The sequence below is a fragment of the Serratia sp. Ae19-1 genome (genome assembly GCF_059801225.1).
On sequence record NZ_JBCHWD010000005.1, the window covers coordinates 56,138 to 113,808 of the forward strand.

Consider the following 57,671-nt stretch of genomic DNA (forward strand, 5'->3'; position numbering starts at 1 on the left):
ATGCCGCCCTGCTGCGGCACCACCGTCAGCCATGCCCCCAGCTGCCGTTCCAGCGCCTGCGTCAACCACTCGCGCCGCTGGCGGTACACCGGCCGCATGCGTTTCAGGTGGCGGTAGAAATGACCTTGGCGGATGAAATCCGCCACGCCGGCCTGCAGCAGCGGCGGGCAGCCGCAGCCGCGCAGCCGGCTGCTGCGCGCGAATACCTCCGTCAGATCGGCGGGCACCACCAGATAAGCCATGCGCAGCGCCGGGAACAACGTTTTGCTGAAAGTGCCGGCGTACAGCACCCGTCCCTGAACATCGAGACTTTTCAGCGGCGGCAGCGGCCGCCCGTGATAGCGAAATTCGCTGTCGTAGTCATCCTCGAGGATCCAGGCCGCACGCTGCTGCGCCCAGTCGAGCAGCGCCATGCGCCGCGCCAGGCTGAGCGAGACGCCAAGCGGGCTTTGATGAGTCGGCGTCACCACCGCCAGCCGCGCCTCGGGCTCAGTCAGGATACCGGCGGCGACGTCCATGCCCTGTTCATCCACCGGCACGGCGACCGGCCTCACGCCGGCGGCCCGCAGCAGCGGGCGCGTGACCGGATAACCGGGATCTTCAATCCATACCGCGTCACCGGCGTGCAACAGCGTCTCCACCACCCAGTCCAACAGCGCCGGGTAGCCGGCGCAGAGGAAAATCTGTTCCGGCCGGCAGCTGATGCCGCGCGACAAATGCAGATAATGGGCGATCGCCTCACGCAGTTCAGGCAGGCCGCCGGCCGGCGGCAGTGCCAGGGAAGCCACCGTAGAACCGCGCAGCTGGCGGGCGACAATGCGCTGCCACAGCGCCCGAGGAAACGCATCCAGCGCCGGCACGCCCAGTTGGAAAGGCTGCAGCATGCCCTGCGGCTGCAGCGGATCGGGCACCACCGCCGGCAGCGACGGTGCAGCGGACGCCGCCCCCTGCATGGGTGGCAACTGCGGCGAGACATAGGTGCCCGCCTGCCCCCGGCTCAGCAAGAAACCTTCGGCGATCAGTTGAGCATAGGCGCTTTCCACCGTGGCACGCGCCACGCCAAGATCGCTCGCCAACCCGCGCACCGAAGGCAGCCGGCTGCCCGCCGCCAGGTTGCCCTGGGCGATGGCGTCTTTGATTCGCAGATAAATCTGCCGGTACAGCGGTTCGGCGAGCCGGCTGTCCAAACGCAGCGAGGTCAGGAAAGTTGGCATCATGGCCCGGTTAAATAATCATTTTATGGCCCTATAGCATAGACCATAAGGCCGCTAAAGTAGCGTCATGATTTCGTTACTCCCCATTGAGGTTGACCATGATTAAGCAACGTTTGAACTACGCCGAGCTGGCGCCCGCCCCATACAAAAATATGGTGAGCGCGCTGATGGCGCTGGAGAAAGGCGCTCTGGACAAAGCGACCATCGAGTTGATGTTTATGCGCGTTTCGCAGATCAACGGCTGCGCCTACTGCCTGGACATGCACGGTAAAGCGCTACGCGAAAGCGGCTTCAGCCACGCCAAACTCGATACGCTGGCGGGCTGGCGCGTCAGCCATGAATTCAGCGCACGTGAGCGCGCGGCTCTGGAATGGGCCGAGTCGGTGACGCTGATCGCCGCCACCGGCGCGCCGGACAGCGCTTTTGAGGCGCTGAAAGCACACTTCAGCGACGCCGAGATCGCCGATCTGACCTTTGCCATCAGCATCATGAACGCCTTCAACCGACTGGCCGTCAGCATGCGTCAATAATGCGTTCGCCTCCCCTTCTTCTCTGAGAGGGGGAATTTCCCACCCGCAAAAAAATTTTCCCCTCGCCTTCCCAGCCCCGACGCGGCCTGCGTATCACCCCACACAAAACACCATATATAGAGTGGTTGATAAAACAAATATCAACATATAGTATTTTATAGGTCAGCCGCAGGGAATGTCGTTCGGTTGATAACGCCGTCAGAAACGCCAGGAACGATGCTCCGTTATCTGACTTATCCGCCTTTCCTTCAGCCTAAAGGTAAATGCGAATCATGAGCATTATTATTTACAGCAAGCCGGACTGTGTCCAGTGCAACGCCACCTATCGCGCATTTGATAAGCAGGGGATTGATTATCAGGTGATCGATCTCACTCAGGATCAGCAGGCGCTGAACCACGTTAAATCATTAGGTTATCAGCAGGTTCCGGTGATTATCGCCGGTGACGATCACTGGTCCGGTTTCCGTCCGGACAAAATCGGCGCGCTGGCGCTCACCTGCTGAGGCCCGCCGATGAATCCGCTGGTCTATTTCTCCAGCAGCTCGGAGAACACCCATCGATTCGTTGAGAAACTGGGCCTGCCGGCGATCCGCATTCCGATCGCCGGCGCCCGCAGAAAATTGCTGATGGAACAACCCTATATCTTGATCGTACCCAGCTATGGCGGCGGCAGCGCCGTCGGCGCGGTGCCGATCCAGGTGATCCGCTTTCTCAACGTTCCGCAAAACCGTTCCTACCTGCGCGGCGTCATCGCCGCCGGGAACACTAACTTCGGCGCGGCATACGGCATCGCCGGCGACATCATCGCCAAAAAATGCCAGGTGCCTTTTTTGTACCGCTTCGAGCTGCTCGGCACCTCGCAAGACGTTGAAAACGTTCGACAGGGAGTAACCGCATTTTGGCAACGACAGAACTGACCAGGCCCGAGACGGGCGCGCTGGATTACCATTCGCTCAACGCGATGCTCAATCTTTACGATGCGGAAGGCCGGATCCAGTTCGACAAGGATCGGCTGGCGGCGCGGCAATACTTCCTGCAGCACGTCAACCAAAACACCGTGTTCTTCCATAACCTGGAGGAAAAGCTGCGCTATCTGGTGGAAGAAGGCTACTACGAGCCGCAGGTGCTGGCGCAGTACGAGTTCCCGTTTATCAAGCAGCTGTTCCAGCAGGCCTACGCCAAAAAATTCCGCTTCGAGACCTTCCTCGGCGCCTTCAAGTACTACACCAGCTATACGCTCAAAACCTTCGACGGCAAGCGCTATCTGGAACGCTACGAAGATCGGGTGTGCATGGTGGCGATGACGCTGGCGGCGGGCGATACCGCCCTGGCGCAGGATCTGGTGGAGGAGATGATTTCCGGCCGTTTCCAGCCGGCCACGCCGACCTTCCTCAACTGCGGCAAACGCCAGCGCGGCGAACTGGTCTCCTGCTTCCTGCTGCGCATCGAAGACAATATGGAATCGATCGGTCGGGCGGTGAACTCCGCGCTGCAGCTATCGAAACGCGGCGGTGGCGTGGCCTTCCTGCTGAGCAATATTCGCGAAGTGGGCGCGCCGATCAAGCGCATCGAAAACCAGTCTTCCGGCGTCATTCCGATCATGAAAATGCTCGAAGACGCCTTCTCCTACGCCAACCAGCTCGGCGCGCGCCAGGGAGCCGGCGCGGTGTATCTCAACGCCCACCACCCGGACATTCTGCGTTTTCTCGACACCAAGCGGGAAAACGCCGACGAGAAGATCCGCATCAAGACGCTGTCGCTGGGGGTGGTGATCCCGGATATCACCTTCGAACTGGCGAAGAACAACGAAGAGATGTACCTGTTTTCGCCCTACGACGTCGAGCGGGTGTATGGAATGCCGCTGTCTGAAATCAGCGTCAGTGAAAAATACCGCGAGATGGTGGACGACAAGCGCATCCGCAAGTCGCGCATCAACGCGCGCGAGTTCTTCCAGGTGCTGGCGGAGATCCAGTTCGAATCCGGCTACCCGTATGTCATGTTCGAGGACACGGTCAACCGGGAGAACCCGATCGCCGGTCGCATCAACATGAGCAACCTGTGTTCGGAGATCCTGCAGGTCAACCGCGCCAGCACGTATCATGAGGATCTGAGCTACGATCGCATCGGCAAGGACATCTCCTGCAACCTCGGCTCGCTGAACATCGCCAAAACCATGGACGCGCCGGACTTCGGCAAGGCGATCGAGACCGCGATCCGCGCGCTGACCGCGGTGGCCGACATGAGCGACATCCGCTCGGTGCCCTCGATCGCCGAAGGCAACCGCAGCGCCCGCGCCATCGGTCTGGGCCAGATGAACCTGCACGGTTACCTGGCGCGCGAGCGCATCTTCTACGGCTCGGAAGAAGGCATCGACTTCACCAATCTCTATTTCTATACCGTGGCCTATCACGCCATCCGCGCCTCGAATCGGCTGGCGATCGAACGCGGCGGCACGTTCGACGGCTTTGAGCACTCTCGCTATGCCAGCGGCGAGTACTTCGACAAGTACACCGAACGCGACTGGCTGCCGCAGACCGAGCGGGTGCGCGAGCTGTTCGCCGCCGCCGGCATCGCCATTCCGGGCCGCGACGAGTGGCGCGCGCTGCGCCAGTCGGTGATGATGCACGGGCTGTACAACCAGAACCTGCAGGCGGTGCCGCCGACCGGTTCCATCTCGTACATCAACAACGCCACCTCCAGCATCCATCCGATCGTTTCGCGCATCGAGATCCGCAAGGAGGGCAAGATCGGCCGCGTTTACTATCCCGCGCCTTACATGACCAACGACAACCTGGCGTATTACCAGGATGCCTACGAGATTGGCCCGGAGAAAATCATCGATACCTATGCCGCCGCCACGCAACACGTCGATCAGGGGCTGTCGCTGACGTTGTTCTTCCGCGATACCGCCACCACCCGCGACATCAACCGCGCGCAGATCTACGCCTGGCGCAAAGGCATCAAGACCATTTACTACATCCGCCTGCGCCAGATGGCGCTGGAAGGCACCGAGGTGCAGGGCTGCGTGTCCTGCTCGCTGTGAGGCAACTTATGACGACCGTAACATCGGCGCCGCTGGTGCGCGCCATCAACTGGAACATCATCGAAGACGACAAGGATCTGGAGGTGTGGAACCGCCTGACCTCCAACTTCTGGCTGCCGGAGAAAGTGCCGCTGTCCAACGATATCCCCTCCTGGGCCACGCTGACACCGAAGGAGCAGCAGCTGACCATTCGGGTGTTTACCGGGCTGACGCTGCTGGACACCATCCAGAACACCGTCGGCGCGCCGGCCCTGATCGCCGATGCGCTGACGCCGCACGAAGAGGCGGTGTACTCCAACATCAGCTTTATGGAAGCGGTGCACGCCCGCTCTTACAGCTCAATCTTCTCCACCCTGTGCCAAACGCCGGACGTGGATGACGCCTATCGCTGGAGCGAGGAAAATCGCGCTCTGCAGAAGAAAGCCGGCATCATTCTGGCGCACTACCGCAGCGACGATCCGCTGCTGAAAAAAGTCGCCAGCGTCTTCCTCGAGTCGTTCCTGTTCTATTCGGGCTTTTATCTGCCGATGTACTGGTCCAGCCGCGCCAAGCTGACCAACACCGCCGATCTGATCCGCCTGATCATTCGCGACGAGGCGGTGCATGGCTACTATATCGGCTATAAGTTCCAGAAAGGGTTGGAGAAGGTGGACGCTGCGCGGCGCCAACAGGTGAAAAACTTCGCCTTCGATCTGCTGCAGGATCTGTACGACAACGAGGTGCGCTACACCGAGGAGCTGTACGACGGCGTCGGCTGGACGGAAGACGTGAAGACCTTCCTGCACTACAACGCCAACAAGGCGCTGATGAACCTCGGGTATGAAGCGCTGTTCCCACCGGCGATGGCGGAGGTCAACCCGGCGATCCTGTCGGCGCTGTCACCGAACGCCGACGAAAACCACGACTTCTTCTCCGGTTCAGGTTCGTCCTACGTTATCGGCAAAGCGGTCAACACCGAGGATGAGGACTGGGATTTCTAAGGCTGGCTGACTCTATCAGGAAACGCCGCTAGCGGGGGTGCGGTGTGTTATCCCCGCTCAACTATTTGTTTTTATTTAAATCATCACGCAGCTCAAGCCGCCGCCAGATGGCGCGCTTCTCCGCGTCGCTGGCGGTCGGCCAGGCGGCGATCTCCGCCCGCGTGCGCCGGCATCCCCGGCACTGCTGCGTCTCATCATCAAGCCGACACAGGCTGATGCAGGGCGACCTGACGCCGAGATGAGAGTGCTGATTGTTGCCCGCCATAAACCGCCCTTGATGTGATGTGTGCCGCCACAGGATACCCGATCCGGCGGCGGCGCGCCGTCAATCAGATGATGCCGCCGTTGGCGCGCAGGGTTTGGCCATTGATCCAGCCGCCGTCGGCCCCCGCGAGAAAGGCCACCGCCGCCGCGATGTCTTCCGGCGAGCCCAGGCGTTCCAGCGGCGCCATCTTCGCCAGCCGCTCGATAAGCTCCGGGGTTTTGCCGTCGAGGAACAAGCCGGTGGCGGTCGGCCCCGGCGCGACGGCGTTCACCGTGATATTGCGGCCGCGCAGCTCTTTCGCCAGCACGCTGGTCAACGCCTCGATTGCCGCCTTACTGGCGGCATACATGCCGTAACCCGGCTGCAGCAACCCCACCACGCTGGAGGAAAAGTTGATGATGCGACCGTTGTCGCGCAGGCGCTTCGCCGCCTCGCGCATCGTGTTGAAACTGCCTTTCAGGTTGATGTCGAGCAGGCGATTCACCTCTTCATCCCCCATGTCCGCTATCGGCGCCAGCGCGATCACCCCGGCGTTATTGACCAGGACATCGACGCCGCCAAACGCCTGTTCGGCGCTGTCGAACAGCCGGGCGACCGCAGCCGCATCGCTGACGTCGGCCTTGACGCTCAAGGCGCGGCCGCCGCGCTGTTCTATCTTGCGCGCCAGCTCGTCGGCCGGTGCCGGGTTGCCCGAATAGTTGATGACGACGGTAAAGCCGTCGGCGGCCAAGCGCTCGGCGATAGCGGCGCCGATGCCGCGCGATGCGCCGGTAACGATGGCGACAGGAGGCGTTTTCTGGTTCATCGGGAGATCCTTAAAGAAAGCAACGGGCAGAGCGTTCATCATGCACTGTTTATCACGGCGAATCAGCCCTGATTCTCTGGCATCATAATCCCAAATTATCGAACAATGCCGCTGGGCTCTGTTCGATGGCCGCCCGTTGGGCGGCCATGTCCATTACAGCGCGCCGTAGTTCAGCGGCACCCAGGTATAGCCTTCACCCTGGCGGTTCAGGTAACCCAATCCCGGGAACGACAGGTGTGCGCCACCGACCAGCTCGCTCTGCCGTGCACTGTCGCTGAACACCCGCAGCCGCTGGGCGACCGCCGCCTTGGCGTCGCTATCAAAGCCGATCGCCACCTTCGGATGCGGCATCTGCACCGCCGCTACGTGGATCAGATCCCCCAACAGCAGCAGCTTTTTACCCTGACTCGTCACCTGATAGACGCTGTGGCCCGGCGTATGGCCATGGGCGGCAAAGGCGGCAATGCCCGGCGAAAGTTCACCGTCGCCGTTGAACGGCTTAAAATGGCCGGCCGTCTGGTAAGGTTTGATCGCCGCCTGGGCTCTTTCGAAGTTGCTTTTGCTCTCCGCATTAGCCTGTTTCAGCCGCTCGGCGCTTAGCCAGAAGTCCGCATCCTGGCTGGCGGCGCGCACCACCGCATTGGGGAATACCGCCTTGCCATCGCGCGTCAGACCGCCAAGATGGTCCGGGTGCATATGGGTCAGGTAGATCTCATCCACCTGTTCCGGCTGGTAGCCCGCCGCGCGCAGGTTATCCACCAGCTTGCCCAGCCCACCGCCCAGCAGTTGGCCGGCACCGCTGTCGATCATCACCAGCTTGTCACCGGTATTGATCAGATAGGCATTGACCGAGGTGACCACCGGCAGGCTTTGATGCTGCTCGGCTAACCCGGCGGCGATCTGCTGCGGCGTGCTGTTCAGCAACAGTTTGTCCGCCGGCAGGCGAATGATGCCGTCAGACAATGCGGTCACTTCAAAACCGCCCAACATGATGCGGTAGAATCCCGGCGTCGGGGTTTTGGCCTGCGGCGCGGCGGCCCCGGCCTGTAATGACATAACGGCCAGCGCCGCCCCCAGCAGACAACGTTTCCAGAACATGATGACTCCTTGCGAGAATTGAACAGCGCTAAGTATTGACGCAAAAAGCCCGATGCGCCTGTTTAATAAATGCCTTTGATAAATATATAAATAATATATTTACTGTGAATAATTTTGTTTGTTAATTCACACAACCCCAATCAATATTTTCTCGCTCGCCACTTGGTTATTTTCCTTACTCCCTAAACCACGAGTAAGGAAATAACATGAGCTATCAATTCGAAAACCTGGTCTTTGAAGGCGGCGGCGTAAAAGGCATCGCCTATGGCGGCGCGCTGGAGCTGCTGGAAGCCAAAGGCATCATGCCGCAGATCAAGCAAACCTCCGGTGCCTCGGCGGGCGCCATCGCCGCACTGCTGGTCGGCCTGGGCTGCAGCTCGGCAGACGTAACCAAAATTCTGTCGGCGATGGATTTTAAAAAATTCCTCGATTATAACGGCGGCTTTTTCGGCACGATCCAGGACGCCTATCGCCTGTTCAATCAATACGGCATCGCACCCGGCGATTATTTCTATCAATGGTCGCGCGATATTATCAAGCAATATACCGGCAACCCGGATATTACTTTCGAACAGTTCGAAGCGATGAAGGCGGCGAAAGGGTTCAAGTCGATTTACTTTATCGGCGCCAACCTCAACAGCGGTCAGCGCGAGGTCTATTCTCACCGCACCACGCCGCGTATGAAAGTGGCGGACGGCCTGCGCATTTCGATGTCGTTCCCGTTCGCCTTCGTGGCGAAGAACAATACCCTGGGCGATCTGTGCATGGACGGCGGCATGATCGACAACTATCCGGTGCGGCTCTTCGATTATGACTTCTCCGCCACGCCGCCTTACATCGACAGCTCCAGCCAGCGCATCAACACCCGCACGCTGGGCCTTCGCCTGGATTCCGCCAGCGAAATTGCCCAGGCCGCCGGCCAGGCAGGCCCGCGCACGCCGGTCAACAACCTGTTTGATTTCACCCTGGCGGTGGCCAACGTGATGCTGGACATCCAAACCAAGGTGCATCTGGACAGCGATGACTGGAAACGCACCGTGTATGTCGACACGCTCGACGTCGGCACGCTGGAGTTCGGCATCAGCGAGGAGAAGAAACGCGCGCTGATCGAATCCGGCCGTCGCGGCGTAGAGCGCTACTTCGCCTGGTATGACGCCGCCATGAAGCAAGCGGCCTAACCGGTGTTTTCCCGCCTGCGCGGCCGGCCGGCGCGCGGGCAAAAAAATCCCCGCGGGGGCGGGGAAAGGCAAAGTAACGCTAAGGATTTATAGGAGTTATACGAAGAACTTGGCCAACACCAGCAGCGACAGTGAGACGTTGATAGCGCCGCCGATACGGGTTGCGATCTGGGCGAACGGCATCAGCGACATGCGGTTGCCGGCGGTGAGGATCGCGACGTCGCCGGTGCCGCCCTGCCCACTCTGGCAGCAGGAGACGATCGCCACGTCGATAGGGTGCATACCGATTTTCTTGCCGACGAAGAAACCGGTCGCCACCAGCGCGCTGACGGTCGTGACGATCACGATCAGGTTCTGTACGGTAAACGCGTCCACCAGCTCTTGCCATGGCGTGATGGCCACCCCGACGGCGAACAGGATCGGATAAGTCACGGCGGTGCGGAAGAATTTGTACACCACCTGCGAACCTTCCTGAATGCGCGGCGATACCCCGTGCGCCAGTTTCACCGCCACGGCGGCGAACAGCATGCCCACCGGCGCCGGCAGGCCGATCAGACGGTGCAGCAGCATGCCCACCATATACAGCAGAATGGCCAGCAGCGCGCCGCAGGCGATAGTGCTGACATCAACCTTGCCGCTGATTTTTTCCACCGCGTTCATGTCGCCGTCGCCCTGCTTGCTCGGCATCAGGCTGCCTTCGCCGGTCAGATGCGGATAACGCTTGCCCAGTTGATTGAGCAGGCCGGCGATGACGATGGCGGTCAGGCTGCCGAGCATCACGATCGGCAGGATGCGCCCCAACGCCACGCCTTGCTCCATGTGCAGGATCGCCGCGTAGCCCATCGACAACGGAATCGCCCCTTCACCCACGCCGCCGGCCATGATCGGCAGGATCAGGAAGAAGAAGATCTGGAACGGCTCCAGGCCCAGCGCCATGCCGACGCCCATCCCCACCAGCATGCCGACGATCTCGCCGCACAGCATCGGAATGAAGATGCGCAGGAAGCCCTGGATCAACACCTGGCGGTTCATGCTCATGATGCTGCCGACGATGATGCAGCAGATGTAGAGATAAAGAATGTTGGTCGATTTGTAGAACTTGGTGGTCGATTCCACCACCACGTCCGGCAACAGGCCATAGTGCACCAGCGCGGAAGGAATGAAGGTGGCGCAGATCGCCGCCGCGCCCATTTTGCCGATCAGCGGCAGGCGCTTGCCGAATTCGCCGCAGGCGAAACCGAAGAACGCCAGCGTGGCCACCATCACCACGATGTCGCTCGGCAGCTTACCTTCCAGGCAATCGAGCAGAATCAATACGCCGGCCAGAATAAAGAACGGTAACGGAATGATCCCTACTTTATAATTGTCCAGTATCCGCCACCATTTTTCACGCAGAGGAATATCGGCGGTCTTGTCTTTGGTTACGAGGTAAGAATCATCTGTTGTGCTCATAATCTGGCCTCTTATTAGTTTGTTCAGCCATCATAGAGAAGCGCACGGATTATCTGCTGTGATTATGTTCAAAATTAAAAAGGGTTTTTAATGGTGGTTATGGTTTCTATGGGGTTAATTAAGATTATGTAAAACCCGGCGTGGTTTTAATGGTGTTAATACCGTTTTTATTTTAAAGCTTATCAACTTTATCGCAGACGAACAATTCTCGTCCATTTCACTCTAATCCCGTGTGAGGGATCACAAGTTGATCGGGCGCAATATTACAGACCCCGCTTCTCGTGATAGGGTAAGGCTTCAGGATCTCTTTACGGTAAAGCTCCGCCATGCGCCTTAAACTCTCATTTCAAATCAAACTGTTTCTGTGCCTGGTGGCCTTCTCCTGCCTGCTGCTGACCTGCATCGGCGCCTACACCTATTATCAGCTGGATGCGCAGCTGCACCGCGATCTCGGCGCCCGCGCCCAGGTGCAGGCGCGGGAAATCGCCCTTATCCCTTCGTTGGTGGACGCGGTGGAAAAGAGTGACGCCGCCAGGATCGCCGCGCTGATGAAAAAAATCCGCGCCAGCAGCGATGCCAGCTATATCGTTATCGGCGATAATCACGCCCGCCATCTTTATCATTCCGAATATGAAGGCCGCCTGGGTACGCCGATGATCGGCGGCGATAATAAAGAGGTGTTGGAAGGCAAAAGCATTATTTCCATTCGCAAGGGCGGAATCGGCGTATCATTACGCAGCAAGGCGCCGATCCTGGATGAAAATAACCGCGTTATCGGCATCGTTTCCGTCGGCTATTTGAAATCGCATATTGATAGTTTAAATGCCAGAACGTTAACGCAAATTATCGGCTCCATCGTCCTGCTGCTGATCGCCCTGTTCGTTTTTTCCTGGCTGCTGTCGAAAAACCTCAAGCGCCAGATGTTCTGGCTGGAGCCGAAAGAGATCGCGCTGCTGGTGCGCCAACAGAAAGCGCTGCTGGAAGCCATCTATGAAGGGGTGATCGCCGTCGATCCGCAGCTGCGGATCATCACCATCAACCATGCGGCGCGCGAGCTGCTCGATCTGCACCAGCCCGCCGCCGGCTTGCTGGGCCGGCCGATCGGCGAAGTGATCCAGGCGCAGCCGAACTTCTTCGGCGCCGCGCAGCTGGGCCAGGATACGCACGATGAGGTGTGCCGTTTCAACCACGTGCGGGTGATCGCCAGCCGGGTGCGCATCATGCAGGAGCAGGAGCTGCAAGGCTGGGTGATCAGCTTCCGCGACAAGAACGACATCAATACCCTGAGCAGCCAGCTCAGCCAGGTGAAACGCTATGCCGACAACCTGCGCATCATGCGCCACGAGCAGCTGAACTGGACCGCCACGCTGGCCGGACTGCTGCACATGCAGCGCTATGACGAGGCCATCCGCTATGTGGAAGCCCAGTCGGAGGGCGCGCAGGAGATCCTCGATTTCATTTCACAGCGCTTCAGTTCGGCGGCGCTGTGCGGCCTGCTGCTGGGCAAATACTCCAGCGCCAGAGAAAAAGGCATCGAATTGCGCTTCGATCCGGCCTGCCAGCTGCGGCAGATCCCGGCGGCGCTGAATGAGACCGAACTGATGTCGATCGTCGGCAACCTGCTGGATAATGCGGTGGAAGCGACGCTGCACTGCCCGGCCCCGCACGACGCGATCGAACTCTATATCAGCGACAGCAGCAACGAGCTGGTGATCGAGGTGGCGGATCGCGGCACCGGCATCGCCGAGGAGATTCGTGATACGCTATTTGAACAGGGCGTGACCACCAAAGCGGATAAAAGCGACCACGGCATCGGCCTGCATCTGGTCGCCAGCCATGTGGCGCAGGCGCACGGCAGCATAGAAGTGTCGGACAACGAGCCGCACGGCGCGATATTCTCTATATTTATCCCTAAATAAAACCCATAACCCGATTTTTTTGAGCACCCGATTATGTCACACCAAGCACTGGACGTTCTGATCGTGGAAGACGAGCCGCAACTGGCGACACTGCACGCGGAGTTCATCGAGAAAAATTTCAACCTGCGGGTGGTAGCCTATGCCGCCACGCTGGCCGAAGCGCGGGCCAAAGCCAATGAGCATCAGCCGCGTCTGATCCTGTTGGATAACTTCCTGCCGGACGGCCAGGGCATCGAGCTGATGGAAGAACCAGCGGTAAAAAACCCCGCCTGTTCGGTGATCTTCATCACCGCCGCCAGCGACATGCATACCTGCAGCCAGGCGATCCGCAACGGCGCCTTCGATTACATCATCAAACCGGTGTCCTACAAGCGGCTGCGCAATTCGCTCGAGCGTTTCATGCAGTTCGTACAGACCCAGCGCACCTTCAAGATCATCGACCAGGACAACGTCGATGCGCTGTATAACCTGCAGTCGAAACAGTTCTCCAGCGAGCCGAGCGCCAAAGGCATCGAAACCAACACCCTTGAGCTGGTGCAGGCGCTGTTTATCGCCCAGCCGGCGGTGGCGCATGCGGTGGAAGACGTGGTTGAACAGGTCGGCATCAGCAAAACCACCGCCCGCCGTTATCTGGAATACTGCGTCGCCACCCAGTTCGTGCGAGTGGAGATGCTGTACGGCAATATCGGCCATCCGCGGCGGCTGTATCGCAAGGCCTGAGGCTGCCATCTGGCTGTCATATTCAGGCGATAACATAGCGCCCGACGATATCCCCCTCGATATCGGCACCTGTCGTTAACACTGATGAAATACTGATGACTTTTACCCGGCCTCTGGTCGGGTTTTTTATTATGCGAACGGCAGGTGCAGAACCGAAATATCCCATTGCTTCACGCCGTGTTATTCCCTCCTAAAACCAATCATGATGGCGAATAACGGCCGGCAATTTTGAGTCACGGGCCAAATTACCATAACTAATTAAAACCTTGATGTAAACCACTAATATCCCATTTAAATGACATTGAGGGTTGTCTCAGATATTCACTGTGTTAGGGTAAAAAGCTCTTTTATTTTGCTAAGGACAGCCCATAACGCTTTAATTAAACCAGAGGAAACAGCAAATTGCATGGCAATTAAACTCGAAGTAAAGAACCTGTATAAGATATTTGGCGAACACCCGGAACGCGCATTCAAACTGCTGGATAAAGGTCTGACAAAAGATCGGCTGTTGGAAAAAACCGGCTTATCGCTCGGCGTAAAAGACGCCACTCTGGCCATTGAAGAAGGCGAGATATTTGTCATCATGGGGCTCTCCGGTTCCGGCAAGTCCACCCTGGTACGCCTTCTCAATCGTCTGATAGAACCCACCCGCGGTCAGGTGCTGATCGACGGTGAGGACATCGCCAAAATATCCGACGCCGCGCTGCGCACCGTGCGGCGAAATAAGATCAGCATGGTATTTCAGTCATTCGCGCTTATGCCGCATATGAATGTCCTGAATAACACCGCCTTTGGTATGGAATTAGCCGGCATACCGCTGCAAGAACGCCAGGAAAAAGCGCTGGACGCCCTGCGCCAGGTCGGGCTGGAGAATTATGCGTTGTCTTATCCGGATGAATTATCCGGCGGCATGCGTCAACGCGTGGGATTAGCCCGTGCGATGGCCAACGACCCGGATATATTATTGATGGACGAGGCCTTCTCGGCGCTCGATCCGTTAATTCGCACCGAGATGCAGGATGAGCTGGTGAAATTACAGGCCCAGCATCAGCGCACCATCGTATTTATTTCCCACGATCTGGACGAAGCGATGCGCATTGGCGATCGCATCGCCATCATGCAGGGCGGCGAAGTGATCCAGGTCGGCACGCCGGACGAGATCCTGAATAACCCGGCCAACGACTATGTGCGCACTTTCTTCCGCGGTGTGGACATCAGTCATGTGTTCAGCGCCAAGGATATCGCCCAACGACGCCCGGTAACGCTGATCCGCAAAACTCCCGGCTTTGGCCCACGCTCGGCGCTGCAGCTGCTGCGCGATGAGGACCGTGATTATGGTTATGTTGTTGAACGCGGGAAGAAATTTATCGGCGTGGTGTCGATAGAGTCGCTGAAAAAGGCGCTGTCCGCCAATCAGACGCTGGACGATGCCCTGCTCGAAGCGCCCGCCGCCGTGCCGGCCGACACGCCGCTCAGCGATCTGATCTCTCTGGTCGCCCAGGCTCCGTGCGCGGTGCCGGTGGTATGCGAAGAACATAACTATCTCGGCATCATCTCCAAGGCCATGCTGCTGCAGGCGTTGGACAAGGAGGGCTCCGCCAATGAGTGATACCACGCAAACCCAAGATCCCTGGGCTACCGCACCGGCCGATACCGGCGCCGCACCCGCTCACGATGCCGCCGCCAACGCCGGCGACGCCTGGTCCAGCGCGCCACCGCCGGCCGCCCATGACGCCGCCGCGTCAGGCGCCGATTGGCTGAGCAGCGCCCCGGCCCAGCCGGAGCACTTCAGCCTGCTCGATCCGTTCCACAAAGCCTGGGTGCCGTTCGACGCCTGGGTCACGCAAGGCATCGACTGGCTGGTGCTGCACTTCCGCCCGCTGTTCCAGGGCATCCGCGTGCCGGTGGACATGATCCTGAGCGGCTTCCAACAACTGCTGCTGGGCATGCCGGCACCGATCGCCATTCTGGTGTTCTCGCTGCTCGCCTGGCAGGTCGCCGGTTTCGGCATGGGCGCCGCAACGCTGCTCTCCCTGGTCGCCATTGGCGCCATCGGCGCCTGGTCGCAGGCGATGGTCACGCTGGCACTGGTGCTGACCGCGCTGTTCTTCTGCATCCTTATCGGCCTGCCGCTCGGCATCTGGCTGGCGCGCAGCAAGCACGCCGCCAAGGTGATAAGGCCGCTGCTCGACGCGATGCAAACCACCCCGGCCTTCGTCTATCTGGTGCCGATCGTCATGCTGTTCGGCATCGGCAACGTGCCGGGCGTGGTGGTGACCATTATCTTCGCGCTGCCGCCGATCGTGCGTCTGACCATTCTCGGCATCAAGCAGGTGCCGGAGGATCTGATCGAGGCCGCCGAATCCTTCGGCGCCAGCCCACGCCAGCTGCTGTTCAAAGTGCAGCTGCCGCTGGCGATGCCGACCATCATGGCCGGCGTGAACCAGACGCTGATGTTGGCGCTGTCGATGGTCGTCATCGCCTCGATGATCGCCGTCGGCGGTCTGGGGCAGATGGTGCTGCGCGGCATCGGCCGGCTGGATATGGGCCTGGCCGCCGTCGGCGGCGTCGGCATCGTGATCCTGGCGATCATTCTCGATCGCCTCACCCAATCGCTGGGGCGCGATCGCCGCAGCAAGGGCATCGGCCGCTGGTACCGCCGCGGCCCTATCGGGTTGCTTACCCGTCCGTTCATCAAACAAGCCTGACGCTTTTCCCGCCGGCGGCTGTGGCCCCGGCGGGCTATGACACCACCACATTGAAAGAGGGGAAACACTATGCGCACCACGGGCATCTGGGCTCTCGCCCTGACGACGCTGATTGGTACACAGAGCGCCATTGCGGCGGATTTACCCGGTAAGGGGATCGCGGTACAGCCGGTGCAAAGCACCATTTCCGAAGAGACTTTCCAGACGCTGCTGGTCAGCAAGGCGCTGGAAAAACTGGGTTACGACGTGAAGGAACCGCGCGAGGTGGATTACAACGTCGCCTACACCTCCATCGCCTCCGGCGACGCGACCTTTATTGCGGTCAACTGGGATCCGCTGCACGCCGATCAGTACAAGGCCGCCGGCGGCGACACCAAGTTCTACCGAGAAGGCGTCTACGTCAACGGCGCCGCGCAGGGTTACCTGATCGACAAGAAAACCGCCGAGCAGTACCACATCACCAACGTCGAGCAGCTCAAGGATCCCAAGATCGCCAAGCTGTTCGACACCAACGGCGACGGCAAGGCCGATCTGACCGGCTGCACCCCGGGGTGGGGCTGCGAGGCGGTGATCAACCACCACATCAAGGCCTACGGCCTGAGCAACACCGTCGAACACAATCAGGGCAACTACGCGGCGATGATCGCCGACACCATCACCCGCTACAAAGAGGGCAAGCCGGTGCTGTATTACACCTGGACGCCGTACTGGGTCAGCGATGTGATGGTACCGGGCCGCGACGTGGTCTGGCTGCAGGTGCCGTTCTCCTCCCTGCCGGGCGAGCAGAAAAACGTCGATACCAAGCTGCCTAACGGCGCCAACTACGGCTTCCCGGTCAACACCATGCGCATCGCCGCCAACAAACAGTGGGCCGAAGCCAACCCGGCGGCCGCCAAGCTGTTCGCCATCATGAAGCTGCCGATCGCCGACATCAACGCGCAAAACCTGCGCATGCACGAAGGCCAGGCTTCGGAAGCCGACATCCAAAACCACGTTAACGGCTGGATCAAGGCACACCAGGCAACCTTCGACGGCTGGGTGAAAACCGCCGCCGCCGCGGCGAAGCCGTAACCGCTCGGGGGCGCCGCAACCGCGCGCCCCTCACCCCGTCAGATCGATGCCGCTGAACTGTAAAAAGCGTGCGGCGGCATTCGACAAGGGCTGCGGCCAAATGCAGTACACCTGGCGCCGCGGCCCGTCTTCAATCGGAATTGACACCAGCGCGCTTAGACGCTGCGCGGTCGAGATCGGTACGATCCCCGCCGCCAACCCGCGCCGCACCAGATTCTCCAGCCACTCGATATGATCGATCTCAAAACTGACATGCCGGCGGATACCCGCCGCCAGGAAGGCGCGATCGGTTTGACGCCGCGCGCCGGTGCCGCTGTAGAAATCCACCAGCGGCACTTCCGCCAGCGCCTGCAGATTCACCCGCTCGCGGTTGGCCAACGGATGCTGCGGCGCCACCAACGCCACCAGCGGCTCATCGGTCAGCTGTCGGTGCGACATCGGCAACAGGTCGACATCGCCGGGCCAGATGCCGACGAACGCCATATCGCACTTCTGCTGACGCACGTCCTCCAGCAGGGCTTCGCTCATGCCGACGTAAAGGCGGATGTTCACCGCCGGATAGTGGCGATGAAACTTGTCGAGCTTTTCGGTCAGATCAATCGCGTTTATGGTTGAAATGGTGCCGATGGTGAGCGTGCCGGACACCGCATCACCGGCGGCGGTCACTTCTTCCACCAGCGCCTGCTGCGCCGCCAACAGCCGCTGCGCCGACGGAATGAAAGCCTGGCCGGCGGGCGTCAGCCGCACCCGGCGCGAGGTGCGTTCAAACAGCGTACAGCCCAGCTCTTCTTCCAGTTTGGCAATCTGGTGGCTGAGTGCCGACTGCACCGTATGGCAGCGCTGCGCCGCCCGGGTGAAGCTCTGCTCTTCCGCCACCGCCAGCGCATAGCGGATCTGTTTCAGGTTCATGGCATCTATCTTGAAATGAGATAAATCAAATGAAAATTATACATTGGTTTCCCAATGCGCATTGCCGGATACTGCGCGCTATCTTTTTCCCGTGATGAAAAAATCATGAACCAACAAAACGCCCATCCGGGCCTCAGCCCGGCGCTGACCGTGCTGATCGCCATCGCAACCGGCCTGGCGGTCGCCAGCAACTACTATGCACAACCGCTGCTGGAAACCATCGCCACCGGTTTCAACCTGTCGGTCAACCAGGCCGGCTTTATCGTCACCGCCGCGCAGCTGGGTTACGCCACCGGCCTGCTGCTGCTGGTGCCGCTCGGCGACATGTTCGAACGCCGCGGTCTGATCGTGTTCATGACGCTGCTGGCCGCCGGGGGCATGTTGATCACCGCCACCTCCGCTACGCTGCCGATGATGATCCTCGGCACCGCGCTCACCGGGCTGTTCTCGGTGGTGGCGCAGATCCTGGTGCCGCTGGCCGCCACGTTGGCCCACCCGGAAAAGCGCGGCAAGACCGTCGGCATCATCATGAGCGGCCTGCTGCTCGGCATCCTGCTGGCGCGTACCGTCGCGGGCGCATTGGCGTCGTTCGGCGGCTGGCGCACCATCTACTGGGTCGCCAGCGTGCTGATGATCCTGATGGCGCTGGTCTTGTGGCGCGCACTGCCGCGCTATAAGCAACACTCCGGGCTGAACTACCCGCAGCTGCTGGCCTCGATCTTCAGCCTGTTCTGCCGCACGCCGCTGCTGCGCACCCGCGCCATTCTCGGCGCCCTGTCGTTCGCCAACTTTAGCGTGCTCTGGACCTCCATGGCCTTTCTGCTCGCCGCACCGCCGTTCAACTATTCCGAGGGCGTGATCGGGCTGTTCGGCCTGGTGGGTGCCGCCGGCGCGCTGGCCGCCTCGCGCGCCGGTCATCTGGCGGACAAAGGCAAGGCCGGGTTGACCACCACCGTCGGCCTGGTGTTGCTGCTACTGTCGTGGATACCTATCGCGCTGGCTAAACAATCGCTGTGGGCGCTGATCGCCGGCATCCTGATCCTCGATCTAGCGGTGCAGGCGGTGCACGTCACCAACCAGAGCGTGATGTATCGCATCATGCCGGACACGCGCAACCGCCTGACCGCCGGCTATATGACCAGCTACTTTATCGGCGGCGCTCTCGGTTCGCTGCTCTCCGCCTCGGCCTATCAGCATGCCGGCTGGTACGGTGTCGCCGCCGCCGGGGGGATTCTATGCCTGCTCAACCTGCTGACCTGGTGGCTCGGCAAACGCCACGATCCGCAGGGGCCGGCGACAATCTGATTACCTTGCAAATAGTAACCAAAGAAATTTATTAGCGGTGCAGGGTATAAACATTACTTACTCTCTGGTAATGTTCTGGGCATAAACTATTGAAACCCTATCTACCCTGCGACCCACAACCATGCAAAGCCAAGCTGCAGACAGCCTTACTCCGCCCGCCGTCAGCGCCACCTTCGCCAACGGCGTCGTCGACAGTTTGCCGATCGTCATCGGGTACGTCCCGGTGGCGTTCGCCTTCGGCCTCAGCGCCGTCAAGCTGGGCTTCTCCCCGCTGGAAAGCATTTTCTTCTCCTGCATCATCTACGCCGGCGCCAGCCAGTTCGTGATCACCGCCCTGCTGAGCGCCGGCATGTCGCTGTGGGTCTCCGCGCTGACGGTGATGGCGATGGATGTGCGCCATCTGTTGTACGGCCCGGCGCTGCGCCACCGCATCGTCTCGCGTATGTCGCCCGGTAAAACGGCGATATGGGCCTTTGGCCTGACCGATGAGGTCTTCGCCGCCGCTACCGCCAAGCTAATGCGCAATAACCGCAGCTGGAGCGAAAACTGGATGCTGGGCATCGCGCTCTGTTCCTGGCTCTCCTGGGTGGCCGGCACCGCGCTCGGCGCGCTGTTCGGCAATGGCCCGCTGGAGCAGTTCCCGGTGATCGAAGCCTCGCTTTCATTCATGCTGCCGGCGCTGTTTCTCAGCTTCCTGCTGGCCGCTTTCCGGCGCCCGCAGAGCCTGACCATCGCCGCCGCGCTGGCCGGCGCGCTGCTCGGCGTGGTGCTGTTCTCCATCCCGGTCGCCATTTTGGCCGGCATCGGCGCCGGTTGCGTCGCCGCCCTGTTCCAACCCGCACATGCGGAGGCCGCTCATGAACACTGATGTGCTGGTGATTGGTCTGGTGGTGGGCTGCGCCAATTACCTGTTCCGTTATCTGCCGCTGCGGCTGGCGCCGGCGCGCGCCCAACCCGGCATCAAACGCGGTAAAGCCGCCCTGCTGCTCGACAGCATCGGCATCGCCTCGATCTGCGCCCTGCTGGTGGTCTCCAGCACGCCGGTGGTGATGCGCGAACCGGACAAGCTGCTGCCGACGCTGGCGGGCTTCGCCGCGCTGGCGCTGTGCTTCTACCGCAGCAAAAGCATCATTCTGTCGACGCTGCTCGGCGCGACGGCCTTTGGCGTCACATTAAAACTGTTAATGCTTTTCGGTCCGGGCTGACACCGCTTCCGGCCATTTGGCGTTTTCATGCGCCGCATCTTTACAAACACTGACAAATGACACGAATTGCTAAATTATCCGCACGGCTGAACATTTACATTATTTGTCACCGTCGTTACTATCTCGAACGAAATTAATGAGGCCCTAAATTATGGAAAGCTCGTTTGCCCCCATAGAACAAATGCTGAATTTCCGCGCCACCCGGCAGAAAGATTTCCCTTATCAGGAAATCCTGCTGACCCGCCTGTGCATGCACATGCAAGGTAAATTGCTGGAAAATCGCAATAAAATGCTGAAGGCGCAGGGGATTAACGAAACACTGTTTATGGCGCTGATTACCCTGGATGCGCAGGAAAGCCACAGCATCCAACCTTCTGAGCTAAGCTCTGCCTTAGGCTCCTCGCGCACCAATGCAACCCGCATCGCCGACGAGCTGGAGAAACGCGGTTGGATCGAGCGCCGGGAAAGCGACAACGATCGCCGATGCCTGCATCTGCATCTGACGCCGCAGGGGGAAGAATTTCTCAGTCAACTGCTGCCGCCGCAGCACCAATGTCTGCATTTCCTGTGGTCCACGCTGACCGACGATGAGCAAAAACAGCTGGAACAGCTGACGCGCAAATTGCTGGCACGTCTGGATCAAATGGAAATCACAGAACAGTTATCCTAATTCACAATTTCTGTTCAGGTACCTACTTATGCGATCCCCATTTAACTGGAGATTCACCCCGCTGTTCGCCGTGTTGCTGCTGGCCGGGTGCGCTTCGACCGATAATATTGCTCCGCAATCCACGCTGATGGATCCGCAGAGCCTGCAGTTGGCTCAGCCGAAAGTCAGCTCGCTGGCCGTCAGCCCGCAGTGGTGGCGCGCCCTCAAGGATCCGCAGTTGGACACGTTGATGACGCAGACGCTGCAAAGCTCGCCGACCCTGCGCCAGGCCGCCGCCCGCGTACGTGAAGCGCAGAGCGTGGTGGGCGAAGCCAACGCAGCCAACGGGCCGAACCTGGATCTGAACGCCAGCACCCAGCGCCAGCGCATACCGCAAAACGTCAATATGGGGCTGGGGTATCCACAAAAACCCATCTATGAAAGCTCCAACTCACTGGGGTTAAATTTGGCGTATGAATTCGACTGGTGGGGCAAATACCGCAACCAGGTGAACGCCGCCAAGGCGCAAGTGAACGCCGCACGCGCCGAGCAGGAACAGGCGGCGCTGACGCTGACCAGTTCGGTAGCCTCCGCATACTACCAGCTGCAAAGCAACCTGGCGCTCGAGAAGCTGCTGCAGCAGGAAGTGAACAACAATGAACGCCTGACCGCGCTGCGCCAACAACGCTATCAGGCCGGCCTGACCGCCGTCGACGTGCCGCAACAAACCCAGGCGCAGTCCGATGCCGCCAAGCAGCAGATCCTGCAGTTGCAGTCGCAAATCGAACAGCTCAGACACCAGCTCGCCGCGCTAGCGGGCCAGGGGCCGAACGCCATGCAGCACCTGCGTCAGGTGCCGCTGCCCGCCGACAACCTGATGGCGCCGCAGGGCGAGCTGACGGCGGATCTGCTGGGCAAGCGCCCGGACATCGCCGCGCAGCGCCAGCTGGTGGAGTCTTACAGCCAGCGCGTCAGCGCCGCGCGCAAAGAGTTTTACCCCAGCCTGACCATTTCAGCCTTCGCCGGTCTGATGACCACCAATGTCGGTGGCACCAACCCGAACCTGTTTGAAGCGGCCAGCCAGGCCTGGAACGTGATGCCGGCGATTTCGCTGCCGATCTTCCACGCCGGGGCGCTGCGCAGCAAGCTGGGCGAGGAATCCGCGCTGTATGACGAAGCAGTGGAATCCTATAACCAAACCATCCTGAATGCGGTACAGGAAACCGCCGACGCCATCACTATCCAGCAGAGCTCTGCGCAACAGCAGCTGCAGGCGGCGTCCGCGGCCCAGTCGATGCAACAGGTGTACCAGGTCGCCAGTGCCCGTTACCAGGCAGGGATTATCGGGCGCGACGATCTGTTGACCAGCCAGACGCAGCTATTGCAGCAGCAACAGGCGGAGTTGAATGCCAGCAGCAATTTACTGCAGGCGAAGATAGGACTGATCCGCGCGCTGGGCGGTGGCTATCAGGCCCCGGCCGCAGCGGATTCGAAAGCATAATAATATAAGGCTTGGAGAACACCATGAGCGCAAGCGCGGAAATCCAAAACCCGCAGCAGCCCAACGGCAAAAAGAAGCAGCGCAAGTTTTGGCTGCTGTTGTTGACGGCTATTTTCATTGTTATAGGGGTGGCTTACTTAGTGTATTGGTTCCTGGTGCTGCGTCATCACCAGGAAACCGACGACGCCTACGTCTCCGGCAACCAGGTGCAGATCATGGCCCAGGTGTCAGGCAGCGTGAACAGCGTCAATTTTGACAACACTGACTACGTCAAACAGGGCGACGTGCTGCTGACGCTCGATCCGACCGATGCCGAGCAGGCGTTTGAACGCGCCAAGACCGGCCTGGCCAACAGCGTGCGTCAAACCCACCAGCTGATCATCAACAGCAAGCAGTATCAGGCCAATATCGCCCTGCGCAAGACCGATCTGAGTAAGGCCGAGAACGATCTGAAACGCCGCGTGGTGCTGGGCAGCGTTGACGCCATCGGCCGCGAAGAGCTGCAACACGCTCGCGATGCGGTCGACAGCGCCAAGGCCGCGCTGGAAGTGGCGGTGCAGCAATACAACGCCAACCAGGCGATGGTGCTGAATACCCCGCTGGAACAGCAGCCGGCGATCCAACAGGCCGCCGCGCAGATGCGCGACGCCTGGCTGGCGCTGCAGCGTACTAAAGTGATCAGCCCGATCACCGGCTACGTCTCGCGCCGCAGCGTGCAGGTGGGGGCGCAGATCGCCGCCGGTTCGCCGCTGATGGCGGTAGTGCCGGCCGATCACATCTGGGTTGACGCCAACTTCAAGGAAACCCAGATCGCCAACATGCGCATCGGCCAGCCGGCGACGGTGGTCAGCGACGTGTACGGTGACGACGTGGTGTATCAGGGCAAAGTGGTCGGTATCGACATGGGCACCGGCAGCGCCTTCTCGCTGCTGCCGGCGCAGAACGCCACCGGCAACTGGATCAAGGTGGTGCAACGCCTGCCGGTGCGTATTGAGCTCGACGCCAAGCAGGTTGCCGATCATCCGCTGCGCATCGGCCTGTCGACGCTGGTGACCGTCGACACCGCCAATCTGGACGGCCGCGTGCTGGCCGACGTGGTACGCGATAAACCGCTGTACCAGAGCAACGCGTTGGCGTTGAATCTGGCGCCGGTTAATCAGCTGATCGCCGACGTGATCCATGCGAACGCCGGCTAAGCGCGCGGGAGGCCATCTTGCCACAGAAACCGCTTGAAGGCGCTCAGCTCGCCTGGATGACGGTCGCGCTCGCCATGGCGACCTTCATGCAGGTGCTGGACTCCACCATCGCCAACGTGGCGATCCCCACCATTGCCGGTAACCTCGGGTCTTCCAACTCGCAGGGCACCTGGGTGATCACCTCGTTCGGCGTGGCGAACGCCATCTCGATCCCGATCACCGGCTGGCTGGCGAAGCGCATCGGCGAAGTGCGGCTGTTCCTCTGGTCCACCGCGCTGTTCGTCCTCGCCTCCTGGCTGTGCGGCATCTCCAACAGCCTCGGCATGCTGATCTTCTTCCGCGTGATCCAGGGCGTGGTGGCCGGGCCGCTGATCCCGCTGTCGCAGAGCCTGTTGCTGAACAACTACCCGCCCGCCAAGCGAGCGATGGCCCTGGCGCTCTGGTCGATGACCGTTATCGTCGCGCCGATCTTCGGGCCGATCCTCGGCGGCTACATCAGCGACAACTACCATTGGGGCTGGATCTTCTTCATCAACATCCCGATCGGCGCCTTCGTTATCATGGCGGCGATGGCGACGTTGAAGGGGCGAGAAACCAAAACCGAGATCAAGCCGATCGACACCGTCGGCCTGGTGCTGCTGATCGTCGGCATCGGTTCGCTGCAGGTGATGCTCGACCAGGGCAAGGAGCTGGACTGGTTCAACTCGACCGAGATCATCACCCTAACCGTGGTGGCGGTGGTGGCGCTGCTGTTCCTGGTGGTGTGGGAGCTGACGGACGACCACCCGGTGGTGGATCTGTCGCTGTTCAAGTCGCGTAACTTCACCATCGGCTGTCTGTGCATCAGCCTAGCCTACATGCTGTACTTCGGCGCCATCGTGCTGTTGCCGCAGCTGCTGCAAGAGGTGTACGGCTATACCGCCACCTGGGCGGGGCTGGCTTCGGCGCCGGTCGGGCTGATCCCGGTGCTGCTGTCGCCGATCATCGGTAAGTTCGGCAACCGGCTCGACATGCGTAAGCTGGTGACCTTCAGCTTCATCATGTATGCCGTGTGCTTCTACTGGCGCGCCTATACGTTTGAACCGGGCATGGACTTCGGCGCTTCGGCCTGGCCGCAGTTCGTTCAGGGCTTCGCCATCGCCTGCTTCTTCATGCCGTTGACCACCATCACGCTGTCCGGCCTGCCGCCGGAACGCATGGCGGCGGCATCAAGCCTGTCGAACTTTACGCGAACGCTGGCGGGCTCGATCGGCACCTCGATCACCACTACCCTGTGGACGCAGCGCGAATCGCAGCATCACGCGCAGCTGACGGAGTTCGTCAACCCGTACAATCCACAGTCGCAGGAGATGTACCGGCAGCTGGAGCAGCTCGGCATGAGCAAGCAGCAGGCGTCGGCCTACATCGCCAACGAGATCACCGCGCAGGGCCTGATCATCTCCGCCAACGAGATCTTCTGGCTGTCGGCCGGGGTATTCCTGGTGCTGCTGGCGCTGGTGTGGGTGGCGAAACCGCCGTTCAGCTCCGGCGGCGGCGGGGGCGGCGGCGCTCACTAAGCTTCAATAAACGAAACGGGCGCCCTGAGGCGCCCGTTTTTTATCCGGCGGAATAAAGATTACGCCTGATTCTGACGCCACCAGTCCGCCAGCAGAATGCCGGTCGCGACGGAAACGTTCAGGCTTTCCACCTTGCCGGTGCCGCCGATGGACACGTTCATGTCGCCTTGCTGCCAGGCGCTGTCGCTCAGACCGTCGCGCTCCTGGCCCAGCACCAGCACCATCTTGGCCGGCAGCTTGGCCTGCGCCAGCGCGGTGCCTTTGTGGCTGGAGGTGGTGACGATGGTGTAGCCCGCTTTGCGGAAGGTATCCAGCACCGACAGGAAATCGTCGGCGTTGATCGCCTTGATATGCTCCGCGCCGCCTTCTGCGGTGCGCACCGCCGCGCCGGACTCCAGCAGCGCCGGATCCTGCAGCAGCACGCCGTTGACGCCGAAGTGGGCGCAAGAACGGACGATGGCACCCAGGTTATGCGGGTTGCCCACTTCTTCCAGCGCCAGCACGCAGTCGGTCGCCGGCGCGGTTTTCAGGTAGCTCTGCGCATCCAGACCCTGACGTTTTTTGATCAGGAAGCACACGCCGCCGTGGTGCTCGGTGCCGGAAGCCTTGGCCAGCTCTTCCTCGTCCACCACGTGGTAGGCTTTGCGGTTCGCCGCCATCCAGCGCAGCGCTTCGCGGAAGCGCGGGGTGACCGACTGCACGAACCAGGCGCGCACGATCGCTTCCGGACGGCTGGCGAACAGCGCCTGACAGGCGTTTTCACCGTAAACGCGGGTTTCTTCCGCGCGCTGGCGGCGCAGCTGTTCCGGATCGATAAAGCTTTTGCCGCTGATGCCGCCGTGATCGAACGCCGGCTCTTCATTCGGCGCGCGCGAAACGGTTCTCCACGGCGACTCGTTGCCACCGCGATCTTCTGAGCGCGCCGGACGGCGAGGACGATCGCTTTCACTGCGGCGGGAGTCGGCGCCGCGACGATCGTTGCCACCGCGCGCCTTGTCTTGGCCGGTGCGGCCCGAGCGCGCACCGTCAGCCGGACGGCCTTTGCCGGCCGGACGTTTATTCTTGTTGCGGTCGTCGCCGTTGTCGTCGTCGCTGCGGACGTACATCACTTTGACTTTACCGTTCTTGCCACTAAATGAATCGTTCATTGTCTTCTCCACCAACGCGCAGGGCGCGAAGATTACCTGATGTTGGTGCATGAAGCCACCAACTTGCGCTAAAAGCTCCCAACTATCACATCCATTGAACAAACCTCATTGTTCATGCGCCGGGTTTTGCCGATAATTGTCAGCATTAAAGAAACATCTCCGCAACCGCGTTGCGGGGACCATGCTTTCTCTGTACCCGAGGTCAACATGAATACAGTTTGTGCAGCTTGCAATGCCACCAACCGTGTGCCGGAAGAACGTCTGGCGGACAACGCGAAATGCGGCCGCTGCGGCCACGAGCTCTTCGACGGTGAAGTGATCAACGCCACCGCCGCCACGCTGGACCAGTTGCTGCAGGACGATCTGCCGGTCGTGGTCGATTTCTGGGCGCCGTGGTGCGGTCCGTGCCGCAGCTTTGCGCCGATCTTCGAAGACGTGGCCGAAGAGCGCGCCGGCAAGGTGCGCTTCGTGAAAGTGAACACCGAAGCCGAGCCGGAGCTGAGCGCCCGTTTCCGCATCCGCAGTATCCCGACCATTATGGTGTTCCGTCAGGGCAAGATGGTCGACATGCTTAACGGCGCGATGCCGAAAGCGCCGTTTGACAACTGGCTCAACGAGTTGGTGTGATTCGGCAAGTATAGGCCGTATCCCGCCATCGCGCGCGAACGCCCCCGATCGAGCCCGCCTCTCCCGGCGGGCTTTTTTCTGCGTTACAATAGCGGTTTTTCCCCAGGATCGTTATGACCGACAACGCCGTACTTCGCCTGCGCCAATTCCGTTTAGACCGCGCCACCCGCCCCTTTCTGGCGCGCGGTTGCCGGGTGGCGCGTTGTCAGGGTTGCCTGCTGCCGCATAAAAACTGCCTGTGCGACACCATTCGCCCGCAGCAGGCCGGCAGCCGTTTCTGCCTGATCATGTTCGGCGCCGAGCCGCTCAAGCCCAGCAATACCGGCCGCCTGATCGCCGATATCCTGCCGGACACCCAGGCGTTCCTCTGGTCGCGCACCGAGATCGATCCCGCCCTGCTGGCGGCCATCAACGATCCGACGCGGCAGCCTTACGTGGTGTTCCCCGCCTCTTACGCCGACGCCGAACGCCCGGTGTTCAGCGAGCTGCCCGCCGGCGGCAAACCGCCACTGTTCATCATGCTGGACGGCACCTGGGCGGAAGCGCGCAAAATGTTCCGTAAAAGCCCGTACCTTAATCAATTCCCGGTATTTTCCCTCAACGTCGACACCGCATCGGATTATCAGCTGCGCGAAGCCAGCCGCGCCGAGCAACACTGTACGGCGGAAGTGGCCGCCGCCCTGCTGCAACAGGCGGGCGATCTGCCGGCCGCTGACGGATTGAATCAGCATTTCCGCTATTTCCGTCAACAGTATCTGGCGGGAAAACCGACCCGGCCGGAGGCACCGGTCACAGCAATGTAGCCATAAAGCGCCTAAAATCAGGCGTAACGTTGCCAAAAGGAGCCGTGCATGAGCCAGCGAGGGTTAGAAGCGCTACTACGTCCCAAATCGATCGCCGTTCTGGGCGCTTCGCAGCAGCCGGGCCGCGCCGGCAACCTGATGATGAGCAACCTGCTGGCCGGCGGTTTCAGCGGGCCTATCTTGCCGGTCACGCCGCGCTACAAGGCGGTATGCGGCGTCATGGCCTATCCCGACGTCGCCAGCCTGCCGCTGACGCCGGATCTGGCGATCATCTGCACCCACGCCGACCGCAATCTGGCGCTGATCGAAGCGCTGGGCCAACGCGGTTGTAAAACCGCCATCGTGCTCTCTTCGCCACCGGAACAGTTCGCCGAGCTGAAAGCCTGCGCGCAGCGCTACGCCATGCGGCTGCTGGGCCCCAACAGCCTGGGATTGCTGGCGCCGTGGCAGGGCATCAACGCCAGCTTCTCGCCGGTGCCTATCCAAAAAGGCAAGCTGGCGTTTATCTCGCAGTCCGCCGCCGTGGCCAACACCATTCTCGATTGGGCGCAACAGCGCGAGGTCGGCTTCTCCTATTTCATTGCGCTGGGCGACAGCCTGGATATCGACGTCGACGATCTACTCGACTTTTTGGCGCGCGACGGCAAGACCAGCGCCATCCTGCTGTATCTGGAAAACATCAGCGACGCGCGGCGTTTTCTCTCCGCTTCGCGCAGCGCCTCACGCAACAAACCCATTCTGGTGATCAAAAGCGGTCGCAGCCAACAGGCGCAGCTGTTGCTCAACAGCCAGCTGGGGCTGGACGCCGCCTATGACGCCGCCATCCAGCGCGCCGGTCTGCTGCGCGTGCAGGATACTCACGAGTTGTTCTCGGCGGTGGAAACCCTCAGCCATATGCATCCGCTACGCGGCGAGCGGCTGATGATCGTCAGCAACGGTGCGGCGCCGGCGGCGATGGCGCTGGACGAGCTGCTTGGGCGCAACGGCAAGCTGGCGACGCTGAGCGATGAGAGCCTGGCGACGTTGAGCGATGCGCTGCCGGATTTCATTCGCGCCGGCAACCCGCTCGATCTGCGCGACGACGCGACGCCGCAGCGTTACCTGGTGGCGCTCGAAGCGCTGCTCGACAGCCACGACTATGACGCGCTGCTGCTGATCCACGCGCCGAGCGCGGCCGCGCCGGGCACCGCCACGGCGCAGCGGCTGATCGACGCGCTGCACCGCCATGCGCGCGGCAAGCGCATCACGTTGCTGACCAACTGGTGTGGCGAATACTCCTCGCAAGAGGCGCGACGGCTGTTTACCGAAGCCGCCATTCCCACCTACCGCACGCCGGAAGGCGCGGTCACCGCCTTTATGCATATGGTGGAATACCGCCGCAACCAGAAGCAGCTGAAAGAGACGCCGGCGCTGCCGGTTGGCCTGACCGCCAACACCGCCGACGCCCACCGTCTGATCCACCAGGCGCTGGCCGAAGGGGCCACCCAGCTGGATACCCACGAGGTGCAATCCATCCTGCAGGCCTATGACCTGAGCACCCTGCCAACCTGGATCGCCGAAGACAGCGCCGAGGCGGTACACATCGCCGAACAGATCGGCTATCCGGTGGCGCTGAAGCTGCGTTCGCCGGATATCCCGCACAAATCGGAAGTTCAGGGCGTGATGCTTTATCTGCGCACCGCGACCGAAGTGCAACGCGCGGCGGAGGCGATCCTCGACCGCGTGAAGCGCACCTATCCGCAGGCGCGTATCCACGGCCTGTTGGTGCAGAGCATGGCCAACCGCGCCGGCGCCCAGGAACTGCGTATCGCGGTGGAACAGGATGCCATTTTCGGCCCGCTGATCATGCTGGGCGAAGGCGGCGTGGAGTGGCGTCAGGAAAATCAGGTGGCGGTCGCGCTGCCGCCGCTGAATATGGCGCTGGCGCGTTATCTGGTGCTGCAGGCGGTGAAAGGCGGCAAGATCCGCGGGCGCAGCGCGCTGCGGCCTTTAGATATCCCCGGGCTAAGCCGCTTGCTGGTGCAGGTTTCCAACCTGATCCTCGATTGCCCGGAGATCGCCCGGCTGGATATTCACCCGGTGCTGGCTTCCGGCAGCGAATTCACCCTGCTGGACGTTTCGATGCAGCTCGCACCGTTCAGCGGCGATCCGCAGGCGCGGCTGGCGATCCGCCCTTATCCGCATGAGCTGGAGGAAACCATCGCGCTGAAAGACGGCAGCCAGTGCCTGTTCCGTCCGATCCTGCCCGAAGACGAACCGGCGCTGAAGCATTTCATCGACCGGGTGACCAAGGAAGATCTCTATTATCGCTACTTCAGCGAGATCAGCGAGTTTACCCATGACGATTTGGCCAACATGACACAGATCGACTACGATCGAGAAATGGCCTTTGTGGCGGTGCGCGCAGACGAAATCATCGGCGTGACCCGTGCGTTGTCCGATCCGGACAACACCGATGCCGAGTTCGCCGTGCTGGTGCGTTCCGACCTGAAAGGGCTGGGGCTGGGCCGGCAACTGCTGGAAAAAATGATCGCCTATGCGCGCGCCCATGGCCTGACCCGCCTGAGCGGCATCACCATGCCGAATAACCGTGGCATGATCGCGCTGGCTCAGCGGCTGGGCTTTGGCATCGAGGTGCAGCTTGAGGACGGCATCGTCAATCTGACGCTGCCGCTGCAGGCCGCCGACGCGCAGTGACCTGCGTCGCAATGCGCTACGAATCCACCACTTAACGCCAAAACATACGCACAATCGAGGCAACTAATGGTATTATCGCCCGATTATTCGGTTTATTGTTTTTAAGCCTGTGGCGTTCCGGCCATCAATCATGAGAGAAGAAGCGCACTGTGATGTTGTCAAAATTTAAACGTAGCAAACATCAACAACACCTTGCACAACTGCCCAAACTCCCCCAGACGGTTGCTGACGTTCGTACTCTGTACGCGCCGTCCGACTTTCGCACCACGCTGCTGGATTCCATCGCCAACGCCACCCAACGCATCTATCTGGTGGCCCTGTATCTGGAGCATGACGACGCCGGGCGTGAGATCCTCAACGCACTGTATCAAGCCAAGCAACGGCGGCCCGAGCTGGAAATCTGCGTGCTGGTCGACTGGCACCGCGCACAGCGCGGGCGCATCGGCGCTGCCGCCGCCAATACCAACGCCGACTGGTATTGCGCCATGGCCAGCCAGCACCCGGAACAGTCGGTGCCGATCTACGGCGTGCCGGTCAATACCCGTGAAGCGCTGGGCGTATTGCATCTGAAGGGCTTTGTGGTCGACGATACCGTGATCTACAGCGGCGCCAGCATCAACGACGTTTATCTGCATCAGCATGAGAAATACCGTTACGATCGCTACCAGCTGATCACCAATGAGGTGTTGGCCGATACCCTGATTGATTACATCAAGCAGCATCTGCTGACCGCCGGCGCGGTGCAGCGCCTCGATCGCAGCGATCGGCCGAAAAGCCCGGAGATTAAAAACGAGACCCGCCTGTTCCGTTTCGCCCTGCGCCGCGCCGGTTATCACTTCCGCGGCAAGGCCGGCAACGATGAGCTGGCGGTGACACCGTTGGTTGGGCTGGGCAAACAAAGCGTGCTGAATAAAACCATTCATCACCTGATGTCGTGCGCCGACCAGAAACTGACACTGTGCACCCCCTATTTCAACCTGCCGGCGCTGCTGGTGCGCAACATCATCTATCTGCTGCGCCAGGGCAAACAGGTGGAGATCATCGTCGGCGATAAGACCGCCAACGACTTCTATATTCCGGAAGATCAGCCGTTCAAAATCATCGGCGCACTGCCCTACCTGTACGAGATCAACCTGCGCCGCTTCCTGAGCCGGTTGCAGCGTTACGTCGATACCGGCCAGCTGATCGTGCGGCTGTGGAAGGATGGCGATAACAGCTATCACCTGAAAGGCATGTGGGTGGACGAAGAGTGGCAGCTGATTACCGGCAATAACCTCAACCCACGCGCCTGGCGGCTGGATCTGGAAAACGCCATTCTGATCCACGATCCCAAACAAGAGATGCGCGAGCAGCGGCAAAAAGAGCTGGAGTGCATCCGCACCCACACCACTGTGGTCGGCCATTATCAGGAGCTGCAAAGTATTCAGCAGTATCCGATCAAGGTGCGTAAGCTGATTCGCCGCCTGCGCCGCATCCGCATCGATCGGCTGATTAGCCGCATCCTGTAAGCTCTACGCTAACCCCGGCCAAGGCCGGGGTTTTCATTACAGCTGTATCTCCTTGCCTTTGCGATGCAGCCGGAGCGAAACCAGCAACGCCAACAGGCACATGCCGGAGACATACCAGAAGAAAGCGTTCTCCACGCCGAACGATTTTAGCGACAGCGCGACATATTCCGCCGAGCCGCCGAACAGGGCATTCGCCACCGCATAAGACAAGCCCACCCCTAACGCGCGCACCTCCGGCGGGAACATCTCGGCTTTAAGCAGCCCGCTAATCGCGGTGTAGAAACTGACGATGAACAGCGCCAATACGATCAGGCCAAACGCCATAAAAGGGTTGGTCACTCCTTTCAGAGCGAACAGGATCGGTACCGTCAACACGGTGGCGAAGGCTGAGAAGATCAACATCGAGCTGCGACGGCCGATTTTATCCGAGAACGCGCCCACCGCCGGCTGCAGCAGCATAAAGACGAACAGTGCGACGGTCATGATGGCGCTGGCCAGCTTGGCGTCCATACCGGCGGTGTTGACCAGATATTTCTGCATGTAGGTGGTGAAGGTGTAAAAGGTCAGCGAACCGGCGGCGGTAAAGCCCAGCACCATCAGGAATGCCTTGCGGTTTTTCCACAGCCCCGTCAGCGAACCGGCATCCTTGTGGTTACGCGTCTTCGCATCGGAGGTTTCATTCAGCGAACGGCGCAGATACAGCGCCACCACCGCCAACACCGCCCCCAAGGCGAACGGAATACGCCAGCCCCAGGCCTTCAGTTCTTCGCCGGACAAAATTTGCTGCAGGATCACCAATACCAGCAGAGCCAGCAGTTGCCCGCCGATCAAGGTGACGTACTGGAACGAAGCATAGAAACCGCGTCGCCCCTTGATCGCCACCTCACTCATATAGGTGGCGCTGGTGCCATATTCTCCACCTACCGACAGCCCCTGGAACAGGCGGGCGATCAGCAGCAGCGCCGGCGCCCAGCTGCCGATCGATTCATAAGTCGGCAGGCAGGCGATCACCAGCGATCCAGCGCACATCATGCAGACCGACAGCAGCATTGAGTTTTTACGACCATGTTTGTCAGCGATGTAGCCAAATAACCAACCGCCGATCGGCCGCATGAAGAAGCCGGCGGCGAATACCCCGGCGGTTTGCAACAGCTGCGTGGTGCTGTTGCCTGCCGGGAAGAACGAGGCGGCAAAGTAAATGGAACAGAAGGAGTAAACGTAAAAATCAAACCACTCCACCAGATTGCCTGATGAAGCCCCGACGATAGCGAAAATGCGTTTCTTGTTATCGAGCGCCCCCTGTTCGACGCCGTGCTCACCCTCAAGAGCCGAGGTTGTTTCTGTCATGATGTTTTCTCCGAGCCATAGCAATGATGAAATTCGGCTTCCTGCCGCCTGGTGTTACTTTATTGTTATTTATAAGTTAACAGCCAAACTTAATAGCGGACGAAGAATATCTGACATTCAGAGAAACAATGCGTTGGTTTTGTGATGAATATTAAACAGTACGATGAAAGTTGAAGCGGGTTACAACGGGGATTTTCCATTTTACGCATAGCAAAAAGCCCTGAACGTCAGTTCAGGGCTTTCGGCTTTGTTTGATGCCTGGCAGTTTATGGCGGGCGTCCTGCCCGCCCCCCTTCGGGCCGTTGCTTCGCAACGTTCAAATCCGCTCCCGGCGGATTTGTCCTACACCATTCGTCTCAGGATGCCCATGCTCGGGCAGAACGCCAGATAACAGACAAAACAAAAAGCCCCATGCTTTCGCATGAGGCTTGTTGTTTTATTTGATGCCTGGCAGTGTCCTACTCTCGCATGGGGAGACCCCACACTACCATCGGCGCTACGGCGTTTCACTTCTGAGTTCGGCATGGGGTCAGGTGGGACCACCGCGCTATTGCCGCCAGGCAAATTCGTTTTAATCAACCCGCTTCATCGCTGAAGCCAGTCAATCCAATCTGTAAACAAGCTGAATATTGTCTTGGTCTCACCAAAACACCTTCGGTGTTGTAAGGTTAAGCCTCACGGATCATTAGTACTGGTTAGCTCAATGCATCGCTGCACTTACACACCCAGCCTATCAACGTCTTAGTCTTAAACGTTCCTTCAGGGACCTTAAAGGCCCAGGGAAGACTCATCTTGAGGCAAGTTTCGCGCTTAGATGCTTTCAGCGCTTATCTTTTCCGCACTTAGCTACCGGGCAATGCCATTGGCATGACAACCCGAACACCAGTGGTGCGTTCACTCCGGTCCTCTCGTACTAGGAGCAACCCCTCTCAATCTTCCAACGCCCACGGCAGATAGGGACCGAACTGTCTCACGACGTTCTAAACCCAGCTCGCGTACCACTTTAAATGGCGAACAGCCATACCCTTGGGACCTACTTCAGCCCCAGGATGTGATGAGCCGACATCGAGGTGCCAAACACCGCCGTCGATATGAACTCTTGGGCGGTATCAGCCTGTTATCCCCGGAGTACCTTTTATCCGTTGAGCGATGGCCCTTCCATTCAGAACCACCGGATCACTAAGACCTACTTTCGTACCTGCTCGAGCCGTCACTCTCGCAGTCAAGCTAGCTTATGCCTTTGCACTAACCTCACGATGTCCGACCGTGATTAGCTAACCTTCGTGCTCCTCCGTTACTCTTTGGGAGGAGACCGCCCCAGTCAAACTACCCACCAGACACTGTCCTCACCCCGGATCACGGGGCAGAGTTAGAACATCAAACATTAAAGGGTGGTATTTCAAGGATGGCTCCACGCAGACTGGCGTCCACGCTTCAAAGCCTCCCACCTATCCTACACATCAAGGCTCAATGTTCAGTGTCAAGCTATAGTAAAGGTTCACGGGGTCTTTCCGTCTTGCCGCGGGTACACTGCATCTTCACAGCGAGTTCAATTTCACTGAGTCTCGGGTGGAGACAGCCTGGCCATCATTACGCCATTCGTGCAGGTCGGAACTTACCCGACAAGGAATTTCGCTACCTTAGGACCGTTATAGTTACGGCCGCCGTTTACTGGGGCTTCGATCAAGAGCTTCGCCTTGCGGCTGACCCCATCAATTAACCTTCCAGCACCGGGCAGGCGTCACACCGTATACGTCCACTTTCGTGTTTGCACAGTGCTGTGTTTTTATTAAACAGTTGCAGCCAGCTGGTATCTTCGACTGGCTTCAGCTCCATCCGCAAGGGACTTCACCTACATGCCAGCGTGCCTTCTCCCGAAGTTACGGCACCATTTTGCCTAGTTCCTTCACCCGAGTTCTCTCAAGCGCCTTGGTATTCTCTACCTGACCACCTGTGTCGGTTTGGGGTACGATTTAATGTTACCTGGAGCTTAGAGGATTTTCCTGGAAGCAGGGCATCAACTACTTCTGCACCGTAGTGCATCGTCATCACGCCTCAGGGTTAGTATGCAACCGGATTTACCAGGTCACACCCCCTACACGCTTAAACCGGGACAACCGTCGCCCGGCTAGCCTAGCCTTCTCCGTCCCCCCTTCGCAGTAACACCAAGTACAGGAATATTAACCTGTTTCCCATCGACTACGCTTTTCAGCCTCGCCTTAGGGGTCGACTCACCCTGCCCCGATTAACGTTGGACAGGAACCCTTGGTCTTCCGGCGAGCGGGCTTTTCACCCGCTTTATCGTTACTTATGTCAGCATTCGCACTTCTGATACCTCCAGCAACCCTCACAGGCCACCTTCAACGGCTTACAGAACGCTCCCCTACCCAACAACGCATAAGCGTCGCTGCCGCAGCTTCGGTGCATGGTTTAGCCCCGTTACATCTTCCGCGCAGGCCGACTCGACCAGTGAGCTATTACGCTTTCTTTAAATGATGGCTGCTTCTAAGCCAACATCCTGGCTGTCTATGCCTTCCCACATCGTTTCCCACTTAACCATGACTTTGGGACCTTAGCTGGCGGTCTGGGTTGTTTCCCTCTTCACGACGGACGTTAGCACCCGCCGTGTGTCTCCCGTGATAACATTCTTCGGTATTCGGAGTTTGCATCGGTTTGGTAAGCCGGGATGGCCCCCTAGCCGAAACAGTGCTCTACCCCCGAAGATGAGTTCACGAGGCGCTACCTAAATAGCTTTCGGGGAGAACCAGCTATCTCCCGGTTTGATTGGCCTTTCACCCCCAGCCACAAGTCATCCGCTAATTTTTCAACATTAGTCGGTTCGGTCCTCCAGTTAGTGTTACCCAACCTTCAACCTGCCCATGGCTAGATCACCGGGTTTCGGGTCTATACCTTGCAACTAATCGCCCAGTTAAGACTCGGTTTCCCTACGGCTCCCCTATACGGTTAACCTTGCTACAAAATATAAGTCGCTGACCCATTATACAAAAGGTACGCAGTCACACCACGAAGGTGCTCCCACTGCTTGTACGTACACGGTTTCAGGTTCTATTTCACTCCCCTCGCCGGGGTTCTTTTCGCCTTTCCCTCACGGTACTGGTTCACTATCGGTCAGTCAGGAGTATTTAGCCTTGGAGGATGGTCCCCCCATATTCAGACAGGATGTCACGTGTCCCGCCCTACTCATCGAACTCACGACCTGTGCATTTTAGTGTACGGGGCTATCACCCTTTACTGCGCGACTTTCCAGACGCTTCCACTAACACACAAGCCGATTCAGGTTCTGGGCTCCTCCCCGTTCGCTCGCCGCTACTGGGGGAATCTCGGTTGATTTCTTTTCCTCGGGGTACTTAGATGTTTCAGTTCCCCCGGTTCGCCTCATGCCACTATGTATTCATGACATGATAGTGTGTCGAAACACACTGGGTTTCCCCATTCGGGTATCGCCGGTTATAACGGTTCATATCACCTTACCGACGCTTTTCGCAGATTAGCACGCCCTTCATCGCCTCTGACTGCCTAGGCATCCACCGTGTACGCTTAGTCACTTAACCTCACAACCCGAAGATGTTTCCATCGTTCGCGCTGCAAACATTTGAGAGACTCTATGACAGGTTACTCTTCATCCCAGTACATCTACGGAGGGACAAATTTCAGCCGTCATGTTTCAATTTTCAGCTTGTTCCAGATTGTTAAAGAGCAAAATACTTCGCAGCATACTGTCGCCAATATACTCTGAAGTATTGAAATACCGGACTATATGGTGGAGCTAAGCGGGATCGAACCGCTGACCTCCTGCGTGCAAGGCAGGCGCTCTCCCAGCTGAGCTATAGCCCCATACAGTCACGTGCAGTACCTTTTCCACTTCTGAGAAGTGGTAGGCCTGAGTGGACTTGAACCACCGACCTCACCCTTATCAGGGGTGCGCTCTAACCACCTGAGCTACAAGCCTATAAAGGTATTTCTGCTCGTTACTTTCTATCAGACAATCTGTGTGAGCACGCCACTCGAACTAATATCTTTAGGTAAGGAGGTGATCCAACCGCAGGTTCCCCTACGGTTACCTTGTTACGACTTCACCCCAGTCATGAATCACAAAGTGGTAAGCGCCCTCCCGAAGGTTAAGCTACCTACTTCTTTTGCAACCCACTCCCATGGTGTGACGGGCGGTGTGTACAAGGCCCGGGAACGTATTCACCGTAGCATTCTGATCTACGATTACTAGCGATTCCGACTTCATGGAGTCGAGTTGCAGACTCCAATCCGGACTACGACGTACTTTATGAGGTCCGCTTGCTCTCGCGAGGTCGCTTCTCTTTGTATACGCCATTGTAGCACGTGTGTAGCCCTACTCGTAAGGGCCATGATGACTTGACGTCATCCCCACCTTCCTCCAGTTTATCACTGGCAGTCTCCTTTGAGTTCCCGGCCGAACCGCTGGCAACAAAGGATAAGGGTTGCGCTCGTTGCGGGACTTAACCCAACATTTCACAACACGAGCTGACGACAGCCATGCAGCACCTGTCTCAGAGTTCCCGAAGGCACCAATCCATCTCTGGAAAGTTCTCTGGATGTCAAGAGTAGGTAAGGTTCTTCGCGTTGCATCGAATTAAACCACATGCTCCACCGCTTGTGCGGGCCCCCGTCAATTCATTTGAGTTTTAACCTTGCGGCCGTACTCCCCAGGCGGTCGATTTAACGCGTTAGCTCCGGAAGCCACGCCTCAAGGGCACAACCTCCAAATCGACATCGTTTACAGCGTGGACTACCAGGGTATCTAATCCTGTTTGCTCCCCACGCTTTCGCACCTGAGCGTCAGTCTTCGTCCAGGGGGCCGCCTTCGCCACCGGTATTCCTCCAGATCTCTACGCATTTCACCGCTACACCTGGAATTCTACCCCCCTCTACGAGACTCTAGCTTGCCAGTTTCAAATGCAGTTCCCAGGTTGAGCCCGGGGATTTCACATCTGACTTAACAAACCGCCTGCGTGCGCTTTACGCCCAGTAATTCCGATTAACGCTTGCACCCTCCGTATTACCGCGGCTGCTGGCACGGAGTTAGCCGGTGCTTCTTCTGCGAGTAACGTCAATTGATGAACGTATTAAGCTCACCACCTTCCTCCTCGCTGAAAGTGCTTTACAACCCGAAGGCCTTCTTCACACACGCGGCATGGCTGCATCAGGCTTGCGCCCATTGTGCAATATTCCCCACTGCTGCCTCCCGTAGGAGTCTGGACCGTGTCTCAGTTCCAGTGTGGCTGGTCATCCTCTCAGACCAGCTAGGGATCGTCGCCTAGGTGAGCCATTACCCCACCTACTAGCTAATCCCATCTGGGCACATCTGATGGCAAGAGGCCCGAAGGTCCCCCTCTTTGGTCTTGCGACGTTATGCGGTATTAGCTACCGTTTCCAGTAGTTATCCCCCTCCATCAGGCAGTTTCCCAGACATTACTCACCCGTCCGCCGCTCGTCACCCAGGGAGCAAGCTCCCCTGTGCTACCGCTCGACTTGCATGTGTTAAGCCTGCCGCCAGCGTTCAATCTGAGCCATGATCAAACTCTTCAATTAAAAGCTTGATTTGCTTCCACTCGAGAAGCGATGCTCAAAGATTTACTGCATGAATTTTACTTCAGTTAGTCACTCTTCAAGACTTGATATTTTTTGCATCCGAAGATGCTGGATATCGTCTTGTGGAGTGCCCACACAGATTGTCTGATAAATTGTTAAAGAGCAGTGCCAAGAAACCTCATCGGCGCGGGCTGCGTATATTACGCTTTTCGCCCGGAGAGTCAAGCGTTTATTTCGCTTTCTTCTCGCTGACCCGGCGGCTTGTCAGTCGTTGTTCCCGGTCAGTGGAGGCGCATTATAGGGAGTTCTCGGCGGGCCGCAACCCCTAATTGCAAAAAACTTTTCAAGCGTTCAAATAATCACCAAAAACGCCTTTTTAGGATGTTTATTAGTCAAAAAATACCGGTTTTAGCGCAGTAATAGCGGCAAACGCTGCAAACAGGAGCAAACGAAGATAAAGAAAAGGGAGCGGTCGCCCGCTCCCTTTTATCTTTATTACGCTTAATCGCCGTTATTGGCGTGCGACGATATGGTCGTTTTCCACATCCAGCGTCACCAGCTTGCCGGGGATCAGCTTGCCGGACAGGATTTGCTGCGCCAACGGGTTCTCGATCTCCTGCTGAATAGCGCGTTTCAACGGACGCGCGCCATAGACAGGGTCGTAACCGGTTTTGCTCAACAGCGCCAGAGCAGGCTCGGTCATAGTCACTTCGTAACCGCGCTCTTCCAAACGCTTGTACAGACGCGACAGCTGAATCTTGGCGATCGCAGCAATATGTTTCTCGCCCAGCGGATGGAACACCACCACTTCATCGATACGGTTGATAAATTCCGGACGGAAGTGGTGACTCACCATCTCCATCACCGACTCTTTCATCTGCGCGTAGTTCATCTGACCGAAATGCTCCTGGATCAGATCCGAACCCAAGTTGGACGTCATGATCACCACGGTATTGCGGAAATCGACGGTGCGGCCTTGACCATCGGTCAGGCGGCCGTCATCCAACACCTGCAGCAGGATGTTGAACACGTCCGGGTGCGCTTTCTCGACTTCATCCAGCAGGATCACCGAATAAGGCCGACGGCGTACGGCCTCCGTCAGATAGCCACCCTCTTCATAACCGACATAGCCCGGAGGCGCGCCGACCAGACGAGAGACGGAGTGCTTCTCCATAAACTCGGACATATCGATACGCACCATGGCGTCGTCGCTGTCGAACAAGAACGAAGCCAACGCCTTGCAGAGCTCGGTTTTACCCACCCCGGTCGGGCCGAGGAACAGGAATGAACCGATCGGCCGGTTGGGATCGGACAACCCGGCGCGGCTGCGGCGAATCGCATTGGAAACCGCGCTGACCGCTTCGTCCTGGCCGATAACCCGCGAATGCAGCTCTTGCTCCAGGCGCAGCAGCTTGTCACGCTCCCCTTCCAGCATTCTGGCCACCGGGATCCCGGTGGCACGCGCCAGCACTTCGGCAATCTCCGCATCGGTCACCCGGTTGCGCAGCAGCTTCATGCTCTTGCCTTCGGCCTGCGTGGCGGCGGCGAGCTGTTTCTCCAGCTCAGGGATTTTGCCGTATTGCAGTTCCGACATCCGCCCCAGATCGCCGACGCGCCGCGCCTGCTCCAGAGTGATTTTGGCCTGTTCGAGTTCAGCCTTGATATTCTGGGTGCCGGAGAGCGACGCTTTTTCCGCTTTCCACTCTTCTTCCAGCTCCGAATACTCGCGCTCTTTCTGCCCCAGCTCATCGCTGAGCATTTCCAGGCGTTTCTTGCTGGCATCGTCAGACTCTTTATTCAGCGCCTGCTGTTCCAGCTTCAATTGAATGATGCGGCGCTCAAGCCTGTCGAGCGATTCCGGCTTGGAGTCCATCTGCATGCGAATGCTGGACGCCGCTTCGTCGATCAGGTCGATAGCCTTGTCCGGCAATTGACGATCGGCGATATAACGGTGCGAAAGCGTTGCCGCCGCCACGATGGCCGGGTCGGTGATCTGCACATGGTGGTGCAGTTCGTAACGCTCTTTCAGGCCGCGCAGGATAGCGATGGTGTCTTCCACGCTCGGCTCCGCTACATACACTTTCTGGAAACGACGTTCGAGCGCCGCATCCTTCTCTATATATTGGCGGTACTCATCCAGCGTGGTGGCACCGACGCAGTGCAGTTCGCCGCGCGCCAGCGCCGGCTTCAGCATGTTGCCCGCATCCATCGCGCCATCCGCCTTCCCGGCACCGACCATGGTGTGCAGTTCGTCGATAAACAGGATCACACTGCCTTCCTGCTTGGCCAAATCGTTGAGCACGCCTTTCAGGCGCTCCTCAAACTCGCCGCGGTATTTGGCGCCGGCGATCAAAGCGCCCATATCAAGGGACAATACGCGCTTGTGCTTCAGCCCTTCCGGCACTTCGCCGTTGATGATGCGTTGCGCCAGGCCTTCGACAATGGCGGTTTTACCCACGCCAGGTTCGCCGATCAACACCGGGTTGTTTTTGGTACGGCGCTGCAGCACCTGAATGGTGCGGCGGATCTCTTCGTCACGGCCGATCACCGGGTCAAGCTTGCCCTGCTCGGCGCGCTCGGTCAGGTCGATGGTATATTTCTTCAATGCTTGCCGTTGGTCTTCAGCACCTTGATCTTCCACGCTGTCACCGCCTCTCATTTGTTCAATGGCTTTGCTGATTTTGTCGGCCGTCGCACCAGCCGCTTTCAACAAGTCGGTCAGCGAGCCGCGGTCTTCCAGCACCGCAAGCACAAACAGCTCGGAAGAAATGAATTTGTCCGCACGCTTCTGCGCCAGCTTGTCGCACAGGTTCAAAACGCGCACCAGCTCGTGGGACGGTTGAACGTCGCCACCGGTGCCTTCTACCTGCGGTAAACGGGACAGCGCCTGTTCGATCTCGGTGCGCACGCGCCCGGCATCGATACCTGCGGAAGTTAATAATGGACGAACCGTGCCCCCTTCCTGATTGAGCAGGGCGCTCATCAGATGTAGCGGTTCAATAAACTGGTTGTCGTGCCCAAGGGCTAGTGACTGGGCATCGGCGAGGGCAAGCTGGAATTTGTTGGTAAGACGATCCAGACGCATAACACCTCCAAGATGGGTCGAAATTGCTACTGGAGATTAAATGAGGTCATCCCTCAAATTTTCAAGGTTATCTCGACGCTAAATTTTCGGTACAACGCCATGCGTCGTTGGATCGTCCTAATTCAATAGGTTATATCAGCCAGATTAAACTTGCCAGACGTCCGGTTATTCCGTCGCGTCGATAGGAGAAAAAATGACTCGTTTCGTTAACCGTACAGCGGTCGCCGCCATAGATGGCTTGCACGCCCGCTCGCAACAAACGTTGGCGAGCCAGCAAGTAGATATTAGCCAAAAACTTATCGCCGTGCGGCGTAAACGCCGCCGCGGCTTCGGCGTCTTCCGCCATGAAAGCGGCGCGCACCTCCGGCCCGACCTCAAACTGCTGTGGGCCGATCGCCGGCCCCAACCAGGCGCTGATCTGGCCCGGCGCGGCGTTGAACGCCGCTACGGTTTGCTCCAGCACGCCGTGGCATAACCCACGCCAACCGGCGTGAGCGGCGGCCACTTCGTCGCCGCGCTGCGAGCAGAATAGCACCGGCAGACAATCCGCCGTCATCACTGCGCACACCTGCCCCGGCACATTGCTGTACACCGCATCCGCCCGCAGATCGGCGGGCGCTTGCCCGGCCAACGTCACCACGCGAGTGCCGTGTACCTGCTCGAGCCACACCGGCATTTGCGGCAAACCGGCGGCGATAACCAGCCGTTCCCGATTGCGCTTCACCGCTTGCACCTCGTCGCCGACGTGGGCGCCGAGATTCAGCGAGTCATAAGGCGCCAGGCTGACGCCGCCACCGCGCGTGGTGCTGCAGGCCTTAACGCCGGGAGGTAACGGCCAGTCAGGCAGAATGAGCGAGTTCATTACCAGTCCATCTGATCTTTGAATTCTTCGGTGTCCGCCTTCAGCGCATTGATCAGATCGACCATGTCCTGCGGCAGCGGCGCATGCCACTCCATCTGGATGCCGCTGATCGGATGGTACAAACGCAGCATGGTGGCGTGCAACGCCTGGCGGTCAAAGCCGCGCAGCGTGTTGATGAAGGCTTCCGAAGCGCCCTTTGGCGGACGTGGACGGCCGCCGTACAGCGGATCGCCCACCAGCGGATGACTGATGTAGGCCATGTGCACGCGGATCTGGTGAGTACGGCCGGTTTCCAGGCGCAAACGCAGGCGGGTATGCGCACGGAAGTGCTCCATAATGCGATAATGCGTCACCGCCGGTTTACCCATCGGATGCACCGCCATGTGAGTGCGTTTGGTGGAGTGGCGCGCGATAGGCTCCTCTACCGTGCCGCCTGCCGTCATGGTGCCGATCGCCACCGCTTCGTATTCACGGGTGATTTCACGCGCCTGCAGCGCTTCCACCAGCCGAGTTTGCGCCGGTACGGTCTTCGCCACCACCATCAGGCCGGTGGTGTCTTTATCCAGACGGTGTACGATGCCGGCGCGCGGCACGTCGGCGATTTCCGGGTAGTGATGCAGCAGCGCATTGAGCACCGTGCCATCCGGGTTGCCGGCGCCAGGATGCACCACCAAATCGCGCGGCTTGTTGATCACCAGGATGTCGCTGTCTTCATAGACGATGTCCAGCGCGATGTCCTGCGGCTCCCAACGCGCTTCTTCTTCTATCTGTGCATCGATGGCGACTGCCTCTCCGCCCAGCACCTTCTCTTTCGGTTTGTTTGACGTTTTGCCATTGACCTTCACCCGATCGCCCAGGATCCACTCTTTTATGCGAGATCGTGAATAATCAGGGAACAATTCGGCCAAAGCCTGATCTAAACGTTGTCCGAGTTGAGATTCGGCCACCGTTGCGGTGAGTTGTACTTGTTGTGCCATATGCAGCTTCTTCGTTAACGTTGGGTTTTCACGGCGATGCCGTTTAATATAATGTGCTATTGTACCTGGTCTTTGTCGGGAGCTTAACGGACAGTCTCCCGGAATAACACCCTGAGGATAATCAAAACGTCATGACGCGTATGAAATATCTGGTGGCGGCAGCCACGTTGAGCCTGGCGCTGGCAGGTTGCTCCACATCCAAGGATGCGGTTCCCGACAACCCACCTTCGGAAATCTATGCTACCGCGCAGCAAAAACTGCAGGACGGTAACTTCAAGGGCGCGATTACGCAACTCGAAGCGTTAGACAACCGCTATCCTTTCGGGCCGTATTCCCAGCAGGTCCAGCTGGATTTGATTTACGCCTACTATAAGGCTGCCGACTTGCCGATGGCTCAAGCATCGATCGATCGCTTCATGCGCCTGAACCCGACGCACCCGAACATCGATTACGTGATGTACATGCGTGGCCTGACCGACATGGCGCTCGATGACAGCGCGCTGCAGGGCTTCTTCGGGGTTGACCGTTCGGACCGCGATCCTCAGCACGCTCGCGCTGCGTTCCGCGACTTCAGCCAGTTGATTCAGCAATATCCGAACAGCCAATACGCAACCGACGCCAACAAGCGTTTGGTGTATCTGAAAGACCGCTTGGCCAAGTATGAGCTTTCGGTGGCGGAATACTACACTAAACGCGGTGCTTACGTCGCGGTCGTTAATCGCGCCGAGCAGATGTTGCGTGAATTCCCGGATACCAAAGCGACGCACGACGTGTTGCCGCTGATGGAAAATGCCTACAAGCAGCTGCAGCTGAACGGCCAGGCTGACAAAGTGGCCAAAGTGATCGCCGCCAACCCGCAATAATCGCGCATCGGCAACGATAGAAAAACCAAACGGCAGCCCAGGCTGCCGTTTTCATTGGCGTCGACCGGGTTTTACTGGAAAAATACACAAGTAAAAACACGGTGTTAGCGAGCGCTATTCACCGGTCAACTCATCGATAATGCGCCATCCAGCGGCAACTCTCAAGCATTAGATAATCAATTCAGATGCTGAATCACAGATTGAACTAACTTTGCAAAAAGTGACAAAAAATCGTGATTCACATCACGCATTTAAACAAAAAGCGGGGTATGCTGGACTCACCAAGACGGAAAGACAGAGAGGTAAGTTATATGACATTGAACATTACCAGCAAACAAATGGATATCACTCCCGCCATCCGCAATCACGTCGAAGACCGTCTCACCAAACTGGAAAAATGGCAGACCCAGCTGATTAACCCGCATATCGTCTTATCCAAAGAGCCGCAAGGGTTTGTCGCCGACGCTACCATTACCACGCCTAACGGCCCGCTGGTCGCCAGCGCCAAACATGACGACATGTATACCGCCGTTAATGAGCTTATCGCCAAGCTGGAGCGCCAGTTGAACAAGGTGCAGCACAAAGGCGAAGCGCGCCGCTGCAATGCCAGCGTGAAAGACATCGTGCCGGAAGTCACGCAAGAGCAGGAATAACCGTCCGACTGCGATTGCCGCATCAAACGCGCCCGAGGGCGCGTTTTTTGTCGGGTATTTTTGTTGACGGGCTAAAGGCCAGCGGTTACTTTAAAACCTGTTCACAACAACCTTAGGTAGACCATGCCACGCACACCGTTTTTCTTCGCATTCTTTTTTACCTTCCCCTGACTGGGAGGCGTTTCGTCGTGTGAGAAAAAATGCGAAGACGAACAACAAGGCCTCCTGGAGACAGGGGGCTTTTTTTATGGCTGTTTTACAACGAATAAGAACAGAAGGCGGAAGCTGATTATGACTGACAACCCGTTATTGGTGCTGCGCGAGCGCATCAGCGCACTGGACTTGAAACTGCTGGCTCTGCTGGCGGAACGCCGTGAGCTGGCGATCGAAGTCGGCAAGACCAAGCTGCACTCTCACCGCCCGATCCGCGATAAAGAGCGCGAGCGCGATCTGCTGGATGCGCTGATCGCCGCCGCCAAGCCTTACGACCTGGATGGCTTCTACGTCACCCGTCTGTTTCAACTGATTATCGAAGATTCCGTCCTGACCCAACAGGCGCTGCTGCAGCACCAGCTCAACCCCGTCAGCCAACACTCCGCCCGCATCGCCTTCCTCGGCCCTAAAGGCTCTTATTCGCATCTGGCGGCGCGCCAATACGCCGCCCGTCATTTTGATCGGCTGATCGAATGCGGCTGCCAGAAGTTTCAGGATATCTTCGCCCAGGTGGAAACCGGCCAGGCGGACTATGCCATTCTGCCGATCGAGAACACCAGCTCCGGCTCGATTAACGAGGTGTACGATCTGCTGCAACATACCAGCCTGTCGATCGTCGGCGAGCTGACTAACCCGATCAACCACTGCGTTCTGATCGCCGGCGACAGCGATCTTAGCCAGATTGAAACCGTCTATAGCCACCCGCAGCCGTTCCAGCAGTGCAGCCAGTTCCTGAATCGCTTCCCGCACTGGAAAATTGAATATACCGAAAGCACCGCCGCCGCGATGGAGAAAGTCGCCAAGCTGAATTCACCGAAGGTGGCTGCGCTCGGTAGCGAAGCCGGCGGCGCGCTGTACGGGCTGCAAGTGTTGGAGCACAACCTCGCCAACCAGCAACAAAATATCACCCGTTTCATCGTCTTGGCGCGCAAAGCGATCGACGTCTCCGAACAGGTGCCGGCCAAAACCACGCTGATCATGGCGACCGGCCAGCAATCCGGCGCGCTGGTCGAAGCGCTGCTGGTACTGCGAGACAACGGCATTATCATGACCAAACTGGAGTCACGCCCGATCAACGGCAATCCGTGGGAAGAGATGTTTTATATCGATGTGCAGGCCAACCTGCGCGCCGACGCGATGCAAAAAGCACTGCGCGATCTGGCGCCGATCACCCGCTCACTGAAGGTGTTGGGTTGTTACCCGAGCGACACCGTGGTGCCGGTCAACCCGTCGTGAAACCATAAAAAAAGGGTTCGGCCAAGCCGAACCCTCCATATCTGCTGCCCGCGCGTTACTGCCGACTATCGTTAGCCTGCCGCAACAGCGTGCGGCTCTCCACCAGAAAGCGTTGGGCGTAATCGCCGAACCAGTGCTCTACCTTGCGGAAGCTGTCGATAAACGCCTGTTTATCACCGTGCTCCAACAGCTTTATCGCCTCGCCAAAACGCTGGTAATAGCGCTTGATCAGCGCCACGTTTTCTTCAGACGACATGATGATGTCGGCGTACAGCTGCGGATCCTGCGCAAACAGGCGGCCAACCATCGCCAGCTCCAGCCGGTAGATTGGCGATGAGAGCGCCAGCAATTGCTCCAGCTGCACGTTCTCTTCCGCCAGGTGCAAGCCGTAGGCGAAGGTGGCGAAGTGCCGCAGCGCCTGGATAAACGCCATATTCTGATCGTGCTCGACTGCGCTGATGCGATGCAGCCGCGCGCCCCACACCTGCAGCTGTTCAAGCAGCCACTGGTAGGCCTCCGGCTGGCGGCCGTCGCAGTAAACCACCACCTGCTTGGCCACGCTGCCCACGTCCGGGCCGAACATCGGGTGCAAGCCGACCACCGGGCCGCTGTGCACCGCCAACATCGCATGCAACGGGCGATTTTTCACCGAGGCCAGATCCACCAGAATGCAGTCGGCGGGCAGCGGCGGCAGGCGGCTTATCACCTGCTCGGTCACGTGAATCGGCACGCTGACAATCACCATGCCGGCATCCGCCAACAGCTGTTCCGCCTGCGGCCAATCTTCCTGATCCAACACCCTGACCTGATAACCCGACAGCGTCAGCAGGCGGTTGAACAACCGGCCCATCTGGCCATTACCACCGATGATGACGATCGGCCGCAGCTGCGGGCACAGGGTTTTAAAGCCTTTATCATTCTCGCTGACGTAGGATTCGCGCATCACGCGGCGCAAAACGTCCTCGATCAAATCCGGCGGCACGCCGAGGTTTTCCGCCTCTTGGCGCCGCGAGGCCAGCATCGCCGCCTCGCGCTCCGGCACATAGACCGGCAGACCGTGACGGCTTTTCACCTCCCCCACTTCCGCTACCAGATGCAGGCGCTTCGCCAGCAGATCCAGCAGCGCTTTATCCACCTCGTCGATTTGATCGCGCAGCGCGGTCAGTTCTGCCACCATAACTTACTTTTCTCCCGTGCGTGCCGTCAGCGCAGCGCCGAGTTCCTGATGCATGTGGCGCAGCAGCGTTTCCGTGCTTTCCCAGTCGATGCAGGCGTCGGTGACGGACACACCGTAACGCATGTCTGCACGCGGCTGTTCGGAAGACTGATTGCCTTCATGCAGATGGCTCTCCAGCATAATGCCGGTGATCGAGCGATTGCCCGCTTTGATCTGCTCCACCACGGACTCGGCAACCGCCGGCTGACGGCGATAGTCTTTATTCGAGTTGCCATGGCTGCAATCTATCATCAAGGACGGGTGGAGTCCCGCCTCGAGCATCTGTTTTTCACAGGCCGCAACGTGCTCGGCGCTGTAGTTCGGGGTCTTGCCGCCACGCAGGATAACGTGCCCGTCCGGGTTGCCCTGAGTCTGCAACAGGCAAACCTGCCCCGCCTGGTTGATGCCGACAAAGCGGTGCGGCATGGCGGCGGCGCGCATGGCGTTGATGGCGGTGCCCAGACTGCCGTCGGTGCCGTTTTTAAATCCGACAGGCATCGACAGGCCGGAGGCCATTTCGCGGTGCGTCTGCGATTCGGTGGTGCGCGCACCGATTGCCGACCAGCTGAACAAGTCCCCCAGGTACTGCGGGCTGTTCGGATCCAACGCTTCGGTAGCCAACGGCAAGCCCATGCCCACCAGATCCAGCAACAGGCGACGCGCGATATGCAAGCCTGCTTCAACGTCAAACGAGCCGTCCATGTACGGATCGTTGATCAAACCTTTCCAGCCGACAGTGGTTCTGGGTTTTTCAAAATAGACGCGCATAACGATATACAGCTGATCGCTCAAGTCAGCCGCCAGGGTTTTCAAACGACGGGCGTAGTCCAGCGCCGCATCCGGATCGTGGATCGAACAAGGCCCGCACACCACCAACAGGCGATGGTCGCGCCCCTGTAAAATGTTGGCGATGGTGTTGCGCGCGGCGGCGATTTCATTTTCGTCGCTGGCGCTGAGCGGGAACTGGTTTTTCAGCTCCTCTGGCGTGATGAGAACCTGTTCTGCACTGATATGTACGTTATTGAGCGCGTCTTTTTGCATGATGCAATTCCTGTCGTTTGGCGTTATGCGTTGAAATGGAACATTGAGCGTTTCAAGGCTCTACCCTATCACGATATGTAAAGTTTTCAATCCATTTTCCGTAAATAAAAAATTACCGTGATATTTTTCATTGAAACCGCTTTGTATTAGCATCACAAAATCAAACAAAAATACAATAAATACAAATAACTAAGCTAAAACCCAATCCATATTCACACTGTTACACACCTTTCTGACAAAGGCCGCGAGATGTAAACATAAATTCACACTCGAATTTACAGAGAGGAGCCCAATCCGATTAGACGCCGGAAAATAGGCAGAGGAGGCTCTCCGCCAGGCCCAGCACGAAATACCGCCGAAAGCGATGAATTTATGTAGAAGAAAAGCGAATAAATGAGGAATAAAAATTAAAAACTTAAGCTAATGGCGGCTATTTTTGTCGCCGAAATGAACCGATATAATGTGACCGTCATCAACAATAACCACCCTTAACAACTGGATCCAAGATGCTCTCTTCTCGCGCTCGTCGCGCTTTTCCGCTGTATATTTGCTGCTTAACGACTTTCACCAGTGTTTCAGCCCTTGCCGACAATACGCTTTTCACCGCGATGGACGATCCGGCCACCGCCAAGAAACCGTTCGAAGGCAACGTGCAGGCGGGCTATAACGCCCAGTCCGGCAATTCGCAGAGCTCCACCCTGTTGGCCAATACCAACATGACCTGGTTTAACACCGATGCGGCGTACAGCCTGTGGGGTGCGGCCAACAACACCACCTCCTCCAACGTGCGCTCGTCCGAGAAATACCAGGCCGGCGGCCGTACGCGCTATAACCTGACCGATCGCAACTACCTGTTCGGCCAGGCCAGTTGGCTGAGCGACCGTTTCAATGGTTACGACTCGCGTTCCACGCTGACCGGCGGCTACGGCCGTCAAATCCTCAATGGGCCTCTCAGCGACCTGCGGGTGGAATTCGGCCCCGGCGTGCGCCATGACGAATACCACGGCGGCGGCCGTTCAACCAAAGGCCTGGCTTACGGCGCGGCCAACTATTCCTACCAGCTGACCGACAACACCAAGTTCATTCAGGGCGTCTCCGCACTGGCGAACGAAGAAACTACGCTGAACTCGGAAAGCGCGCTGAACGTGGCGATCAACGATCGTTTCTCACTGCGCGTGGCCTACACCGTGACCTACAACAGCAAACCGCCGGCCTCGGCGCCGAAGAACACCGACACCACTACCTCGGTCACGCTGGTTTACGGCCTGTAATCTCCCCGTCCCCCTTTCACGAAGCCCATCATCGATGGGCTTTTTTTATGCCTGTCGTCACCCTTTGCACAATTTGCTAAAAATATTCACCCCACCCATTGACGACTTTAGCAAATAGCTTAATACTGTATGCATATACAGTGATTATTATACAGGCCAGGAGCATGACGGATATCGATAGCGAGCAGTCAACAAAGCATCGATACCTCCTGTCCCAAGGTTCTGTACACAAAGCGAGCATCAGCTATGGAGAAAATTACCTCATTCATCACCTATACCATGGCGCTGTTTCTCGCCTGGCTGGGCAAACTGTCACCGCAGGACATTGCCTTTTTAGTTGGTGCCGCGGTAGGAATCGGCACTTTTCTGGTGAATTGGTACTACCGCCGTAAAAGCCTGCAGATCTTGAAGGCCATTGAACGCAATGCGGCATTACGGAGGAAAATTTACGATGAGTGCAATCGTTAAACGCTGCAGCGTCGCCGCCGTTTTGGCCATCGCCGTGCTGTTGCCCTCTTTCGGCGAACTGCAAACCTCAGAGGCAGGCCTCAGGCTGATCGCCGATCTCGAAGGTTGCCGCCTGTCGCCTTACCAGTGCAGCGCCGGAGTATGGACGCGGGGTATTGGACACACCGCCGGCGTCATCCCAGCTGAGGCGATCGATGAACGGAAAGCCGCTGTGGACTTGGTGGACGATGTTCGCCGTACCGAGCGCGGCATGGCCACCTGCCTACCGCAAACGCTCTCACAAGAAACCTATGACGCGGTGATTGCCTTCGCCTTCAACGTCGGCATCAGCGCCGCCTGCCACTCCACGCTGGTCGCGCTGCTGCAACAAAGCCAGTGGCGGCAGGCCTGCGATCAGTTGCCGCGCTGGGTTTACGTAAATGGAAAGAAAAACAAGGGGCTGGAACAGCGACGCGCCAAGGAACGCGCACTGTGTTTGCAAGGCATGGCCTCGACATGACGGGCTCGCACACCGAAGTGGTGATGCCACAACAATTTCACTTAATTTGTTCAAGGGGGTTCTTATGATGCACTGTCCACTATGCGGTCACGTGGCCCACACTCGCTCCAGCCGTTATCTGAGCGAGTCGACCAAAGAGCGTTACCATCAATGTCGCAACATCAACTGCAGCTGCACGTTCGCCACGCACGAGTCCGTTGCACGGGTGATCGTTAAACCTGGCGATGATATTGTCCCGGCGCAGCCGCACCCGCAGGAGAATCAGCATAAACAAAGCGCCGCCGCGCTGTAGGGTAAAAGGCCTGCTGATGCAGGCTTTTTCATGTCGGTACTACGCAGACGGACTCTCGCAAATACAGCGCGATAGAATTTTCGGATAAAAAAAGGGGTTGGCATAGGCCAACCCCTGATAACTATTAACTTTTGGATGCAGCGTTAGTTAACGCGGTTCAGACGCTCTTTGATACGAGCAGACTTACCAGTACGTTCACGCAGGTAGTACAGTTTAGCTTTACGAACGGCACCACGACGTTTAACAGTAATGCTGTCGATTACTGGGGAGTGAGTCTGGAATACGCGCTCAACACCTTCGCCGTTGGAAATCTTACGAACAGTGAATGCAGAGTGCAGACCGCGGTTACGGATAGCGATAACCACGCCCTCGAATGCCTGCAGACGTTTTTTGCTACCTTCAACGACCCATACCTTCACTTCCACGGAATCACCCGGACGGAATGCAGGTACGTCTTGTTTCATCTGCTCTTGTTCAAGTTGCTTAATAATGTTGCTCATAATATGTCTCTTACCCTAGGTAAACTGATATATCGGTCCCGTCTGATGTCAGACGTTTCCTTCATAGTCCTGTTGCCTGGCCTGATGTTCCCGTTGGAACTCAGCCAGCAACACCGCTTGCTCGTCAGTCAGAGCTAGGCTTTCTAGAAGTTCAGGTCTTCTAAGCCAGGTTCGGCCCAGCGACTGCTTTAAGCGCCAGCGACGTATCTCGGCATGGTTGCCCGACAGCAGAACCGGCGGTACTTCCATCCCTTCCAACACCTCTGGGCGGGTATAGTGCGGGCAGTCCAGCAATCCGTCGGCAAAGGAGTCTTCCTCCGCTGAGGCCTGATGGCCCAGCACACCCGGTATGAAACGGGCGACTGAATCAATCAGGGTCATCGCCGGCAGTTCCCCGCCGCTGAGAACGTAATCGCCGATTGACCATTCTTCGTCAATTTCGGTTTGGATTACGCGCTCATCTATCCCTTCGTAACGGCCGCACACCAGAATCATCTTCTGATTGGCCGCCAGTTCGCACACGCCGGTTTGATCCAGCTTGCGCCCCTGAGGTGACAGATAAATCACCTTTGCTCCCTCGCCTGCCGCTGCTTTCGCTGCATGAATGGCTTCCCGTAAAGGTTGCACCATCATCAGCATTCCCGGGCCGCCGCCGTATGGGCGATCGTCCACGGTACGATGCCGGTCGTAGGTGAAGTCGCGAGGACTCCAACACTGCACGCTCAGCAGGCCATTTTTTACTGCCCGGCCAGTCACCCCGTAATCGGTGATAGCGCGGAACATCTCAGGAAACAGGCTTACAATACCGATGAACACAAGCCAATCCCCTTACCGTTATTCCACTTGCTTCGACCGTATGATCCGGAGGTCAAAAACCAGGATCCCAATCTGCCTCAATCACGCGGGCAGTGAGATCGACTTTCTTGATAACCTGCCCATGAAGAAACGGAATCAACCGCTCCTTCATGCCGAACGCATCTTTCAGGTTCGCTTTCACAACCATCACATCGTTCGAGCCGGTTTCCATCATATCGATGACTTTACCCAGCTCGTAGCCGGCGGTGGTGACTACCTGGCAGCCCATCAGGTCTTTCCAGTAGTAATCGTCACCCTCCAGCGGAGGAAGTTGCTCAGAATCCACCATAATCTCGCGATTAGTCAGCAGATTCGCCGCGTCCCGATCGTCAATGCCTTTGACCTTGATGATCAGATCCTGACTGTGGCGCTTCCAGTCTTCCAACTCGATATGCTGCCACTGACCCGCCTGCTGGATAAACCACGGCTGATAGTCAAAAATGCTTTCGGCGTTCTCGGTGGATGAAAACACTCTGAGCCAACCACGAATGCCGTAAGCGGACCCCATTTTACCGAGTACAATCGGCTGCTTAGGCGCTACCGGTTTGAGTTGCTTGCTCATTGCCACCACCGCGACAGATTAAGCTGCTTTCTTAGCGTCTTTGATCAGCGCGTGAACGCGATCAGAAACGGTTGCACCCAGACCAACCCAGTGCTCGATGCGGTCCAGGTCCAGACGCAGTGCTTCAGCCTGACCGGAAGCGATCGGGTTGAAGAAGCCTACGCGCTCGATGAAACGACCATCACGAGCGTTGCGGCTGTCGGTCACTACTACTTGATAGAACGGACGCTTTTTAGCGCCGCCACGTGCCAAACGAATTGTTACCATAACATCCTCTTTAGTTAATAAAACAGCCGGGCCCCATTGAGGGACGGGGCCCGGTTGCAATATAAAAAGCCCGAAAATTTTACTCATTTTGGCGCAAAAAGCAATCTAAAGCGTCGATCGCAGGGGACAACTTTTGCAGCCTGTCAAATTTCGGGCGGTTTTCACCGCGAACGGCGAATGCTGAAAGCGCCCGCACTCGGCGTGCGGGGGCCCGTCAGCGGCCTGGGAAGCCCGGCGGCATCATGCCTTTCATGCCGCGCATCATCTTCGCCATACCGCCTTTCTTCATCTTCTTCATCATACGCTGCATTTCGTCGAACTGCTTCAGCAAGCGGTTGACGTCCTGCACCTGCATGCCGGCCCCCATCGCGATGCGGCGCTTGCGCGAGCCCTTGATGATTTCCGGTTTGGCGCGCTCTTTCAGCGTCATCGAGTTGATGATCGCCTCCATGCGCACCAGCACTTTGTCGTCCATCTGCGACTTGACGTTGTCCGGCAGCTGGCCCGCGCCCGGCAGCTTGCTCAACATGTTGGCCATGCCGCCCATGTTGCGCATCTGCTTGAGCTGCTCCAGGAAGTCGGTCAGATCGAAACCGTCGCCCTTCTTCAGCTTGTTGGCCAGCTTCTCCGCCTGCTCGCGGTCGACCTTGCTTTCGATATCTTCGATCAGCGACAGCACGTCGCCCATGCCCAGGATGCGCGATGCCACGCGATCCGGATAGAACGGTTCCAGCGCTTCGGTCTTCTCGCCCACGCCGAGGAACTTGATCGGCTTGCCGGTGATGTGGCGGATGGACAGCGCGGCACCACCGCGCGCGTCGCCGTCGACCTTGGTCAGCACCACGCCGGTCAGCGGCAGCGCTTCGTTAAACGCCTTGGCGGTATTGGCGGCATCCTGCCCGGTCATGGCGTCGACCACGAACAGGGTCTCCACCGGCTTGATCGCCGCGTGCACCTGTTTGATCTCGTCCATCATCGCTTCATCAACGTGCAAGCGGCCGGCGGTATCGACGATCAGCACGTCGTAGAACTTCAGCTTGGCCTGTTGCAGCGCGCGGTTGACGATGTCGATCGGTTTTTCTTTGACGTCAGACGGGAAGAAGTCGATGCCGACGCCTTCCGCCAGCGTTTCCAGCTGTTTGATCGCCGCCGGGCGATAAACGTCCGCGGAAACCACCAACACTTTCTTCTTCTGTTTTTCTTTCAGGAACTTGCCGAGCTTACCGACGCTGGTGGTTTTACCGGCGCCCTGCAGGCCCGCCATCAGCACCACCGCCGGCGGCTGTGCCGCCAGGTTCAGCTCGGTATTCACTTCGCCCATCGCGGCGATCAGCTCGCCTTTGACGATCTTGACGAATTCCTGCCCCGGCGTCAGGCTTTTGTTGACTTCATGGCCGACCGCGCTCTCTTTGACGCGGTTGATGAAGTCGCGCACCACCGGCAGCGCAACGTCCGCCTCCAGCAATGCCATGCGCACTTCACGCAGGGTTTCCTTGATATTCTCTTCGGTCAGCCGCCCGCGGCCGCTGATATTGCGCAACGTGCGCGACAATCGATCGGTTAAATTTTCAAACATCGTCTCATGCTCAACGTGTAATGACAGGCCGCTCCGGCGACACAATTGCGCCGATGATAACACGAAGCGCGCAGGATCTCTGCCTCAGCGTTGGAGATCGGTTGGAGTGAAACGCGCGCAACGTTATACTGACACTCCAATTAACCACGCCGAAGCAAAATTAAACGCTATGCCAGTTTTCTCCATTGTGGCTTTGATGGCCTACCTGCTCAGCCTTGGACTGATCATTCCCAGTTTGTTGCGGAAGAACAGCGCATACCGTCGGCTTGCCCTCGTCTCGGCGGTGGTGGCACTGATTTGCCACGCCATCGCACTGCAGCAGCGCATCTTTGACGTCAGCGCCGGGCAAAATCTCAGCCTGCTGAACATTGGCTCTATCGTCAGCCTGATCATCTGCTCGGTGATGACCTTCGTCGCCTCGCGCGATCGCGGCTGGTTCCTGCTGCCGATCGTCTACAGCTTCGCGATGATCAACCTGGCCTTCGCCAGCTTCATGCCCGGCGAGTTCATCACTCATCTGGAAGCCAGCCCGGAACTGATGGTGCATATCGGCCTGGCGTTGTTCTCTTACGCTACTCTGATCATCGCCGCGCTCTATGCCTTGCAGCTCGCCTGGCTCGACTACCTGTTGAAAAACAAGAAATTGACCTTCAGCGCCGACATGCCGCCGCTGATGAGCATCGAGCGCAAAATGTTCCATATCACCCAGATCGGCGTGGTGCTGCTGACGCTCACCCTCTGCACCGGCCTGCTGTACATGGATAATCTGTTCAGTAAAGAGAACGTGCATAAAGCCGTGCTGTCGATCATGGCCTGGTTCGTGTATATCGTGCTGTTGTGGGGTCACTACCATGAGGGCTGGCGCGGTCGCCGCGTCGTCTGGTTCAGCTTCGCCGGCGCCTTCCTGCTGACGCTCGCCTATTTCGGCAGCCGTCTGATTCAGCAGGTGATGGTGCGCTAAGCCAGCCCGGTTCAATTCTCCCTATATAAGGAATACTGCATTGGAGCATGTGTCGACGGGGACCCTCATCATTATCCTGGTGATCATGATCGTGGTCTCTGCTTACTTCTCCGCCTCCGAAACCGGCATGATGACGCTCAATCGTTATCGCCTGCGTCATCTGTCCAAACAGGGCAACCGCTCGGCGCGTCGGGTGGAGAAACTGCTGCAAAAACCGGATCGGCTGATCGGTCTGGTGCTGATCGGCAACAACCTGGTCAACATTCTCGCCTCGGCGCTGGCGACCATCGTCGGCATGCGGCTGTATGGCGATCTCGGCGTGGCGATCGCCACCGGTGTGCTGACCTTCGCCGTGTTGCTGTTCGCTGAAGTGCTGCCGAAAACCTTCGCCGCGCTTTACCCGGAACGCATCGCCTTCCCCAGCAGCGTCTTGCTGGCGCCGTTGCAAAAGGTGATGTTCCCGCTGGTCTGGCTGCTCAACGGCATCACCAGCCTGACCCTGCGTCTGTTCGGCATTCGCACCAATGTGCGCATCAGCGACGCCGTCAGCAAAGATGAGCTGCGCACCATCGTGCGCGAATCCCAGTCGCAGATCTCCCGTCGCAATCAGGACATGCTGATCTCGGTGCTGGATCTGGAAAAGGTGACGGTCAACGACATCATGGTGCCGCGCACCGAGATCGTCGGCATCGACGTCAACGACGATTGGAAGTCGATCATGCGTCAGCTGACCCACTCGCCGCACGGCCGCATCGTGCTGTATCGCAGCTCGCTGGACGATGCGATCGGCATGCTGCGCGTGCGCGAAGCCTACCGTCTGATGACCGAGAAAAAAGAGTTCAACAAAGAAAACCTGCTGCGCGCCGCCGATGAGATCTACTTCGTGCCGGAAGGCACGCCGCTCAACGTGCAGCTGGTGAAGTTCCAGCGCAACAAAGAGAAGGTCGGCATCGTAGTCGACGAGTACGGCGACATTCAGGGGCTGGTCACGGTGGAAGACATCCTCGAAGAGATCGTCGGCGACTTCACCACCTCGATGTCGCCGACGCTGGCGGAAGAAGTCACGCCGCAGAGCGACGGCTCGGTCTTGATCGACGGTACCGCCAACGTGCGCGAGCTGAACAAGGCCTTCAACTGGACTCTGCCGGCCAACGAGGCGCGCACCGTCAACGGCATGCTGCTGGAAGAGCTGGAAGAGATCCCCGAAACCGGCACTCGAGTGCGCATCGGCCATTACGATATCGACATTCTCGA

50 protein-coding genes, 2 tRNA genes, 3 rRNA genes and 1 other annotated feature (2 of these 56 running past the window's edge) are annotated in these 57,671 nt (G+C 58.5%); of the genes, 32 read left to right on the forward strand and 23 right to left on the reverse strand.

Annotation, left to right across the window (positions count from 1 at the left end):
* A protein-coding gene (gene pdxR / locus AAIE04_RS15485; RefSeq protein WP_498577303.1) for a MocR-like pyridoxine biosynthesis transcription factor PdxR crosses the window boundary here: on the reverse strand, nt 1-1,217 show its 5' portion. 214 nt of this gene lie to the left of the window's left edge; 1,217 of the gene's 1,431 nt are visible here — the first part of the coding sequence; the start codon lies at nt 1,215-1,217; its stop codon lies beyond the left edge, outside the window.
* A gap of 95 nt (nt 1,218-1,312) precedes the next feature.
* Here pdxR and AAIE04_RS15490 point away from each other — a divergent pair, with 95 nt between their 5' ends.
* From AAIE04_RS15490 to nrdF, 5 genes are all read left to right on the forward strand, one after another.
* Nucleotides 1,313-1,744: a carboxymuconolactone decarboxylase family protein gene (locus AAIE04_RS15490; RefSeq protein WP_019455576.1), complete on the forward strand. Its 432-nt coding sequence runs from the start codon at nt 1,313-1,315 to the stop codon at nt 1,742-1,744.
* A gap of 272 nt (nt 1,745-2,016) precedes the next feature.
* The gene (nrdH, locus tag AAIE04_RS15495) at nt 2,017-2,247 is read left to right on the forward strand and encodes a glutaredoxin-like protein NrdH (RefSeq protein WP_004928934.1); all 231 of its coding nucleotides are present in this window, start codon (nt 2,017-2,019) and stop codon (nt 2,245-2,247) included.
* A 9-nt stretch (nt 2,248-2,256) separates the two neighbouring features.
* A complete protein-coding gene (gene nrdI, locus AAIE04_RS15500) occupies nt 2,257-2,661 on the forward strand; it encodes a class Ib ribonucleoside-diphosphate reductase assembly flavoprotein NrdI (protein WP_498577304.1) in 405 nt (134 codons plus the stop codon).
* Complete coding sequence (nrdE, locus tag AAIE04_RS15505; RefSeq protein ID WP_025160247.1) at nt 2,643-4,787, forward strand: class 1b ribonucleoside-diphosphate reductase subunit alpha; 2,145 nt, start codon at nt 2,643-2,645, stop codon at nt 4,785-4,787. Before nrdI ends, nrdE begins: the two co-directional genes overlap by 19 nt.
* Before the next feature lie 8 nt (nt 4,788-4,795).
* Nucleotides 4,796-5,767 (forward strand): class 1b ribonucleoside-diphosphate reductase subunit beta, encoded by a 972-nt coding sequence (gene nrdF / locus AAIE04_RS15510; RefSeq protein WP_004928917.1) that lies wholly within the window; start codon nt 4,796-4,798, stop codon nt 5,765-5,767.
* 61 nt (nt 5,768-5,828) lie between these two features.
* Here the strand turns inward: nrdF and AAIE04_RS15515 are convergent, their stop codons facing one another.
* From AAIE04_RS15515 to AAIE04_RS15525, 3 genes are all read right to left on the reverse strand, one after another.
* Nucleotides 5,829-6,032, reverse strand: coding sequence for a DUF1289 domain-containing protein (locus tag AAIE04_RS15515; RefSeq protein ID WP_019455579.1), 204 nt, complete (start codon nt 6,030-6,032; stop codon nt 5,829-5,831).
* A 64-nt stretch (nt 6,033-6,096) separates the two neighbouring features.
* Nucleotides 6,097-6,837: an SDR family oxidoreductase gene (locus AAIE04_RS15520; RefSeq protein WP_063919957.1), complete on the reverse strand. Its 741-nt coding sequence runs from the start codon at nt 6,835-6,837 to the stop codon at nt 6,097-6,099.
* Between the two features lie 153 nt (nt 6,838-6,990).
* Nucleotides 6,991-7,935 carry an MBL fold metallo-hydrolase gene (locus AAIE04_RS15525; RefSeq protein ID WP_019455581.1) on the reverse strand — a complete coding sequence of 315 codons (945 nt, stop codon included), beginning with the start codon at nt 7,933-7,935 and terminating at the stop codon, nt 6,991-6,993.
* A 206-nt stretch (nt 7,936-8,141) separates the two neighbouring features.
* Between AAIE04_RS15525 and AAIE04_RS15530 the strand changes: the two genes are divergently transcribed.
* The gene (locus AAIE04_RS15530; protein WP_019455582.1) at nt 8,142-9,113 is read left to right on the forward strand and encodes a patatin-like phospholipase family protein; all 972 of its coding nucleotides are present in this window, start codon (nt 8,142-8,144) and stop codon (nt 9,111-9,113) included.
* A 96-nt stretch (nt 9,114-9,209) separates the two neighbouring features.
* Here the strand turns inward: AAIE04_RS15530 and AAIE04_RS15535 are convergent, their stop codons facing one another.
* Nucleotides 9,210-10,565: a 2-hydroxycarboxylate transporter family protein gene (locus AAIE04_RS15535; RefSeq protein WP_498577305.1), complete on the reverse strand. Its 1,356-nt coding sequence runs from the start codon at nt 10,563-10,565 to the stop codon at nt 9,210-9,212.
* 326 nt (nt 10,566-10,891) lie between these two features.
* Here AAIE04_RS15535 and AAIE04_RS15540 point away from each other — a divergent pair, with 326 nt between their 5' ends.
* From AAIE04_RS15540 to proX, 5 genes are all read left to right on the forward strand, one after another.
* The gene (locus tag AAIE04_RS15540; RefSeq protein ID WP_074055597.1) at nt 10,892-12,484 is read left to right on the forward strand and encodes an ATP-binding protein; all 1,593 of its coding nucleotides are present in this window, start codon (nt 10,892-10,894) and stop codon (nt 12,482-12,484) included.
* Nucleotides 12,485-12,517: 33 nt separating this feature from the next.
* Complete coding sequence (locus tag AAIE04_RS15545) at nt 12,518-13,204, forward strand: response regulator (RefSeq protein ID WP_019455585.1); 687 nt, start codon at nt 12,518-12,520, stop codon at nt 13,202-13,204.
* Between the two features lie 406 nt (nt 13,205-13,610).
* Nucleotides 13,611-14,813, forward strand: coding sequence for a glycine betaine/L-proline ABC transporter ATP-binding protein ProV (proV, locus tag AAIE04_RS15550; protein ID WP_063919959.1), 1,203 nt, complete (start codon nt 13,611-13,613; stop codon nt 14,811-14,813).
* Nucleotides 14,806-15,912 carry a glycine betaine/L-proline ABC transporter permease ProW gene (gene proW / locus AAIE04_RS15555; protein ID WP_154747725.1) on the forward strand — a complete coding sequence of 369 codons (1,107 nt, stop codon included), beginning with the start codon at nt 14,806-14,808 and terminating at the stop codon, nt 15,910-15,912. The genes proV and proW overlap by 8 nt, the downstream gene beginning before the upstream one ends.
* Before the next feature lie 69 nt (nt 15,913-15,981).
* Nucleotides 15,982-16,983: a glycine betaine/L-proline ABC transporter substrate-binding protein ProX gene (gene proX, locus AAIE04_RS15560; protein ID WP_498577306.1), complete on the forward strand. Its 1,002-nt coding sequence runs from the start codon at nt 15,982-15,984 to the stop codon at nt 16,981-16,983.
* Between the two features lie 30 nt (nt 16,984-17,013).
* On the opposite strand, the gene AAIE04_RS15565 is transcribed toward proX, so the two are convergent.
* On the reverse strand, nt 17,014-17,892 hold the full coding sequence (locus tag AAIE04_RS15565) for a LysR family transcriptional regulator (RefSeq protein WP_211130331.1): 879 nt from the start codon (nt 17,890-17,892) through the stop codon (nt 17,014-17,016).
* A gap of 105 nt (nt 17,893-17,997) precedes the next feature.
* Here AAIE04_RS15565 and AAIE04_RS15570 point away from each other — a divergent pair, with 105 nt between their 5' ends.
* The 7 genes from AAIE04_RS15570 to emrB all read left to right on the forward strand — a co-directional run bounded on the left by AAIE04_RS15570 (nt 17,998) and on the right by emrB (nt 25,304).
* Nucleotides 17,998-19,197, forward strand: coding sequence for an MFS transporter (locus AAIE04_RS15570; RefSeq protein WP_498577307.1), 1,200 nt, complete (start codon nt 17,998-18,000; stop codon nt 19,195-19,197).
* Between the two features lie 121 nt (nt 19,198-19,318).
* Nucleotides 19,319-20,065 carry an AzlC family ABC transporter permease gene (locus AAIE04_RS15575; RefSeq protein ID WP_198637348.1) on the forward strand — a complete coding sequence of 249 codons (747 nt, stop codon included), beginning with the start codon at nt 19,319-19,321 and terminating at the stop codon, nt 20,063-20,065.
* Entirely contained in the window at nt 20,055-20,402 is a 348-nt protein-coding gene (ygaH, locus tag AAIE04_RS15580; RefSeq protein WP_019455592.1) for an L-valine transporter subunit YgaH, read from the forward strand. The genes AAIE04_RS15575 and ygaH overlap by 11 nt, the downstream gene beginning before the upstream one ends.
* A 151-nt stretch (nt 20,403-20,553) precedes the next feature.
* On the forward strand, nt 20,554-21,072 hold the full coding sequence (gene mprA / locus AAIE04_RS15585; RefSeq protein ID WP_025160249.1) for a transcriptional repressor MprA: 519 nt from the start codon (nt 20,554-20,556) through the stop codon (nt 21,070-21,072).
* 28 nt (nt 21,073-21,100) lie between these two features.
* Nucleotides 21,101-22,552: an efflux transporter outer membrane subunit gene (locus AAIE04_RS15590; RefSeq protein WP_025160250.1), complete on the forward strand. Its 1,452-nt coding sequence runs from the start codon at nt 21,101-21,103 to the stop codon at nt 22,550-22,552.
* Nucleotides 22,553-22,575: 23 nt separating this feature from the next.
* A complete protein-coding gene (gene emrA / locus AAIE04_RS15595) occupies nt 22,576-23,748 on the forward strand; it encodes a multidrug efflux MFS transporter periplasmic adaptor subunit EmrA (protein ID WP_198637349.1) in 1,173 nt (390 codons plus the stop codon).
* A 17-nt stretch (nt 23,749-23,765) separates the two neighbouring features.
* Complete coding sequence (emrB, locus tag AAIE04_RS15600) at nt 23,766-25,304, forward strand: multidrug efflux MFS transporter permease subunit EmrB (protein ID WP_019455596.1); 1,539 nt, start codon at nt 23,766-23,768, stop codon at nt 25,302-25,304.
* A gap of 59 nt (nt 25,305-25,363) precedes the next feature.
* On the opposite strand, the gene AAIE04_RS15605 is transcribed toward emrB, so the two are convergent.
* Nucleotides 25,364-26,452, reverse strand: coding sequence for a tRNA/rRNA methyltransferase (locus AAIE04_RS15605; RefSeq protein WP_019455597.1), 1,089 nt, complete (start codon nt 26,450-26,452; stop codon nt 25,364-25,366).
* 207 nt (nt 26,453-26,659) lie between these two features.
* Between AAIE04_RS15605 and trxC the strand changes: the two genes are divergently transcribed.
* The 4 genes from trxC (at nt 26,660) to pssA (ending at nt 32,087) form a co-directional block, all read left to right on the forward strand.
* On the forward strand, nt 26,660-27,079 hold the full coding sequence (gene trxC, locus AAIE04_RS15610; RefSeq protein ID WP_004928868.1) for a thioredoxin TrxC: 420 nt from the start codon (nt 26,660-26,662) through the stop codon (nt 27,077-27,079).
* A gap of 113 nt (nt 27,080-27,192) precedes the next feature.
* Nucleotides 27,193-27,882: a tRNA-uridine aminocarboxypropyltransferase gene (locus AAIE04_RS15615; protein ID WP_211130329.1), complete on the forward strand. Its 690-nt coding sequence runs from the start codon at nt 27,193-27,195 to the stop codon at nt 27,880-27,882.
* Nucleotides 27,883-27,930: 48 nt separating this feature from the next.
* The gene (locus AAIE04_RS15620) at nt 27,931-30,579 is read left to right on the forward strand and encodes a bifunctional acetate--CoA ligase family protein/GNAT family N-acetyltransferase (protein WP_498577308.1); all 2,649 of its coding nucleotides are present in this window, start codon (nt 27,931-27,933) and stop codon (nt 30,577-30,579) included.
* 152 nt (nt 30,580-30,731) lie between these two features.
* On the forward strand, nt 30,732-32,087 hold the full coding sequence (pssA, locus tag AAIE04_RS15625) for a CDP-diacylglycerol--serine O-phosphatidyltransferase (RefSeq protein WP_074055605.1): 1,356 nt from the start codon (nt 30,732-30,734) through the stop codon (nt 32,085-32,087).
* 36 nt (nt 32,088-32,123) lie between these two features.
* Here the strand turns inward: pssA and AAIE04_RS15630 are convergent, their stop codons facing one another.
* The 9 genes from AAIE04_RS15630 to rluD form a co-directional block, all read right to left on the reverse strand.
* Nucleotides 32,124-33,434: an MFS family transporter gene (locus AAIE04_RS15630; protein ID WP_063919965.1), complete on the reverse strand. Its 1,311-nt coding sequence runs from the start codon at nt 33,432-33,434 to the stop codon at nt 32,124-32,126.
* 445 nt (nt 33,435-33,879) lie between these two features.
* A 5S ribosomal RNA gene (rrf, locus tag AAIE04_RS15635) occupies nt 33,880-33,995 on the reverse strand.
* A gap of 103 nt (nt 33,996-34,098) precedes the next feature.
* Nucleotides 34,099-37,006 (reverse strand): 23S ribosomal RNA (locus AAIE04_RS15640).
* A gap of 207 nt (nt 37,007-37,213) precedes the next feature.
* Nucleotides 37,214-37,289, reverse strand: a tRNA-Ala gene (locus tag AAIE04_RS15645).
* A gap of 38 nt (nt 37,290-37,327) precedes the next feature.
* Nucleotides 37,328-37,404 (reverse strand) — tRNA-Ile (locus AAIE04_RS15650).
* 74 nt (nt 37,405-37,478) lie between these two features.
* Nucleotides 37,479-39,020 (reverse strand): 16S ribosomal RNA (locus tag AAIE04_RS15655).
* The 16S, 23S and 5S rRNA genes sit together here with 2 tRNA genes alongside, the layout of an rRNA operon.
* Nucleotides 39,021-39,531: 511 nt before the next feature.
* A complete protein-coding gene (gene clpB / locus AAIE04_RS15660; protein WP_004932446.1) occupies nt 39,532-42,105 on the reverse strand; it encodes an ATP-dependent chaperone ClpB in 2,574 nt (857 codons plus the stop codon).
* 130 nt (nt 42,106-42,235) lie between these two features.
* Nucleotides 42,236-42,967 (reverse strand): purine nucleoside phosphorylase YfiH, encoded by a 732-nt coding sequence (gene yfiH, locus AAIE04_RS15665; RefSeq protein WP_498057860.1) that lies wholly within the window; start codon nt 42,965-42,967, stop codon nt 42,236-42,238.
* On the reverse strand, nt 42,967-43,944 hold the full coding sequence (gene rluD, locus AAIE04_RS15670; RefSeq protein WP_025159659.1) for a 23S rRNA pseudouridine(1911/1915/1917) synthase RluD: 978 nt from the start codon (nt 43,942-43,944) through the stop codon (nt 42,967-42,969). Before rluD ends, yfiH begins: the two co-directional genes overlap by 1 nt.
* Nucleotides 43,945-44,075: 131 nt before the next feature.
* On the opposite strand from rluD, the gene bamD reads away from it, so the two are divergent.
* The 4 genes from bamD to pheA all read left to right on the forward strand — a co-directional run bounded on the left by bamD (nt 44,076) and on the right by pheA (nt 46,909).
* Nucleotides 44,076-44,807, forward strand: a complete 732-nt coding sequence (gene bamD / locus AAIE04_RS15675; RefSeq protein WP_004932456.1) for an outer membrane protein assembly factor BamD — start codon at nt 44,076-44,078, stop codon at nt 44,805-44,807.
* Between the two features lie 311 nt (nt 44,808-45,118).
* A complete protein-coding gene (gene raiA / locus AAIE04_RS15680) occupies nt 45,119-45,460 on the forward strand; it encodes a ribosome-associated translation inhibitor RaiA (protein ID WP_004932457.1) in 342 nt (113 codons plus the stop codon).
* A 122-nt stretch (nt 45,461-45,582) separates the two neighbouring features.
* Nucleotides 45,583-45,709 (forward strand) — a sequence feature (Phe leader region).
* Nucleotides 45,584-45,631: a hypothetical protein gene (locus AAIE04_RS15685; protein ID WP_101428074.1), complete on the forward strand. Its 48-nt coding sequence runs from the start codon at nt 45,584-45,586 to the stop codon at nt 45,629-45,631. (Overlaps the previous feature by 48 nt.)
* A 42-nt stretch (nt 45,710-45,751) precedes the next feature.
* Nucleotides 45,752-46,909 carry a bifunctional chorismate mutase/prephenate dehydratase gene (gene pheA, locus AAIE04_RS15690; protein ID WP_042783716.1) on the forward strand — a complete coding sequence of 386 codons (1,158 nt, stop codon included), beginning with the start codon at nt 45,752-45,754 and terminating at the stop codon, nt 46,907-46,909.
* A 55-nt stretch (nt 46,910-46,964) separates the two neighbouring features.
* Here pheA and tyrA read toward each other — a convergent pair whose 3' ends face one another.
* Both tyrA and AAIE04_RS15700 read right to left on the reverse strand, forming a co-directional pair.
* Entirely contained in the window at nt 46,965-48,086 is a 1,122-nt protein-coding gene (gene tyrA / locus AAIE04_RS15695; protein ID WP_198635863.1) for a bifunctional chorismate mutase/prephenate dehydrogenase, read from the reverse strand.
* A 3-nt stretch (nt 48,087-48,089) separates the two neighbouring features.
* On the reverse strand, nt 48,090-49,166 hold the full coding sequence (locus AAIE04_RS15700) for a 3-deoxy-7-phosphoheptulonate synthase (protein ID WP_019455140.1): 1,077 nt from the start codon (nt 49,164-49,166) through the stop codon (nt 48,090-48,092).
* 506 nt (nt 49,167-49,672) lie between these two features.
* Here AAIE04_RS15700 and AAIE04_RS15705 point away from each other — a divergent pair.
* From AAIE04_RS15705 to AAIE04_RS15720, 4 genes are all read left to right on the forward strand, one after another.
* Nucleotides 49,673-50,437, forward strand: coding sequence for a DUF481 domain-containing protein (locus tag AAIE04_RS15705; RefSeq protein ID WP_025159658.1), 765 nt, complete (start codon nt 49,673-49,675; stop codon nt 50,435-50,437).
* Nucleotides 50,438-50,683: 246 nt separating this feature from the next.
* Nucleotides 50,684-50,905, forward strand: a complete 222-nt coding sequence (locus AAIE04_RS15710) for an HP1 family phage holin (RefSeq protein WP_154747083.1) — start codon at nt 50,684-50,686, stop codon at nt 50,903-50,905.
* Nucleotides 50,889-51,404, forward strand: a complete 516-nt coding sequence (locus AAIE04_RS15715) for a lysozyme (protein WP_019455137.1) — start codon at nt 50,889-50,891, stop codon at nt 51,402-51,404. The genes AAIE04_RS15710 and AAIE04_RS15715 overlap by 17 nt, the downstream gene beginning before the upstream one ends.
* A 64-nt stretch (nt 51,405-51,468) precedes the next feature.
* Nucleotides 51,469-51,696, forward strand: coding sequence for an ogr/Delta-like zinc finger family protein (locus AAIE04_RS15720; protein WP_498577309.1), 228 nt, complete (start codon nt 51,469-51,471; stop codon nt 51,694-51,696).
* Between the two features lie 143 nt (nt 51,697-51,839).
* On the opposite strand, the gene rplS is transcribed toward AAIE04_RS15720, so the two are convergent.
* The 5 genes from rplS to ffh all read right to left on the reverse strand — a co-directional run bounded on the left by rplS (nt 51,840) and on the right by ffh (nt 55,456).
* Entirely contained in the window at nt 51,840-52,196 is a 357-nt protein-coding gene (rplS, locus tag AAIE04_RS15725) for a 50S ribosomal protein L19 (protein ID WP_019455136.1), read from the reverse strand.
* A gap of 48 nt (nt 52,197-52,244) precedes the next feature.
* The gene (trmD, locus tag AAIE04_RS15730) at nt 52,245-53,012 is read right to left on the reverse strand and encodes a tRNA (guanosine(37)-N1)-methyltransferase TrmD (protein WP_004932485.1); all 768 of its coding nucleotides are present in this window, start codon (nt 53,010-53,012) and stop codon (nt 52,245-52,247) included.
* 52 nt (nt 53,013-53,064) lie between these two features.
* Nucleotides 53,065-53,613 carry a ribosome maturation factor RimM gene (gene rimM / locus AAIE04_RS15735; RefSeq protein ID WP_019455135.1) on the reverse strand — a complete coding sequence of 183 codons (549 nt, stop codon included), beginning with the start codon at nt 53,611-53,613 and terminating at the stop codon, nt 53,065-53,067.
* 18 nt (nt 53,614-53,631) lie between these two features.
* Nucleotides 53,632-53,880: a 30S ribosomal protein S16 gene (rpsP, locus tag AAIE04_RS15740; protein ID WP_004932501.1), complete on the reverse strand. Its 249-nt coding sequence runs from the start codon at nt 53,878-53,880 to the stop codon at nt 53,632-53,634.
* 214 nt (nt 53,881-54,094) lie between these two features.
* Entirely contained in the window at nt 54,095-55,456 is a 1,362-nt protein-coding gene (ffh, locus tag AAIE04_RS15745) for a signal recognition particle protein (RefSeq protein ID WP_004932504.1), read from the reverse strand.
* A gap of 169 nt (nt 55,457-55,625) precedes the next feature.
* Between ffh and AAIE04_RS15750 the strand changes: the two genes are divergently transcribed.
* Entirely contained in the window at nt 55,626-56,417 is a 792-nt protein-coding gene (locus tag AAIE04_RS15750; RefSeq protein ID WP_004932506.1) for a cytochrome C assembly family protein, read from the forward strand.
* A gap of 40 nt (nt 56,418-56,457) precedes the next feature.
* Nucleotides 56,458-57,671: the 5' portion of an HlyC/CorC family transporter gene (locus AAIE04_RS15755; RefSeq protein WP_019455134.1), read on the forward strand. Its footprint extends 76 nt past the window's final position; 1,214 of the gene's 1,290 nt are visible here — the first part of the coding sequence; the start codon lies at nt 56,458-56,460; the stop codon falls past the right edge of the window.

Excerpts from the sequence above, each read along its gene's own strand:
- proV (WP_063919959.1), top strand. The coding sequence starts at position 13,611 with ATGGCAATTAAACTCGAAGTAAAGAACCTGTATAAGATATTTGGCGAA.
- proW (WP_154747725.1), top strand. The coding sequence starts at position 14,806 with ATGAGTGATACCACGCAAACCCAAGATCCCTGGGCTACCGCACCGGCC.
- AAIE04_RS15720 (WP_498577309.1), top strand. The coding sequence starts at position 51,469 with ATGATGCACTGTCCACTATGCGGTCACGTGGCCCACACTCGCTCCAGC.
- raiA (WP_004932457.1), top strand. The coding sequence starts at position 45,119 with ATGACATTGAACATTACCAGCAAACAAATGGATATCACTCCCGCCATC.
- bamD (WP_004932456.1), top strand. The coding sequence starts at position 44,076 with ATGACGCGTATGAAATATCTGGTGGCGGCAGCCACGTTGAGCCTGGCG.
- yfiH (WP_498057860.1), bottom strand. The coding sequence starts at position 42,967 with ATGAACTCGCTCATTCTGCCTGACTGGCCGTTACCTCCCGGCGTTAAG.
- pheA (WP_042783716.1), top strand. The coding sequence starts at position 45,752 with ATGACTGACAACCCGTTATTGGTGCTGCGCGAGCGCATCAGCGCACTG.
- nrdH (WP_004928934.1), top strand. The coding sequence starts at position 2,017 with ATGAGCATTATTATTTACAGCAAGCCGGACTGTGTCCAGTGCAACGCC.
- mprA (WP_025160249.1), top strand. The coding sequence starts at position 20,554 with ATGGAAAGCTCGTTTGCCCCCATAGAACAAATGCTGAATTTCCGCGCC.
- AAIE04_RS15700 (WP_019455140.1), bottom strand. The coding sequence starts at position 49,166 with ATGCAAAAAGACGCGCTCAATAACGTACATATCAGTGCAGAACAGGTT.
- AAIE04_RS15545 (WP_019455585.1), top strand. The coding sequence starts at position 12,518 with ATGTCACACCAAGCACTGGACGTTCTGATCGTGGAAGACGAGCCGCAA.
- AAIE04_RS15715 (WP_019455137.1), top strand. The coding sequence starts at position 50,889 with ATGAGTGCAATCGTTAAACGCTGCAGCGTCGCCGCCGTTTTGGCCATC.
- AAIE04_RS15590 (WP_025160250.1), top strand. The coding sequence starts at position 21,101 with ATGCGATCCCCATTTAACTGGAGATTCACCCCGCTGTTCGCCGTGTTG.
- nrdI (WP_498577304.1), top strand. The coding sequence starts at position 2,257 with ATGAATCCGCTGGTCTATTTCTCCAGCAGCTCGGAGAACACCCATCGA.
- AAIE04_RS15570 (WP_498577307.1), top strand. The coding sequence starts at position 17,998 with ATGAACCAACAAAACGCCCATCCGGGCCTCAGCCCGGCGCTGACCGTG.
- emrA (WP_198637349.1), top strand. The coding sequence starts at position 22,576 with ATGAGCGCAAGCGCGGAAATCCAAAACCCGCAGCAGCCCAACGGCAAA.
- AAIE04_RS15620 (WP_498577308.1), top strand. The coding sequence starts at position 27,931 with ATGAGCCAGCGAGGGTTAGAAGCGCTACTACGTCCCAAATCGATCGCC.
- ygaH (WP_019455592.1), top strand. The coding sequence starts at position 20,055 with ATGAACACTGATGTGCTGGTGATTGGTCTGGTGGTGGGCTGCGCCAAT.
- rpsP (WP_004932501.1), bottom strand. The coding sequence starts at position 53,880 with ATGGTAACAATTCGTTTGGCACGTGGCGGCGCTAAAAAGCGTCCGTTC.
- AAIE04_RS15630 (WP_063919965.1), bottom strand. The coding sequence starts at position 33,434 with ATGACAGAAACAACCTCGGCTCTTGAGGGTGAGCACGGCGTCGAACAG.
- AAIE04_RS15490 (WP_019455576.1), top strand. The coding sequence starts at position 1,313 with ATGATTAAGCAACGTTTGAACTACGCCGAGCTGGCGCCCGCCCCATAC.
- clpB (WP_004932446.1), bottom strand. The coding sequence starts at position 42,105 with ATGCGTCTGGATCGTCTTACCAACAAATTCCAGCTTGCCCTCGCCGAT.
- AAIE04_RS15710 (WP_154747083.1), top strand. The coding sequence starts at position 50,684 with ATGGAGAAAATTACCTCATTCATCACCTATACCATGGCGCTGTTTCTC.
- pssA (WP_074055605.1), top strand. The coding sequence starts at position 30,732 with ATGTTGTCAAAATTTAAACGTAGCAAACATCAACAACACCTTGCACAA.
- AAIE04_RS15605 (WP_019455597.1), bottom strand. The coding sequence starts at position 26,452 with ATGAACGATTCATTTAGTGGCAAGAACGGTAAAGTCAAAGTGATGTAC.
- ffh (WP_004932504.1), bottom strand. The coding sequence starts at position 55,456 with ATGTTTGAAAATTTAACCGATCGATTGTCGCGCACGTTGCGCAATATC.
- nrdF (WP_004928917.1), top strand. The coding sequence starts at position 4,796 with ATGACGACCGTAACATCGGCGCCGCTGGTGCGCGCCATCAACTGGAAC.
- AAIE04_RS15615 (WP_211130329.1), top strand. The coding sequence starts at position 27,193 with ATGACCGACAACGCCGTACTTCGCCTGCGCCAATTCCGTTTAGACCGC.
- AAIE04_RS15515 (WP_019455579.1), bottom strand. The coding sequence starts at position 6,032 with ATGGCGGGCAACAATCAGCACTCTCATCTCGGCGTCAGGTCGCCCTGC.
- rluD (WP_025159659.1), bottom strand. The coding sequence starts at position 43,944 with ATGGCACAACAAGTACAACTCACCGCAACGGTGGCCGAATCTCAACTC.
- tyrA (WP_198635863.1), bottom strand. The coding sequence starts at position 48,086 with ATGGTGGCAGAACTGACCGCGCTGCGCGATCAAATCGACGAGGTGGAT.
- rplS (WP_019455136.1), bottom strand. The coding sequence starts at position 52,196 with ATGAGCAACATTATTAAGCAACTTGAACAAGAGCAGATGAAACAAGAC.
- AAIE04_RS15520 (WP_063919957.1), bottom strand. The coding sequence starts at position 6,837 with ATGAACCAGAAAACGCCTCCTGTCGCCATCGTTACCGGCGCATCGCGC.
- AAIE04_RS15575 (WP_198637348.1), top strand. The coding sequence starts at position 19,319 with ATGCAAAGCCAAGCTGCAGACAGCCTTACTCCGCCCGCCGTCAGCGCC.
- proX (WP_498577306.1), top strand. The coding sequence starts at position 15,982 with ATGCGCACCACGGGCATCTGGGCTCTCGCCCTGACGACGCTGATTGGT.
- AAIE04_RS15535 (WP_498577305.1), bottom strand. The coding sequence starts at position 10,565 with ATGAGCACAACAGATGATTCTTACCTCGTAACCAAAGACAAGACCGCC.
- AAIE04_RS15525 (WP_019455581.1), bottom strand. The coding sequence starts at position 7,935 with ATGTTCTGGAAACGTTGTCTGCTGGGGGCGGCGCTGGCCGTTATGTCA.
- trxC (WP_004928868.1), top strand. The coding sequence starts at position 26,660 with ATGAATACAGTTTGTGCAGCTTGCAATGCCACCAACCGTGTGCCGGAA.
- AAIE04_RS15705 (WP_025159658.1), top strand. The coding sequence starts at position 49,673 with ATGCTCTCTTCTCGCGCTCGTCGCGCTTTTCCGCTGTATATTTGCTGC.
- AAIE04_RS15565 (WP_211130331.1), bottom strand. The coding sequence starts at position 17,892 with ATGAACCTGAAACAGATCCGCTATGCGCTGGCGGTGGCGGAAGAGCAG.
- AAIE04_RS15530 (WP_019455582.1), top strand. The coding sequence starts at position 8,142 with ATGAGCTATCAATTCGAAAACCTGGTCTTTGAAGGCGGCGGCGTAAAA.
- rimM (WP_019455135.1), bottom strand. The coding sequence starts at position 53,613 with ATGAGCAAGCAACTCAAACCGGTAGCGCCTAAGCAGCCGATTGTACTC.
- AAIE04_RS15750 (WP_004932506.1), top strand. The coding sequence starts at position 55,626 with ATGCCAGTTTTCTCCATTGTGGCTTTGATGGCCTACCTGCTCAGCCTT.
- AAIE04_RS15540 (WP_074055597.1), top strand. The coding sequence starts at position 10,892 with ATGCGCCTTAAACTCTCATTTCAAATCAAACTGTTTCTGTGCCTGGTG.